Below are 44,937 nucleotides of genomic sequence, written 5' to 3' on the forward strand. Positions count from 1 at the left end.
CGCCCCGCGCGGCCGCGGCGCCGGAGCGGGCTCCCGCCGCGCCGCCCGTCAGCGCCCGGATCAGCGCCGCTGCGGAGCTCCTGGCCGAGCGGGCCGCGCGCCGGATCGGGCGTGGATGAGGATGATCCGATGAGGCCCGGCCGATGAGGACGCCCCGGAGGATGCGCGATGCGCTCGCCCGGATCGCGCAGGCGAAGCTGCGGCTGACCGACGCCGTGGTGATCGCCGCGGCGGCGCTGCTGCTGATGAAGGCGGCCGCCTTCGTCGCGCGCGAGCCGGAGCCCGCCGCGCCGCCTTCCGGCGCGGGCCCGAGCGTGGTGACGCCGCAGCCCGAGCTGCCGGCCTTCGCCCGCGTGCTCGCCTTCGCGCGCTCGGAGACGCCGCCGCGCGAGGTGGTGACCACGGGCTCGAACCCGGAGGACGGGGAGGATCCGTCTGCGGGGGGGGACGGTACGGCGCCCGCCGAGGGCGCGCCCGCCGTGGATGCCGGCAACGGCGGCCTCGCGCCCGACCTGCTGCCCGACCTGCGCAGCCCCGCGACCTCGTCCGAGGACATGCTGCGCCAGCGCATTGCCGAGCAGCGCGCGGAGCTCGAGCGGCGCCTGCGTGAGCTCGACATGCGCGAGGAACTCGTCGCCGCCGCCGAGGCACGCCTCGAGGAGCGCGTCGTGGGCGGCCCCGCGGGAGGGCCCGCGCCGGGCGGGGCGGCCGCAGCCGCGGCGGCGCCCGAGGCGGAGGACCCGGCGAACGCCGAGGCCATGCGCCGGCTCGTGTCGATGTACGAGGCGATGCGCCCCAAGGACGCGGCGCGGGTCTTCGACCGGCTCGCGCTCGAGGTGCTCGTGCCGCTGGCCGAGGACATGAGCCCACGCCGGATGGCGGAGGTGATGGCGCAGATGTCGCCCGAGGCGGCGGAGCGCCTGACGATCGCGCTCGCCATGCGCGCGCGGGGCACGACCCTCGCCGGTGGGCGCCAGCCGGCGACGACCAACGCGCTGCCGCCCACCGAGCTGCCGGCGATCGCGCTCCCGCCGCGCCCGTGACCCGGACGCGCGGCGCCCCCGCTCGGCTGGCGCGCCGCGCGCGCGGCCCCTAAGGTCGCCGTACGCACACGAACGGAGCGCCGGAGAGCATGACGAGACGCGCGGACGCGGCCGAGGACGACGAGACGCCGGCGACCCGGCGATCTCCCGACGACCCGAGCTTCCGGCTCGACACACAGGCCGGCCACCTGATCCGCCGCGCGCACCAGCGCAACACCGAGATCTTCAACGCGGTGATGGGTCGCTTCTCGGTGACGCCGACCCAGTTCGCCGCCCTCGTCACCCTGCTCGAACGCGGCGCCACCCCGCAGAACCAGCTCGGCCGGCTGACCGCCATGGACCCGGCGACGATCTTCGGCGTCGTGGGGCGGCTGATGAAGCGCGGCTTCGTGCGCCAGAGCCCCGTGTCGGAGGACGCGCGGCTGGTGGCCGTGAGCCTGACCGCCGAGGGAGAGCGCGCGGCACGCGCGATGCGCGCGGTCGCGCAGGAGGTCTCGACACGCACGCTCGAGCCGCTCTCGGAGGAGGAGGCGCGGACCTTCCTCGCGCTGCTCGCCCGGGTCGGCTGAGGGACCTTCCTCAGCCCGCGAGCGCCTTGCGATCCCGTCGGCGGTCGGCGGAGGGCTGGTAGGCGATCTGGGCGTGGTGGTCGCAATAGGGCATGCCCGTGAGCGAGCGCGCGCCGCAGAAGCGGAAGTCGGGCGAGCTCGGGTCGCCCATCGGCCAGCGGCACATGCTCTCGCGCAGATCCATGATCGTCACCCGCTCGCTCGGGGGCACCACGATCTCGCCCGCCGGCTGCGCGACCGGCCGGGCGATGGTCGCGGGCAGCGGCTGCGGCTGGGGCCGCGCCGGCTTCGCGGCCGGCACCTCCTCCGGTGCGGGGTCTGCGGCGAGCGCGTTGGCGCCGACGCTGATCGGGCGCGTGGGCGCCGCCGCCTCGGCCTCCACCGGCTTCTGACGCGGTCGCGCGGGGGGCGCCGTCTTCTCCGGGGCCTTGCCGCGGCCCGAAAGCCCGAGCCGGTGGACCTTTCCGATCACGGCGTTGCGCGAGACGCCTCCGAGCTCGGCGGCGATGGTGCTCGCGCTGCGCCCCTCCTGCCAGAGCGTCTTGAGCCGCTCGACGCGCTCGTCGGTCCAGGTCGGGGTTGCATCCGTCATCGCCGCCTCCTCGCGGGCGCTGGTCTCGCAGAATCCCTCTCCGCTCGCGGACGATCGATTTCTCGACCGCGTGCCCGTCGCGCGCAGATGGTTATGAAGAGTGCCGCACCAGATGTCGTGTTCGACGGGAGCGAACGTACAAGATGCGTTGACTCGGGCGCAAGAGTCGGGGCAGCCCCCCGCTGTGGACGGCTCCTCGTTTTCCCCAGGCAATGCGTGCGGGATGGCACGGGATGCGGCGATCCGACTCAGGGCGGACGGACGGGGCCGCGCGGGCGAGGAGGCCGGGCGCGGCGGGCGGGATCACTTGTTGAGCATCATGATGAGGGCGAAGCCGACCTCGTGGCCGGGGGTCTGGTGCGGGGTCGGCGCGCTCGCGGCCATGACGCCGATCCCGCCCACGAGACCGACCATGGTCGAGACGTAGAGCGTGGCGGCGGCGAGGGCGAACGGGCGCTTGAACATGACGGGACCTCCCTGAACGAGGTCCTGTCTAGGGGATCGCACCGGAACCCTGCCCGAACGGGCCGTTCAGCTCCGCTTCATCTGCCGAGCGCGCGCAGGGGAGGGCGCTCGGCACGAACACGACGAGGAGCCCGCCGGAGCACGCCCGCGAGCAGAGGGTGCGGTGCGTGAGCCAGCCGAGATAGGTCGCGAGCGGCTGCGCCTCCGGGCCGGGCAGCAGCATGCATTGGTTGAGCGCGGCGATCCTCGTCGCGGGACGGCGCGCGGTCAGCGCGGGCGGGCGGCGACGGCATCGCGGCGGCGGGAGGACCTCGCGACCTTGCGCTCCTTGGGTACCTTCGCGGCGATGCCGTAGAGCCGCTCGCGCCGCTCCATCTCCTCCCAGACCCGGCGGGGCTCTATGCCGGCGCCGGCCCAGAGCACGGCGAGATGATAGATCAGGTCGGCGCTCTCGGCGACGATGCGCTCGCGATCGCCCGACTGCGCGTCGAGCGCGGTCTCCACGGCCTCCTCGGCCAGCTTCTTGCCCATCTTGGGCAGGCCGGCGGCGAGCAGGCGCGCGGTCTTCGAGGTGGCGACGTCCTCGTCGCGGGCCGCGAGTATCGCGCGATGGAGACGGTCGATGGCATCGCTCATCGCACCCGCATGAGACCTGCGCGTGACGCGGCGATGACAAGTGGCGACGCGTGCCCATCGGGGAGGGGGCGGCGCCTCAGATCGTCACCTGGGTGCCGACCTCGACGACGCGGCCCGTGGGGATCTGGAAGAAGTCGGTCGCGTTCGACGCCGTCCTCGAGAGCCAGATGAACAGCTTGTCCTGCCAGCGCGGCATGCCGGACTGCGCGGCCGGGCGCAGCACGCGGCGCGAGAGGAAGAAGGAGGTGGCCATGATGTCGAAGGTGAAGCCCTGCTTGCGCAAGGCGGTGAGGCCCTTGGGGATGTTGGGCGTCTCCATGTAGCCGTAGGTCATCACCACCCGGTAGAAGCTCTCGCCGAGCGGCTCGACGCTGACGCGGTCCTCCTCGCGGACCCGCGGCGTGTCCGTCGCGCGCACGGTGAGGACGACGTTCTTCTCGTGCAGCACCTTGTTGTGCTTGAGGTTGTGCATCAGCGCGGTCGGCGTGGTCTCCGGGTCCGAGGTGAGGAACACCGCCATGCCGCGCACCCGGTGCGGCGGGCTCTTCTCCAGCATGCCGATGAGCTCGGCCAGCGGGATGTCGGTCTTGCGGGTCTTGGCGAAGAGGAGCCGCGAGCCGCGCAGCCAGGTCCACATCGTCAGGATCAGCGCCACCGCGAGCAGGACCGGGACGTAGCCGCCGGAGAACACCTTGAGCAGGGTCGAGCCGAAGAAGGCGAGGTCGATCACGAGGAAGGGCGTCATCACCGCCACCGCCGCGACGAGACCCCAGCGCCAGCCCTTCCAGATGACCAGGATGGCGAGCAGCGCGTCGACGGTCATCGCGCCGAACACCGCGACGCCGTAGGCCGAGGCCAGCGCGGAGGAAGAGCCGAAGCCGATCACGAGCGCGATGACGCCCGCGAGCAGCAGCCAGTTCACCCGCGGCATGTAGATCTGGCCGGAATGGGCCTCCGACGTGAAGCGGATCTCGAGGCGCGGCAGGAGGCCGAGCTGCACCGCCTGGCGCGTCAGCGAGAAGGCGCCGGTGATCACGGCCTGGCTGGCGATGATGGTCGCGAGCGTGGCGAGCCCGACGAGCGGCAGCGTCATGAAATCCGGCACGAGGTTGTAGAAGGGGCTCTCGATCGTCTCGGGGTTCGAGAGGACGACGGCGCCCTGGCCGAAATAGTTGAGCGTCAGCGCCGGCAGCACCATGGTGAGCCAGGCGGTGCGGATCGGGCCGCGCCCGAAGTGCCCGAGGTCGGCGTAGAGCGCCTCCGCGCCCGTCACCGCGAGGCAGACCGCGCCGAGCACGGCGACCGTCACGAAGGGGTGGTCGATCAGGAAGCGCGCGCCCCAGAGCGGGTTGATCGCGGCGAGCACGCCCGGATCGTCGAAGATGTGCCACAGGCCCGTGCCGGCTAGCACGGCGAACCACACGCACATCACCGGCCCGAAGAAGGCCGCGACCTTGCTCGTGCCCCGGCTCTGCACGGAGAACAGGAAGACGAGGATGACGATGGCGATCGGTACCACGTATTCCGCGCTCGCGGGCGCGGCGATCTTGAGGCCCTCCACCGCCGAGAGGACCGAGATCGCCGGCGTGATCATCGCATCGCCGTAGAACAGCCCCGCGCCCACCGCGCCCAGCAGCAGGACCGCGAGCCGGCCGCGGCCGAGCGCGCGCATCGCCAGAGCGACGAGCGTCAGCGTGCCGCCCTCGCCGTTGTTGTCGGCCCGCAGGAGGATGAAGACGTATTTCAGCGTGACGACGAGGATCAACGCCCAGAGCACGAGCGAGAGCACGCCCAGCACGATGTCCCGCGTGATCGGCCCGCCGGCGGAGGCGGCGATGATCGACTCGCGCAGCGCGTAGAGCGGGCTCGTGCCGATGTCGCCGTAGACGACGCCCACCGAGCCGATGGTCAGCGTCCAGAAGCCCGCCTTGCGGTGGCCTTCGGGGAGCGCGGATTCGGCCGTGGCCGGGGAATCGGGATGCCCGTTCGTCAGGGCGTTGGGCTGTGCCATGGGGATCTGGGTCGGTTCTGTTCCGGGCCGCGCCCCGCGATCGTCGTTCGCGTGCCTGCGGGTCGCGCTCGCCCATGCGAAAGCCGCGCCGATCGGACACCTCGGCGTCGGGCGGCGGCGTCGAGCGGCGGGGTCTCTAGCACGTTCCGCAGCGCAGCGAAACAGGCCGTCCGGTCGCCGGCCCCGCGGTCTGCACGCCTCAGCCCTGCGTGGCACGCTCGCGGATCAGCCCCTCCTGCGCGACCGACGCCACGAGGCGACCGTCGCGGGTGAAGATCGAGCCGCGCGAGAAGCCCCTCGCGCCGGAGGCGGAGGGGCTCTCCTGGGCGTAGAGCAGCCATTCGTCGGCGCGGAAGGGGCGGTGGAGCCAAAGCGCGTGATCGAGCGAGGCCGCCTGGATCGTGCGCTGGAAGACGCTGCGGCCGTGCGGGATCAGCGAGGAATCGAGCAGCGTCATGTCGGAGGCGTAGGCGAGGGCGCAGTCGTGGATCGCCTGCTCGTCCGGCAGGCGACCGGTCGTGCGGATCCAGACGTGGAAGCGCGCCGGCAGCGGCTCGGACCCCGGATCGCGGGGGAGGTAGCGCTCGAGCTCGACGGGGCGCAGCTCGATCGGCCGCTCGCGCTCGAAATAGGCCCGCGCCGCCGGGTCCATCAGCGGCATCACCCGCGCGCGCATCTCGTCCTCGCCGGGGAGGTCCTCGGGTGCGGGCACGTCGGGCATCGCGGCCGCGTGGTCGAGCCCGTCCTCGCGGACCTGGAAGGAGGCCGACATCGAGAAGATCGCCCGCCCGTGCTGGATCGCGACGACGCGGCGGGTGGCGAAGGACCTGCCGTCGCGGATCGGGTCGACCTCGTAGACGATCGGCGCCTTCGGGTCGCCGGGAAGCAGGAAGTAGGCGTGGAGCGAGTGCGCCTGGCGGCCCTCGACGGTGCGCGTCGCCGCGACCAGCGCCTGGCCGATCACCTGGCCGCCGAACACCCGCTGCCAGCCCACGTTGGGGCTGCGACCGCGGAAGAGGTTGTTCTCCAGCCGCTCGAGGTCGAGAATCGCGAGCAGCTCTTCGACGGCGCGCGCCATGTGCTAGATACCTCCGTGCCGGGCCGGAGGCATGTGAGCCGCCGCCGCCCGGCGGGTCAAGCGCGCGGATGCGCGTGCGGTTTCGCGTTCCAGGGAGGCGACGATGACGGGTCCGACGGGACGGGCGCAGAGCTGGCGGATCGTGGTGGCGGGCGGCGGCATCGTCGGCCTTGCGCTGGCGCTGGCGCTCAAGCGCGCGGCGCCGCGCGCCGTCGACGTGACGCTCGCCGATCCCGCGCTCGCCCGCGACCCGGCGAGCGACCGGCGCGCCTACGCCGTCGCCGCGGCGAGCCGGCGCATGCTCTCGGCGCTCGGCGTCTGGGCGGAGATCGCCGGGCAGGCGCAGGAGATGCGCGAGATGGTGATCACCGACAGCCACCTCGCCGACCCGGTGCGGCCGGTGTTCCTGGAATTCGGCGGGGAGGGCGCGCGGCCGGCTGCGCAGCGCGGGGAGCCCCCGAGCGAGGAGCCCTTCGCCCACATGGTCGAGAGCGCGGTCCTCGCACGCGCGCTGCGCGCCGCCTGTCGCGACGCGGGCGTCGAGATGCTGGAGGCCGGCGTACGCCGCGCGACGCCGGATGCCGACGGCGCCGGCGTATCGTTGCGGCTGACGGACGGAAGCACGCGCGAGGCGCATCTCGTCTGCGCCGCCGACGGCAAGCGCTCGCGCCTGCGCGAGGGTGCCGGCATCGGTTGGAGCGGATGGGACTACCCGCAATCCGGCCTCTCGGCGATCGTCGGCCACGCCCGCGACCACGAAGGACGCGCGATCCAGCACTTCCTGCCGTCCGGCCCCTTCGCCATGCTGCCGCTGACGCCGGGTGGCGCGCTCGGGCACCGCTCGGCCATCGTCTGGTCCGAGCGCGAGACAAACGTGCCGCACATCCTGGCGCTCGACGAGGACCTGCTGCTGGAGGAGATCGAGCGCCGCTTCGGCCTCGAGCTCGGCGCGATCGCGCTGGAGACGCCCATCCAGGCCTTCCCGCTGGAGTTCGGAATCGCCCGCGCCTTCGTGGCGCCGCGGCTGGCGCTGATCGGCGACGCGGCCCACGTCATCCACCCGATCGCGGGGCAGGGCGTGAACCTCGGCCTCAAGGACGCCGCCGTCCTCGCCGAGCGGATCGTCTCCGCGGTTCGGCTGGGCATGGACCCGGGCGCGGCGGACGTGCTCGAGGACTACCAGCGCGCGCGCCGCGCCGACACGGTGGCGATGGGCCTCGCCACCGACGCGCTCAACCGCCTGTTCTCGAACGACGTGGCGCCCGTGCGCATGCTGCGCGACCTCGGGCTCGGGCTGGTGAACCGCATGCCGGCGGCCAAGCGCTTCTTCATGCGCGAGGCGGCGGGCGTGCCGGGGCAGGGCGGGGCGCGGCTGCTGCGGGGGGAGGCGTTGTGAGGGCCGCCGTTCTCGGCGCCCCGTGAATCTACGGACCGCCTTCGTCGCGGGCGCGGTCCGCGGCTTCCGCGAGCACCGCCTCGTCCATCTCCTCGATCGTCAGCTCCGGCCCATTCCAGGGGAGGCACCCGAACACGTCCTCGGGCCGTGTCGGAGCGAAGGCCGACGCCTTCCGGAGGAGGACGCCTTCCGGGGTATCCTCCACGAGGAGGCGCGTACCCGGTTCCCAGGCGCGGCCGGCGCGCACGGCCTTCGGGAGAGTCACTCGACCATCCCGCGACACGCGAACGATACCCTTCCTCGACGTCGACATGATCGCCTCCGGTGTCCCACGCGCGAGAGGGAGCGCACTCCGCCGCTCACCGCCGCAGCATCCCGCCCAGCACGCCGCGCACGATCGCCCGGCCCACCGTCGATCCCGTCCGCCCGCCGATGGCGCGGCCGAGGTCGGCGGCGGCCTGGCCGGCGACGCGGTTCACGACGGTGCGGGTGACCTCGCGGGCGACGCGCTGGCCGGTGGTGAGGCGCCCGCGGCGCCCGCCGGCGCTCCCGCCGACGCCGAAGAAGCCGCCGAGCGCGTCGAGCAGGTTGCCCTTCTCCTCTGGGATCTCCTCCTCGCGCAGCGCCTCCTCGGCGCGGGCGGCGAGGATCTCGTAGGCGCTCTCGCGGTCGACCGGCGTGTCGTAGCGGCCGGCGAGCGGGCTCGCGCGGACGATCCGGTCGCGCTCGGCGTCGGTGGCGGGGCCGACGCGGGCCATCGGCGGGGCGACGAGGGTGCGCTCGACGACGCGCGGCGCGCCCTTCGCGTCGAGGGTGGAGACGAGCGCCTCGCCGACGCGCAGCTCGGTGATGGCGGTGGCGACGTCGAAGGCCTCGTTCTGGCGGAAGGTCTCGGCGGCGGCCCTCACGGCGCGCTGGTCGCGCGGGGTGAAGGCGCGCAGCGCATGCTGGACGCGGTTGCCGAGCTGGCCGAGCACCTCGTCGGGCAGGTCGAGCGGGTTCTGGGTGACGAAGTAGACGCCAACGCCCTTCGAGCGGATCAGGCGCACGACGCGCTCGATCGTGTCGAGGAGCACCTTCGGCGCGTCGTCGAAGAGGAGATGCGCCTCGTCGAAGAAGAAGACGAGCACCGGCTCGTCCGGGTCGCCGACCTCGGGGAGCGTCTCGAACAGCTCGGAGAGCAGCCACAGCAGGAACGTGGCGTAGAGCCGCGGCGTCGCCATCAGCTCCTCGGCGCAGAGGATGTTGATCGTGCCCCGCCCCGTGCGATCGGTGCGCATCAGGTCGCGGATGTCGAGGGCGGGCTCGCCGAGGAAGGCCGCGCCGCCCTGGTTCTCGAGCACGAGGAGCTGGCGCTGGATGGCGCCCACGGACGCCTTGGAGACGTTTCCGTAGACGGAGGACAGCTGCTTGGCGTTCTCCGCGACGAAGGCGAGGAGCGAGCGCAGGTCCTTCAGGTCGAGCAGGAGGAGGCCCTCCTCGTCGGCGAGCCGGAAGGCGATGTTGAGGACGCCCTCCTGCGTGTCGTTGAGGTCGAGCAGGCGCGACAGGAGCAGCGGTCCGATCTCGGAGACGGTGGCGCGGATCGGGTGGCCCTTGCGGCCGAACAGGTCCCAGAACACGACCGGGTAGTCGTCGGGCGCGTAGGGGACGCCGATCTCGGCGGCGCGCTCCACGAAGGGCTTCTTCGAATCGCCGGGCTGGGAGACGCCGGAGAGGTCGCCCTTGACGTCGGCCGCGAAGACCGGGACGCCGGCCTTGGAGAAGCCCTCGGCGAGCGTCTGCAGCGTCACCGTCTTGCCGGTCCCGGTGGCGCCGGCGACGAGGCCGTGGCGGTTGGCCCGGCGCAGGAGGAGGGTCTGCTCGAGGAGGCCGGCCTGCGCGAGCCCGTCGTCGCGGCGGCTCTTGCCGATCAGGATGCTGTCGTCGCCCACGTGGCCCCCCGCAGTGTCGTCGTTCACGGGCGGCATTGTGGCGCGGTCGCGCGGCTGGTGCCAGCCCGCGGGGGCGCTGAATCGCAGTCCGACGGCCGGGGCTCGCGCTCCGGCCGTCCGCTCGGGTTCGGGGGCGCCGCGCGGGCTACCCCCGGCCTTGGGTCACGCCCGGATCGCCGGGCGGGCCGATCACTTGCAGATCACTTGCAGATCACTTGCCGCGCAGCGTGTCCTTGATGCTGCCGGCCGTGTTCTGGGCCTTGCCCTCGGCCTGGTCCGCGCGGCCCTCGGCCTGCGTCTTGCGGTCGCCGGTGACCTTGCCGACGGCTTCCTTGGCCTTGCCGGCGATGTTCTTGGCGGAGCCTTCCGTGCGATCGTGGTCGATGGCCATTGACGTCTCCTTCGGGTCTGGGCGAGCCCCGTGGGGGGCGATGCCCGAGTGCCCGGCGAACCCGCCGGCCCGCTCCGGAGTTCCGTCGGCCGGAGCGCCGGACGGGCCTTGCGCTCGGCCGGCGCCTCTGCGACCCATATCCGCACGGCCCGCATCGCCGACGGCATGCCGCGAGACGAGCCCGCGACGCGGCGGGCACCGACACGGAGACGAAGACCATGGACGACCTGATCGCCCGCATCACCCAGAAGACCGGCCTCGACGCCGAGACCGCCCGGAAGGCGGTCGGCATCATCCTCGCCTTCCTGCGCAAGGAGGGGCCGCCGGCGGAGGTGAACGCGCTGATCGCGGCGATGCCCGCGGCGGAGCAGGCGATGGCCGACGGCGAGGCCGCGTCCGGCGCCGGCGGGCTGATGGGCTCGATCGGCGGCATGATGGGCGGCGGCGTCATGCAGCTCGGCGGCAAGCTGATGCAGATCGGCGTCGACATGGGCCAGATGCAGCCGCTCGGCCGCGAGCTGTTCGCCTACGGCCGCGAGAAGGTGGGCGAGGACACGCTCGGGCCGATCGTGGGATCGATCCCGGGTCTCCAGCAGTTCGTGTGAGCCGGTCCCGGCGTGGTGCATCCGTGGGATGCCCGTCGCGTGCGACACGGATGCGGGGCGCCGCCCCTGGCGAACCGGCAGGGGGGACTATACATTGATGCTCGAACGCGCTTTCATCGACCTCGGGCGCGTCGCCCGAGCGGGGCGTCCGGTCCAGCAAGAGAATGGATGACCCGGCTGTCATGGTTCGGTGGGACTTCGAAAGGGGAAGCGTGAACGGCGGGCCGCTCGGCGGGCAGCTTGGCGGGCCGCCCGGCGTCGGGCATTCGATCGTCGCTTCCGACCCCGACGGGGGAGGCGGCAACGACGGGGGCCGTTCGGGCACGGCGATCATCACGCGCACGAAGCCGCGCACGAAGAAACCGAATTTGTATCGCGTGCTGTTGTTGAACGACGACTACACGCCGATGGAGTTCGTAATCCACGTTCTCGAGCGCTTCTTCCACAAGTCGCGAGAGGACGCCACGCGCATCATGCTGCACGTCCATCACAACGGCGTGGGGGAATGCGGCGTCTTCACCTACGAGGTGGCGGAGACGAAGGTGACGCAGGTGATGGATTTCGCCCGCAAGCACCAGCATCCGCTGCAATGCGTCATGGAGAAGAAGTGAGCCTTTCCCTCACGAACTCGTAGAGGCCAGCCTTGCCGAGCTTTTCTCGCTCCCTTGAACAAGCGCTCCACCGGGCTCTCGCCCTCGCCGGCGAAAGGCGTCACGAATACGCGACGCTGGAGCATCTCCTTCTCGCGCTGGTCGACGACCAGGACGCGGCAGCGGTGATGCGGGCCTGCAACGTCGACATCGAGGCGCTCAGGCGAAACCTCGTCGAGTACGTCGACAACGAGCTGGCGAACCTCGTTGCCGAGCACCGGGCGGACGCCAAGCCGACCGCCGGCTTCCAGCGCGTGATCCAGCGCGCGGTCATCCACGTCCAGTCCTCGGGCCGCGAAGAGGTGACGGGGGCGAACGTGCTCGTCGCGATCTTCGCCGAGCGCGAGAGCCACGCCGCGTACTTCCTGCAGGAGCAGGACATGACGCGCTACGATGCGGTCAACTACATCTCGCACGGGATCGCCAAGCGCCCCGGCGCCACCGAGGCGCGTCCGCCCCGCGGGGCGGAGGAGGAGAGCGGCGAGCGCCCCTCCGGGGACGAGGGCGATGCGCGCGGCAAGAAGAAGGGCGACGCCTTGGACGCCTATTGCGTGAACCTCAACAAGAAGGCGCGCGAGGGCAAGATCGATCCCTTGATCGGGCGCGAGGGCGAGGTGCAGCGCACCATCCAGGTGCTCTGCCGCCGCCAGAAGAACAACCCGCTCCTCGTCGGCGATCCCGGCGTCGGCAAGACCGCGATCGCGGAGGGGCTGGCGCGCAAGATCAACGAGGGCAAGGTGCCCGACGTGCTCGCCGACGCCACCGTGTTCGCCCTCGACATGGGCGCGCTGCTCGCAGGCACGCGCTACCGCGGCGACTTCGAGGAGCGCCTCAAGCAGGTCGTCAAGGAGATCGAGAACCATCCCAAGGCGATCATGTTCATCGACGAGATCCACACGGTGATCGGCGCCGGTGCGACCTCGGGCGGCGCGATGGACGCCTCGAACCTCTTGAAGCCCGCGCTCGCCGCCGGCTCCCTGCGCTGCATCGGCTCGACGACCTACAAGGAGTACCGCCAGTACTTCGAGAAGGACCGGGCGCTGGTGCGCCGCTTCCAGAAGATCGACGTCAACGAGCCGTCGGTCGCGGACACGATCGAGATCGTCAAGGGCCTCAAGCCCTACTACGAGACGTTCCACAAGCTGCGCTACTCGAACGAGGCGATCAAGGCGGCGGTCGAGCTCTCGGCCCGCTACATCCACGACCGCAAGCTGCCCGACAAGGCGATCGACGTGATCGACGAGACGGGCGCCTCGCAGATGCTGCTGGCGGAATCCAAGCGCAAGAAGACGATCGGCGTGAAGGAGATCGAGACCACGATCGCCTCCATGGCCCGCATCCCGCCCAAGACGGTCTCGAAGGACGACGCCGAGGTGCTCGCCAACCTCGAGACCGGGCTCAAGACCGTGGTCTACGGCCAGGACGCGGCGATCGGCGCGCTCACCTCGGCGATCAAGCTCGCCCGCGCGGGCCTGCGCGAGCCGGAGAAGCCGATCGGCAACTACCTGTTCGCGGGCCCCACCGGCGTCGGCAAGACGGAGGTGGCGCGCCAGCTCTCGAAGTCGCTGGGCGTCGAGCTCCTCCGCTTCGACATGTCGGAGTACATGGAGCGCCACACGGTGAGCCGCCTGATCGGCGCGCCTCCGGGCTATGTCGGCTTCGACCAGGGCGGGCTCCTGACCGACGGCGTCGACCAGCACCCGCACTGCGTGCTGCTGCTCGACGAGATCGAGAAGGCGCATCCGGACCTGTTCAACATCCTGCTCCAGATCATGGACCACGGGAAGCTGACGGACCACAACGGCAAGCACGTCGACTTCCGCAACGTGATCCTGATCATGACCACGAACGCGGGCGCGGCGGACCTCGCCAAGGCCGCCTTCGGGTTCACCCGCCAGAAGCGCGTGGGTGACGACCAGGAGGCGATCAACAAGCTGTTCGCCCCCGAGTTCAGGAACCGGCTCGACGCGATCATCTCCTTCGGCAACCTGCCGCGCGAGGTCATCGCCAAGGTGGTGGACAAGTTCGTCCTCCAGCTCGAGGCGCAGCTCGCCGACCGCAACGTCGGGATCTCGCTGTCGGACGCGGCACGCGACTGGCTCGTCGAGCACGGCTACGACGAGACGATGGGCGCGCGCCCGATGGGCCGGCTGATCCAGTCCTCGATCAAGACGCCGCTCGCCGACGAGGTGCTTTTCGGGCGGCTGAAGGACGGCGGCTCGGTGGAGGTGATCGTCGAGAAGGACGTCGACGGGCTCGACAAGCTCGGCTTCGCCTTCACCTCCGCGCCGGCGAAGCCGGCGAAGGTGAAGCTCGAGAAGCCGACCGATCCGCCCAAGAAGGCAAAGCGCAAGCCGCGGGCCGCCGCCAAGAAGCCCGCGCCCAAGAAGCCCGGTGACGGCTCCGACGGCAATGGCAATGGCAACGGCGGCGGGGGCGGCGTGCGCACCGTACCGAAGGTGCCGCTGGTGCGCGCATGACGCAACGCGATCTCGACGAGGTGGTGGCGCGGCTGCGCGCCGCCTCGTTGCGCAACGACCCGGCCGCGGCCGATCTCGCGCCCGATTTCGGCCCGCTCCGCGGGCGGCCCGAGGCGGTGGGGCAGGGACCGCTCGATCCCGACATCGTCGACGCGCATGCGCACGTGGTAGACGGCCACGGGCCGACGCATGCCCCAGCTCCCGCCGGCGCCGTGCCGCCGCCCGCGGCATTCGATCAGCCGCGGCCGCGACCGCCCGCAGGCGTGCCCGTCGAGGCAGGCCGGGCGCATGCGCCTCAGCCGCCCTCGCCCGAGGCGGGAGCGTCGCAGCCGGCCCCGACGGCGGCGCGTCCCCGTCCGGCCGCGCGCGAGAACGCCGCGCCGGCCCCGGTGCTCGATCCGCAGGATCGGCGGGCACCGCGCGGTCCGTCGCGTGGCGACCGGCCCGTCGGCGAGGATGCAGCGATCGTGACCGATGATGCGCCGGTCTCCGGCCTCGCGGCGCGCCTGCCGAGCTTCCTGCGGCCTCGCGGGGCGGCCGCAGCGCAGGCGCGGGCCGAGCCCCAGAGCCCGCCGCAGCCCGAGCAGCAGCCGCGATCTCCCCGCCGGCAGCGAGGCGCGGCGCCGCCCCGTCCGCACGAGCGCGGGCGCGGCAAGGTGCGGTCGGCCCCGCGCACCGCCAAGGAGCAGCGCTGGGAGCGTCGCCGGCGTCGGCATGTGTTCGAGGAGGTCCTCGGCTGGTTGCTCGTGCCGGTGATCCTGGTCGCGCTCTACTGGGCCGTGATCTGGGGCCTGTCCCTCTTCGGGCTCACCCTCGACGACGTGGTCGAGGGCATGCGCGAGGCCTGGGACGCGCTGCAGTAGGCGCTGCGGCCGCACGCGATCGTCACGATGCCGTCAGCGGATACGACGAGAGCCGCCCTCGCGGGCGGCTCTCGCGCTTTCACTCTCCAGGCCACCCCGATCAGGGGTCGAGCATCATCTCGAGCTCCTCGCGGCTCACCTTCCCGCTGTCGTTCGCATCGGCCGACAGGAGGCCGTCGAGGAACTCGCTGCGGCTGACAGCGCCGTCGCCGTTCACGTCGAACATGCCGAAGGCGGCCTCCGGATCGGCCACGTCGATGCCGATCTCGCTCAGCACGTCGTTGAACTCGTTCCGGGTGGCCTCGTCGGCGGCCTCGGACTCGAAGACGCGGCCGGCGCGGGTCATGTCGACCATGCCGTCGCGATCGAAGATGCCGTCGCTCGAGCGGCTGCTGCTGCCGGAATCGTCGTCGTCGTCGCTGCCGTCGCAGCAGGGAGCGGGATCGGGCTCGCAGGACGGTTCGTCGTCGCAGCACTCCTCGTCGTCCGGGATCTCGACCCCCGTCGCGGCCTCGAACTCCTCCGCGGAGGTCGAGCCGCTGCGGTTCGTGTCGGTGCCGGCGAGGCCGTCCAGGAACTCGCCCGTGGACAGGGCGCTATCGCCGTTGACGTCGAACTGGTCGAACAGCGTACCGGAGTCCTCCTCCGAGAAGCCGTAGCCGGACATGAAGCTCGCGAACTCGTTGCGTGTGGCTTCCGAGCCTCCACGCGCGTTCCAGTCCCGCTCGATGCCGCTCGTGTTCACCATTCCACGGTTGTCGACAAAATCGCTCGACATGTCACGTCTCCCTCGTTTCGTCGAAGGGGCGTCGGGTCGATGCCGCACGCCGATCCGTCCCCGTCATGCAGGGGTACGATTGCATCGGCCAAAGGGTGAGTCAATATAAAAATCGTAGATCTATTCATAAACTGATCATATATGTTCTCAGATTATTAGTGTCTTAAATCTCCATCAAATTTCGTCTCGTATCCGGCTCGCGAGGCCGGCCAGGGTGTCGTTATCCGCCATCTCGCCCGTGTGGGGCCGCAGCGGCACGCCCGCGAAGCGGGGGATGACGTGGACATGGAGATGGAAGACGACCTGCCCGCCTGCGCTCTCGTTGAACTGCTGCACGGTGACGCCGTCCGCCCCGAGCGCGGTCATGGCCGCGCGCGCGACCTTCTGCGCGGTCGTCATCACGGCGGCGAGCGCCTCCGGCGGCGCGTCGAGCAGGTTGCGGCACGGCACCTTGGGCACGACGAGCACGTGGCCGTCTCCGCGCGGCATGATGTCCATGAAGGCGAGCGTCGCCTCGTCCTCCCAGACCCGATGCGCCGGCATCTCGCCCCGCAGGATCTTGGCGAACACGTTGCTCGGGTCGTAGGCGGTCTCGGGCATGGTGGATCTCCTGCGGCGGTGGCGCCTCGCGAGGAGACGACGGGGCCGCGCGGCGGTCAAGCCGTCGGCGGTGCCATCGCTAATCCTCTGCGCGCTTGAAGGGGAGGGCGGCTTCCAGCTCGGCGCCGATGTCCGCCACGTAGGCCCGCTCCCCCTCCAGGTAATGCGCGACGGCCCGCTCCAGGCCGGGGTCGGCGATGAGGTGCGCGCTGTGGGTCGCGACCGGGCGGTAGCCGCGCAGGAGCTTGTGCTCTCCCTGCGCCCCGGCCTCGACGCGTTTCAGGCCCTCGGCGATGGCGAAGTCGATCGCCTGATAGTAGCACACCTCGAAGTGCAGGAACGGGTGATCCTCGATGCAGCCCCAGTTGCGTCCGTAGAGCGTCTCGTCGCCGATGAAGTTGATCGCGCCGGCGACGTGGCGGCCCTCGCGCCGGGCGAGGATGAGCAGGACCCGCTCGCCGAGCCGCTCGCCGACGAGGGAGAAGAAGCGTCGGTTGAGGTACGGGCGGCCCCATTTGCGCGAGCCGGTGTCCATGTAGAAGTCGTAGAAGGCGTCCCAATGCGCCTCGCTGATCTCTGCGCCGCGCACCCAGTCGATCTCGATGCCCGGCGCCAGCGCGTCCCGGCGCTCGCGGCGGATCGTCTTGCGCTTGCGCGACGCGAGCGTCTCGAGGAAGGCGTCGAAGCTCGCGTAGCCGTCGTTCAGCCAGTGGAACTGCTGGTCGACGCGCTGCAGGAAACCCTCTCCGGAGAGCCGCTCGCTCTGCGCCTTCGGCAGGAAGGTGATGTGGATCGAGGAGGCGTTCGCCTGCGCCCGCAGGGCCTTCAGCCCGGCGACGAGGGTGGACTCGGCCTCCTCGGCGCGCGCGCCCGGACGCACGAGGAGGCGGGGGCCGGTCGCGGGCGTGAAGGGGATGCTGACCTGGAGCTTGGGGTAGTAGCGCCCGCCCGCGCGCTCGTAGGCGTCCGCCCAGGCGTGGTCGAAGACGTACTCTCCCTGGCTGTGGGTCTTGAGATAGGCCGGGGCGCAGGCGAGGAGCCGCCCGTCCGCGTCCTCGACGAGCACGTGCGCGGGCCCCCAGCCGGTCCGTGGGCCGACGCAGCCGGACTCCTCGAGCGCCGCCAGGAAGGCGTGCGCCACGAACGGGCAGTGCGGATCGACGCCGAGCGCCGCCGCCTGCGGGCCGAGCGCGCAGGCGTCCCAGTCTGCGGCCGGGACGGCGGCGATCCGGCCGGCGATCTTGACGACGAGATCCGACAGGGGTTCCTCCCGCTCACTCCGCGTTGGAGATAGGCGCGCGGCGCCGTGGGGCAACGGGGATGGGGCGGGGGCTCGCGGCGACCCGCCTCACGCGGCGGACCACCGGCTCCCCAGCCCCGGTGGCCCGTCGCGCCCGGCGAGGCCACGGGCGTGGAGGTCCTCGAGATGGGCGAGCACGTTGAGCGCCGCGGCGGGCCTCAGGGCGGGGGCGAGGCCGCGATAGACGGTCTCGACGATGGTGGTGACGGTCTCGTCCCCGGCGCGCAGGCGGGCGAGGATCGACTCCTCCCGCTGCCGGCGATGGGCGACGATCGCGCGCACGAAACGCGCCGGCTCGGTGACCGGGCCGCCGTGACCGGGCCAGTAGATCGTCTCGTCGCGGGCGAGCAGTTTCGACAGCGAGGCTATGTAGGGGCCCATCGCCCCGTCCGGCGGGCCGATGAAGGTGGTCGACCAGGCCATGACGTGGTCGCCGGAGAACAGCGCCTTCTCTTCTGGGAGGGCGAAGGCCAAGTGGTTCGCGGTGTGGCCGGGGGTGGCCACGGCCTCCAGCGTCCAGCCGGGCCCCGCGACCCGCTCGCCGTCGGCGAGAACGCGGTCGGGGGCGTAGGCACGGTCGCCGGCGGTCTCCATCGTGTCGACCTCGCCGACGGCGAGATCGCGCGAATTGCGGTGGGGGGCGCAGCCGACGAGGGGCGCGCCGGTGGCCTCCCGCAGCGGGGCGGCGCCGGGCGAGTGGTCGCGGTGCGTGTGGGTGACGAGGATCGTCGAGACCCGCTCGCCCTTCGTGGCCGCGAGGATCGCGGCGCGGTGGGTGGGGTCGTCCGGCCCGGGGTCGACGATCGCGACCTCGCCCGTGCCGACCACGTAGGTGCAGGTGCCGGTGAAGGTCACCGGTCCGGAATTGCCGGCGACGATCCGGCGCACGAGCGGAGAGACGCGGACGCAGGCGCCGGTCGGCTGGTCGAACGTCGTGTCGAAGCGCGGGGTCTCGCTCATCGGCGGGCTCCGGGTCTGGCGCGGTGTGCGGGATCGCGGGGCGGCGGGCGCGCGAGGCGGCGCTCGACGCGAAACCGCCGCCGGTGGGAGCCGGCGGCGGCGAAACTGGTGGGGGGATGACCTCTTCTGTTGATTGCCTCGCCGGCGAGCCGGCGCGGGGGTCTCAGATGGCTCCGACGACGATGGCGCCCACGAAAACCAGCGCGGCACAGAAGACCGCGATGTTCAACTTCGGTACCAGATGAAGCTTCGCGTAGCGGCTCATGACACATCCTCCCTGCCGAGGGACCTCAGATAATTTAGCAGGCAACCGGCGTACCGCAAGCGTCGCCGCGCGCATTGTCGGGGGCAGCCTCGCCGGAACCTGGTTAATCATCGGTTAAAGCATTGAAATAGCTGAAAACGCGGCAAATTCTCCGCATCGATTCATCGCTGTGCGGCGAGCGCCGCGGCGACGAACGACCCTGCCGCGAGCGCCTTCTCGTCGCGCCCGAAGCGCGAGATCGTCTGGAGCCCCACGGGACGTCCGTCCGGCGCGCGGCAGCCGGGGACGGCGACGCAGGGGTCTCCCGTCAACGTCCAGAGCCGGTTGAAGGCCGACGAGCCCGTCGAGCCGAGGCCTCGCGGTGCCGGACCGGGGGCGGCGAGGGTGAGGATCGCGTCGACCTCCGCGAAGAGCGCGCGGCCGGCCTCGCGGGCCCGGTGGACGACGCGGCGGGCCGCGTCGTAGCGCGCGGCGTCGACAGATTGCGCCTCGTCGAGGAGGCCGCGCAGGAGCGGGGGCAGGGCGTCGGCGTGCGCATCCCATTCGAAGGCGAGCGCCTGGGCGGCCTCGAAGTCCTGGATCGTGCCGTGCAGGCGCCAGGCCTCGGCGTAGAGAGGCGGCGCCTCGAGCCGAACCACGCGCGCGCCCGCGCGCTCCGCGGCGCGGGCGCCCTCGTCGAGGGCGGCGGCGGCGTCCGGCTCGGGATCGCCGGCGAAGCCCTGCGTCAGGACGCCGAGCCGCAGGCCCGCGAAGGTCTCCCGTGGATCGCCGTCGGGCAGAGCGAGCTCCGGGCGTCGCGCGAGGACCGCCAGCGCGTGGGCGACATCGGGCACGGTGGCGCCGAACAGGCCGACCGTGTCGAGCGTCCAGGAGAAGCACTTGACGCCGACGGTGGGCAGCAGCCGGGCCGAGGGCTTGACGGCTGCGATGCCGCAGAAGGCGGCGGGGCGGATCACCGAGCCGCCGGTCTGCGTGCCGAGCGCGAGCGGAAGCATGCCGGCCGCGACCGCCGCGGCCGAGCCGGACGACGAGCCTCCCGGCGTGCAGCCGGGCGCCGCCGGGTTTCGCGTGGCCGTCGGGTCGAGATAGGCGAAGGGCGTCGTGGTCGTCTTCGCGAGCGGAACCGCGCCCGCGCGCCGCGCCAGCGCGACGACGGCGGCGTCGGCGCGGGCGACGTTGCCCGCGTAGATCGGCGAGCCCATCGTGGTCGGCAGGCCGGCCACGTCGATGATGTCCTTGACGCCGAGGGGAATGCCCGCGAGCGGGCCGGCCTGCGCCCCCGCGCGCGCCGCGTCGTCGAGATGGACCAGGGCGCCGATCTCGGGCTCGCGGGCGGCGATGGCCTCGCGGCAGAGATCGACGACGCCCTGCGGGGAGAGGTCGCCGGCGTCGATCCGGCGCAGAAGCGCGAGCGAGGAGAGCATGATGGCGGCCCGATCAGGTCGTGTGCGGGTTCGAGCCTAGCACGCGGCCCGCCGTGGCGCGCGTCGGCACCGGCGCACGACCGGTTGGGCCGCGCCGCCCGCCGGCGCGACGAGTGCGGGCGGCTCTTCAACGGAGGAAGGGGCGTGCCTATCTGAAGCATCGTTCACTTCTGGAGACCGACATGAACGCCAGCACCTTCAACCCGTCGGATCTGCTTCGTCGCTTCAAGACCTGGGAGATCGTGGCGATCGTCGCCGGCCTCGTCGTGTACTGGCCGATCGGCGTCGCCTTCCTCGCCTGGAAGCTCTGGAAGCTTCGGGACGAGGGCGCCTTCGGCTGGCCGTCCTTCGACGCGCGGTTCGACTTCACCGTCGGCGGCTCGGGCAACGAGGCGTTCGACGCCTACAAGCGCGAGCAGCTCGCCCGCCTGGAAGAGGAGCGCCGCCGGCTCGACGAGGAGCAGCGGGCGTTCGCGCGCTTCCTCGACGAGCTCAAGCGCACTCGCGACCGCGAGACCTTCGACCGCTTCATGGCCGAGCGCCGCGAGGCGAACGGCGCGTGATCCGGCCGCCTGAACGCCAGCGCGCGCCGGGGCGACCCGGCGCGCCGCCTCCTCGCGGACGGCAGCCGCCCCCGCTTGTCCTGATTCGACGCGCCGGCGCTCGCCCGCGCTCAACGCGCCCTTAACGCGGTGTGCGGCATTCTCGGAGAATGTCGCGTCGTGTTTCGACAGGTCTCCTCGCCGCCTCCCTCGCTCTCGCGCTCTCGGGCTGCGGGTGGTTCGAGGTCGAGGAGCGCGAGCCTTGGCGTTCGCAGGCCGAGGTCGCCTGCCTCGCGCGCCAGGACGTGCGCCCGACGGCCTACATGTCCCAGCGCCCGCGCCTCGACGGTCCCGGCACCTGCGGTATCGACAAGCCCTTCGAGATCACCGCGCTGCTGGACGGGCAGGTGCGCCTCAAGCAGGAGGCGACGCTCGGCTGCCCGGTGACGGCGGCGACCGAGCGATGGCTTTCCGAGATCGTCCAGCCGGCGGCGCTCATCTATCTCGGCGCGCCCGTGGTGGAGATCGATTCCGGCTCCTACGCCTGCCGTACCCGCAACCACCGGCCCGGCGCGCGGCTCTCCGAGCACGCCTTCGGCAACGCCGTCGACGTCATGTCCTTCACGCTGGCGGACGGGCGGCGGATCACGGTGAGCGGCGGCTGGCGCGGCGCGCCGGAGGAGCGGGGCTTCCTGCGCGAGGCCTTCGTCGGTGCCTGCGAGCACTTCACAACCGTGCTCGGCCCAGGCTCGGACTCGATGCATGAGGACCATTTCCATCTCGATCTCGCGCGCCACGATGCGCGCGGGGAGCGGCGCTACTGCCGGCCGCAGATCGAGTTCGACTCGCGGCTCGACGATCCGCAGCCGCTGATCGGGGCGAGCCTGCCCGCGCCGTCGCCCGCGTTCGGGCCGTCACCGTCCTACGCCCCGGCGTCCCCGATGTCCCCCGCGCCGCTGCCGGGACTGCCGAGCCTGCCGCCGCTCGGCGCGCGGGTGACCGGCGCGATCGCCGCGCCGCTGGCCCCGCCGCTCGTGCCGCCGGCTCCCGTCGGCGGGGTGTACTGACCCCGACCGATCACTCGCGCGGCTCGCCCGGCGGATCCTGGTAGGTCAGCGGCAGGAGCTGCTGGAAGCGCGCGCGGACCACGTCGTAGCATTCGCACGAGGTCTCGTGCAGGCCGGGCAGGTCGACGCATTCGATCAGGCCGCGACGATAGCGGATCAGGCCCTGGTTCTGAAGCGCCCGCGCGGCGGCGGTGACGGTGGTGCGTTGGACGCCGAGCATCTCGGCGACCGCCTCCTGCGTGAGCGGGATGACGTCCGAGCCCGTGCGGTCGCGGCAGGTGAGGAGCCAGCGGCAGAAGCGCTGCTCGACCGAGTGGAGCGCGTTGCAGGCGACCGTCTGGAGGACCTGCGAAAGGAGCGCCTCGGTGTATCGGTCGACGAGATCGCGCAGCGCCGAGCTTCGCTCGAGCGCGGCGCGGTAGCGCGCCACCTCGATGCGGCGGGCGCGGCCGGGGATCTGCACGACGCCACGCGTCGCCGCCTGGCGCGTCCCCGAGCCCGTGATCAGGCCCACCGCGCCCTCGCGGCCGATCGTGCCGGCCTCGACGCTGGAGCCGTCACGCATCAGGGTGACGAGCGAGACCACCCCGCTCTGCGGGAAGTAGACGTGCTCGATCGTGTCCAGCGCATCGAACAGCACGTCGCCGCGCAAGAGCGCCGCGGGCGCCAGATGCGGCCGGAGGAGCTCGAAATCCTCGGGTGGAAGGGCCTTGAGCAGCCTGTTCTCGTCGTCACGGAGCCGCAGTACGGAGCGCATCGGTTCGTGTCCTCGGAATTGTCCGGACGATGCGCCGAAACCGGCGCAGCGCCCGCCCCCCTGGTTCTGGCGGTCGCCGGAGCCATCGCCTTGCGTCACCCGGTGACCGCACGATGGGTGGACCCTCCGTCAGTCACAACCAGATTTGCAAGCGCGTCTGTCATCTAGACGACTATTACCGGATGTATACCGCCTCTTTCTATGCAAAAATTCCGAAGCTGTCTCCATTGTGCCGGAGAGAGCTGCGCCATGCCAGGGTTGACATCCCCTGGTGGCGTAAAAGTCCCAGTCTTCCGCGAATCGTGCTTGACAGCGTAACGTTGAACAGCTATGAATTGAGCACGGTCGATGAATGCGTTCGTCGCCTTCAGGCCCTCGATTCAAGCGCTTCGGATGCAACCGGGGCGCTTTTTTCGTGCGCGGGCCCCGCCGCCGCGACGCTCCCCGGAGCCGGGGTGATTCGGCCCGCCGGCTGCAACTGAGGATCAATCGATGGCTGAGGACCGGCGCATGGGGACGCGCGTCGGCGAACCGGATGTGGCTCGTCTCGCGGCGGGCCTGCGCCGGTTCGTCTCGGAGCGGCTCGACGCCTTCGCCTGCTCCCGGGAGCGTCACGACCCGAGGACGACGGCCCGCGCGGTGGGCGATCTCACCCGCTGCCTGAAGGAGCTCGTCGCGCTCGAGCGGGTGCTCGGCGCGCGCGGCGCGGCCAGCGGGGAGGACGAGGATGACGACGGGCGCGACGGCGGCTTCTCGGGCGACGGCGCGCCGGCACTGGCCGCCGGAGCGGCACCTCGGCTGGCTGATCTCGTTGCGGGGGAGGTTGAGCGCCTGCACGAGCCCGCGCGAGCGCGAGGCGATCTGGACGCGGTATAGCCCGCGGCTGCGGCGCTATGTGGAGGGGAGCCGGCGCGCGCCGGCCTGGGCGCTCGCCGCGCGGGAGGACCAGCTGCCGCCGGCGGCGGCGCGGGACGGGTCGGACTGGACGATCTGGCTCGTGCTCGGCGGGCGCGGCGCGGGCAAGACGCGCACCGGCGCGGAATGGGTGCGCGGCATGGTGCTCGGTGCCCCTTGGCTGACCCGCCGGCGCATCGGCAAGATCGCCCTCGTCGGCGAGACCTTCGCAGACGTGCGCGACGTGATGATCGACGGACCGTCCGGGCTGCTCGCCATCCACCCCAAGCGTGAGCGGCCGATCTGGACGGCGACGCGCCGGAGGCTCGAATGGCCCTCGACGGGCGCGGTGGCGCTCGCCTTCTCGGCGGAGGATCCCGAGGCGCTGCGCGGGCCGCAGTTCGAGGCGGCCTGGGCGGACGAGCTCGGCAAGTGGCGGCACGCGGACGCCACGTGGGATCAGCTGCAGTTCGGGCTTCGGCTCGGCGAGCGGCCGCGGGAGGTAGTGACGACGACGCCGCGCACGATCCCCCTCGTGCGCCGCCTCGTCGCCGACCCGCGCGTGGCGCTCAGCCGGGCCGCGACGGAGGCGAACCGGGCGAACCTGGCGCCGTCGTTCCTGCAGGCGGTGGTCGATCGCTATGCGGGCACCCGGCTGGGGCGCCAGGAGCTCGACGGGGAGCTGATCGAGGATCGCGCGGACGCGCTCTGGACCCGCGCCGGGATCGAGGCCGCGCGGGAGGATCGCGCGCCGGCGCTGCGGCGCATCGCGGTGGCGGTCGACCCGCCGGCGACGTCGCGCAAGGGCGCGGACGCCTGCGGCATCGTCGCTGCCGGAATCGACGCGGCGGGCGTGTGCCACGTGCTGGCCGACGAGAGCGCGCCGGGCCTGCGCCCGGAAGCGTGGGCGTCGCGGGCGACGATGCTCTACCGGCGGCTCGAGGCGGACGCCCTCGTCGTCGAGGTGAACCAGGGCGGCGAGATGGCCGCGGCCGTGATCCGCGAGATCGACCCGGGCTGCGCAGTCGTCTCGGTGCGCGCGACCCGCGGCAAGCACATGCGCGCCGAGCCCGTGGCCGTGCTCTACGCACAGGGCCGCGTGCGGCACGCCGGCGCGTTTCCCGCGCTCGAGGACGAGATGGCGGATTTCGGGCCCGAGGGTCTGAGCGGCGGGCGCTCGCCCGACCGGCTCGACGCGCTGGTCTGGGCGATCACCCACCTGGCGCTCGGCCCGAAGCCGGCGAGCCCGCGGATACGGATCGTGTGACCCCCTCTCCCGGTCGGGCGAGGGGAGCGAGGAGACCCCCTCATGAAAGCGCTCATCCAGACCCTGGCGCGGCTCGCCGCGCCGGGGCAGAAGGCGTCGCGCGCCGGGGCGGCGGTGGCGTTCTATCATGGCGGGCGCCCGGTCTGGACGCCGCGGGACTACGCCGCCTTCGCCCGCGAGGGCTACCAGAGGAACGCCGTCGTCCATCGCTGCGTGCGGCTCCTCGCCGAGGCGGCGGCGTCGCTGCCGCTGACCCTCGTCGAGGCCGGGCGGGAGCGGCCGGCGCATCCGCTCGTCGACCTCCTGCGTCGGCCCAACCCGCGCGAGGAGGGAGGACGCTTCCTCGAGAGCGTCTACGGGCACCTGCTCGTGTCCGGCAACGCCTATGTCGAGGCCGCCGCCATCGACGGCGCGCCGCGGGAGCTCCACGCGCTGCGGCCCGACCGGATGCGCGTCGTGCCCGGCTCCGACGGCTGGCCGATCGCCTGGGAATACCAAGTCGGCGCGCGCACGGTGCGGTTCGCGCAAGGGGCGGAGGGCATCGCGCCGATCCTGCACCTGAGCTGCTTCCACCCCACCGACGACCATTACGGCCTCTCGCCGATGGAGGCGGCCGCGGGCGCGCTCGACATCCACAACGCGGCCTCCGCCTGGAACAAGGCGCTGCTCGACAACGCCGCGCGGCCCTCCGGCGCCCTCGTCTTCAGCGGGGACGCCAACGTGTCCGACGCGATCTTCACCAAGCTCAAGGCGGAGCTCGAGGAGACCTACCAGGGCGCGCGCAACGCCGGGCGGCCGATGCTGCTCGAGGGCGGGCTCGACTGGAAGCCGCTCGCGCTCTCGCCCAAGGAGATGGACTTCGTCGAGGCCAAGGCCGCGGCGGCACGCGAGATCGCGCTCGCCTTCGGCGTGCCGCCGCTGCTGCTCGGCCTGCCGGGCGACGCGACGCACTCGAACTACGCCGAAGCCAACCGCGCCTTCTACCGCCAGACGGTGATCCCGCTCGCCAAGCGCACGGCGCAGGCGCTGGCCTCCTGGCTGGCGCCGGCGTTCGGTGCGGACCTCGTGCTCGAGCCCGATCTCGACGCCATCGAGGCGCTCTCCGAGGAGCGGGAATCGCTGTGGCGGCGCGTCTCGGCGGCCGCGTTCCTCACCGACGACGAGAAGCGCGAGGCCGTGGGCTACGGACGGAGGGGGGCGTGAGCGGCGAGGCCGTGACGTCCCCGCCCGTGCCCGGCGTCGCGGACGTGCTCCAGCGGCTGCTCGGCGCGGTCGCCGAGCGCGGCGACCTCGCGCTCCTCGCCTGGGCGCTCGCCGCCTCCTTCTTCGCGCTGATGCTGCTGCGCGAATCCGCCTCGGCGAGCCGGCGCTTCGACGCCTTCGTGCGCGAGCTCGCCCGTTTCAACCGCCGTTTCTCGGGAGACGACAGATGACGAGGATCCTCAAGACCCTGGTGCGCCGCACGGCGCCGCCGCCCGACCCGGCGCAGGCGACGATGCGCACCTTCGTGCGCACGCTGGCCCGCCTCGCCGCGCCACGCGCGGAGGGCGGCCGGCCCGCCACGGAGGCCGCGCGATGACGGCGCTCGCCTTCGTGAGCGGCGCGGCCGCGAAGGGCATCGGGCGCGGCGCGCCGGAAACCAAGCTCCTGCCGGCCAAGCCCGACATCGTCGACGAGAGCGGGATCTTCGAGGGCTACGCCAGCGTCTTCGGCGTGACCGATCTCGCCCGTGACGTGGTCCAGCCCGGCGCCTTCGGCAAGAGCCTCGCGGTCCGTGGGGCGCGGGGCGTGCGCATGCTCTGGCAGCACGATCCGGCCGAGCCGATCGGCACCTGGCTGAAGCTCGAGGAGGACGCCCGCGGGCTTCGCGTGCGCGGGCGGCTCAACCTCGCGGTGGGCCGCGCGCGGGAGATCCACGCGCTGATGCGCGAGGGCGCGATCGACGGGCTCTCGATCGGCTACCGGGTGACCAAGGCCGCCGCCGAGCGCGGCGGCCGCCGGCGGCTCCTGCACGAGGTCGACCTGTGGGAGATCTCGATCGTCACCTTCCCCATGCTCCCCGCCGCGCGCGTCGCGATGGTGAAGGGTGCTCCGCCGACGCTGGCGCAGGCGATCCGCCGCGCCGCGAAGAAGCTGTTCCCCGGCCACGCCCCCGCCGCGGCGTGAGTCTCCCGCCCCGTTGGGGCGGGGACGATCCGCGAAGCGGATCAGGGGCGGGGTCCCCCGGCTCGACGCGTGGAGGTTCGGCTTCGCCGAAGCGCGCCTTTCGGCGCACCCCCTCCGTCTCGTCGGCTTCGCCGCCTGTCCACCTCCCCCGATGGGGGCGGAGCGTGCGCCGACATCTCCTGTCACAGAGGACATCCCACCATGCTCGACACCCGAGATCCCATCATCGAGACCAAGTCCGCGGACGCGCAGGCCGCGTTCGCCGAGTTCGCGCGGGCCTTCGAGGCCTACAAGGAGGAGAACGACGGGCGGCTCGCGGCGCTCGAGACGCGCGGGCGGGTCGACGTGCTCGTCGACGAGAAGCTCGCGCGCATCGACGCGTTCCTCGACGAGCAGAAGGCGCGCTCGGACCGGCTCGCGCTCGCCCGCCAGCGCCCGCCGCTCGCGGGCGAGGAGAAGGGCCGCGATGACCCGCTCGGCGCCGAGCACAAGGCCGCCTTCGAGCTCTACGTCCGCTCCGGCGAGAGCGCGGGCCTCAAGCGGCTCGAGGAGAAGGCGCTCTCGGCGGGCTCGGGGCCGGACGGCGGCTATCTCGCGCCGCCGCAGGTGGAGCGCGAGGTGATCCGGCGGCTCTCCTCGCTCTCGCCGATCCGGGCGATCGCGTCGAACCGCACCATCTCGGGCGGTCTCTACAAGATCGCCCACGCGACCACCGGCGCCGCCTCGGGCTGGGTCGCGGAGACCGCGGCGCGACCGCAGACGGACGGCCCCGGCCTGTCCGAGCTCTCCTTCCCGGCGATGGAGCTATACGCCATGCCGGCGGCGACGCAGACGCTGCTCGACGACGCCATCGTCGACATCGACCAGTGGATCGCTGACGAGGTCGAGACCGCCTTCGCCGAGCAGGAGGGCGCGGCCTTCGTCGCGGGAGACGGCGTCGCCAAGCCGCGCGGCTTCCTCGACTACGACGCGGTGGCGAACGGCTCGTGGTCGTGGGGCAACCTCGGCTTCGTGGCGAGCGGCGCGGCGGGCGCCTTCCCGGCCTCCGACCCGTCGGACGTGGTGGTCGACCTGATCTATGCGCTCAAGAGCGGCTATCGCCAGAACGCGTCCTTCGTGATGAACCGCAAGACGCAGGCCGTGCTGCGCAAGTTCAAGGACGCGCAGGGGCACTATCTCTGGCAGCCGCCGGCGGGGCCCGGCCAGGCCGCGAGCCTGATGGGCTTTCCCGTGGTGGAGGCCGAGGACATGCCCGACATCGCGGCGGGCGCCGACGCGATCGCCTTCGGCGACTTCAAGCGCGGCTATCTCGTGGTGGACCGCGCGGGCGTGCGCATCCTGCGTGACCCGTATTCCGCCAAGCCCTACGTGCTGTTCTACACGACGAAGCGCGTCGGTGGCGGGGTGCAGGACTTCGCGGCGATCAAGCTCCTGCGCTTCTCGGCGTAACGTCAGTTCGCGCCGAGCCAGGCGTCGCGCGTCTGCGGGGTGATGTCGAGGGGCTCCGCCGGCGCGGAGGGCACGGCACGATCGAGATCGCGCACGCGCGCCGCGATCCAGCGCACGTGGGGGGCGATCGGCGTGATGGCGGTCAGACCCCCGCAGGCGGCGCCGCGCGCGCCGGCGAAGGCGCCCGACGACCAGGAGATGATCCCGTCGAGGCGGTACGTGCCGGGATCGCCCGAGAGCAGCGGACCGCCGGAATCGCCCTGGCAGGCGCCGGCGCCCTCCTGCTCGCCGAGCCGTTCCGGATCGGCGGCCATGACCATGCGGTTGCCGAGCCGCGCCTCGCCCATGACGACGACGTAGGTGAAGCGCAGGGTGCGCGCGGTGGACTTGGCCCGGTAGCGCGTCGTGCCGAAGCCGGCGATGGTGGCGTCGTCGCCGGGGCGCGGCATCTGCGCGGCGGCGACGTCGAAGGGGCGGAAGTCGGGGCCGAGCCGCCGGTCGAGCTTGAGCAGGGCGAGATCGACGCCGGGCTGCTCGCGCGGCGGGATGCCGGGCTGGAAGCTCGGGTGCAGCACGCTCGCGGAGACGCCGAGATCGACGCGGCGAAAGCCGTAGTCGAGCGCGAAGACGCGGTAGTTCACCGGCTCGAGCACGCAATGCGCTGCGGTGAGCACGACGTCGTCGCGCACGAGGACGCCGGTGCACAGCTCGCCCTCGGAGCTCTCGATGCGCACGATGCCCTCGCGCAGGCCGTCGGTCGCATCGGCGGCGCGGCCGCGGGTAATGGCCTCGGCCGGACCTGCCGCGACGAGCGCGGCCGCGATCGCCGCCGCGAGGGCGACGAGGGCGAGGACGGGACGCGGGCGCGGGCGGAGCGGCATGGCGGCACTGTGCGGCGGCGCCCGGCGGTCCGCAAGCGCGGGAGACGACGCAGCCGGCCTCATCGCCAGGCGGCCTCGCGGCTCCAGCCGGCGAGCGTCGCGTCGATGAAGCCGCGTTGGGGGCCGACGAGAACGCCCTGGCTGATGTCGCCGCACGCGGCGCCGTTCGCGCCGCGCGTCCACGACGTGACCGCGATGACGGCGTCGGCGCGGACGATCGGCCCGCCCGAATCGCCGTGGCAGCCGCCGGCGCCGGCGCCCGATAGCCAGACCAGGATCGAGGACGGGCCGTAGGGCTCGACGACGGACAGGCGCGCGCGCCGCAGCCGGCCGCCGGTGAGGCGCCCCGCCTCGCCCTCCTGGGAGATGCCGTAGCCGAGGAGATCGAGCGCCTCGCCGGCCCCGGCGGTCGTATCGACGAGCGTCGCGGCGCGGAAGGGCGGCGGCAGCGGCTCGGCCAGGCGCACGAGCGCGAGGTCGATCGAGCGCCGGCGCGCTTCGATGGCGCCCGCATCGTAGCCGGGATGGACCGCGATCGCCGCGACCTCGGCCAGGATGGGCGCGCCGGACGGATCGCGCCAGTGCGCACGGTGGGCGTCGGCCGCGGTGACGCAGTGGGCGGCGGTGAGGACCACGTCCGGCGCGAGCACCACGCCCGAGCAGGCACCCCCGCCGGAGGACAGGATCATCAGGGTGGAAGCGGCGAGCGGCCCGGTCTCGGGTGCGCCGCCGACGACCGCGCGCGCCGGCGCGGGGGCTACCGCGATCAGGAGAAGGGACGCCGCGAGGGCGGCCCCGAAACGACGACACACCGACATCGAACGCCGCACGGCCACCAGCTCCAGCCTTCGGAGAGCAGACATGACCCCCCTATACCTCGCCGGCCCCGCCGTCGAGCCCGTCGGCGTGCCCGAGATGCGGGCCTTCCTGCGGCTCGAGCACGCGGACGAGGACGCGCTCGTCGGCGCGCTGCTGCGCGCGGCACGGCTCGTGGTGGAGGCGACGACGCGGCTCGTCCTGATCGAGCAGTCCTGGCGCATCGCGCTCGCGCGCGTCCCCGAGGACGGCGTCGTGCGCCTGCCGCTCGCGCCGATCCTCGCCGTGAGCGAGGTGCGCGCCTTCGACGCCGCGGGCGTCGCGAGCGTCGTGCCCGCCGCCGACTGGCGGCTCGAGCGGCGTGCGGACCCGGCGCGGATCGTGCTCTCGGGCGCGGCGCTGGAGGCGCAGGACGGCATCGAGATCGACCTCGCCGCGGGCTTCGGCACGAGCGCCGAGGCCGTGCCGGCGCCGCTCGTGCAGGCGATCCGACTGCTCGCCGCCCACTGGTTCGAGAACCGCGGCGACGGGCCGCCGCAGACCGAGCGGGCGAGCCTGCCCCTCGACGTCGCCGCCCTGATCGCGCCCTACCGGCGCCTGCGGATGGGGTGAGCCGATGAGGACCGCCCGCACCCGGATCGGCGCCCGCAGGCGCCTGTTCACCCTCGACCTGCCGCAGGAGACGCCCGACGGCTTCGGCGGCGTCGTACGCAGCTTCCAGCCGGGCCCGCGTCTGTGGGGGGCGATCGAGGCGCTGGCGCTCGACGAGCGCGAGCGCGCCGGCCGGCCGGAGGAGGCCGTGACGCACCGGGTGCGCCTGCGCCACCGCGCCGATCTCGACGGGCGCATGCGGCTCACCCTCGGCGCGCGCCGCTTCGCCGTGCGCGCCGCGACCGATCCGGACGGCACCGGCCGCGAGACCGTGTGCCTGTGCGAGGAGATCAAGCCGTGAGCGCGCCCGGGCCCATCCTCGCCCTGCGCACCGCGATCCTCGCGGCGCTCGCGGGCGACGTCGTCCTCGCGGATCTCTTCGGCGGGACGATCCGCCTCCACGACGAGCCACCCCGGGGCGCGGCGCCGATCTACGCGCTGTTCGGCCGGGTGATCGCCCGCGACGCCTCGAGCGAGGGCGTCCGGGCGCACGCCCAGGAGGCCGACATCGTGGTATGGTCGCGCCCCGGCTCCGTCGCGGCGGGCCTCGCGGTCGCCGACCGCATCTCCACGCTGCTCGACGACGCCGACCTCGCGCTCGCGGGCAACCGCCTGATCCGCCTGCGCGTCACCGAGAGCGGCGCCACGCGCGACCCCGGCAGCGGCGCCGCGCGCGCCTGGCTGCGGCTCTCCGCGCTCACCGAATCCATCAGCTGAGGACGACGAGGAAGGACGACGAGACATGGCCGCGCAGAAGGGCAAGGACCTCCTCATCAAGATCGACGACGGCACCGGCGCCTTCGTGACGCTCGCGGGCCTGCGGGCGCGCCAGATCGCGCTCGGCGCCGACCTCGTCGACGTGACCAACGCCGAGAGCGCCGGGCGCTGGCGCGAGCTCCTGGCGGGCGCCGGCGTGCGCCGCGCCGCGCTCTCGGGCGCTGGCGTGTTCCGCGACGAGGCCTCGGACGCGCTGATGCGCGCGGTGTTCTTCGCCGGCGAGATCCGCGCCTACCAGGCGATCGTGCCGGATTTCGGCACGCTGACCGGGCCGTTCCAGATCGTCTCGCTCGAGTATCGGGGCGAGCACGCCGGCGAGGTGACCTTCGACGCGGCGTTCGAATCGGCGGGCGAGATCGCCTTCTCGGCGCTCTGACGGCGAGGATGCGAAAGGGGAGACTGTACCTATGGCCAACGCACGACGGGGGGACGTCGCCGTCGCGATCGACGGGACGACCTACACGCTGAGGATCACGCTCGGCGCGCTCGCCGAGCTCGAGGACGCGCTCGCGGCGGAGGATCTCGGCGCGCTCGCGGCGCGGCTCGCGGACGGGCGGCTGAAGGCGCGCGACCTCGTGGCGATCCTCGGCGCCGCGCTGCGCGGGGGCGGGCATGCGCTCGCCGACGCGGACGTCGCGGCGCTCGCGCTGGAAGAGGGCGTCGAGCCCGTCGCGCGGGCGGCGATGGAGTCGCTGGCGCGGGCGTTCGGGGCCGGGGAGGGGGAAGTCGGAGATGCGAGGGGAGGGGAGGTCGGCACGGCGCGCCCTCCGGCGGCGCGGGGGTGAGCGCGCCCTCCCGCGCCATCGACGCGCAGGCTTTTCCCTGGGATGCGGCACTCGCCGCCGCGCTGGGCCCCGTCGGCTGGACGCCCGACACGTTCTGGCGGGCGACGCCGCGGGAGCTGGCGGCGGCGCTGTCCGGGCGCGGATTCGGCATTCCCGACGCGCCCTCGCGCGCGACGCTCGCCGCCCTGATGGCGGCGCATCCAGACGATCGCACGGAGTGAACGACGATGCTCGGCGACGACGACGTCCCCTTCGCACGCCCCCTGATCCCGCCCGAGCGGGCGCGGGAGATCGAGCGGCTGACGCAGCTCACGAATCGGCTCGGGGCCAGCTTCACGGCGACCTTCGCCCGCGGCGTCTCGGAGGGGCGGCGATTCGACGAAATCCTGCGCCAGATGGGCCGCTCGCTGATCGACATCGGGCTGAGAGCCGCGCTCGCGCCGCTGCAGCAGACGCTCTCGCGTGGCGTCGCGGGGCTGCTCGGGGGCATGCTCGGCGCGGGGCTCGGCGGTGGTGGCCGCACGTTTCCGCCGCTGCCGCCGGTGCGCGCCTTCGCCAAGGGGGGCGTCGTCGCGGCGCCGACCTGGTTCCCGCTCTCCGGCGGGCTCGGCCTGATGGGCGAGCGGGGGGCGGAGGCGATCCTGCCGCTCGCCCGCGGCCCGGACGGGCGCCTCGGCGTGCGCGGCGGCGCGGGCGAGGGCGCCGCGCCGACGATCGTCGTCACCATCCAGACGCCGGACGCCGAGAGCTTCCGGCGCTCGGAGGCGCAGGTCTCGGCGGCGCTCGCCCGCGCGGTGGCGCGCGGGCGGCGCGCGTCGTGACCGCTCAGGCGGCGGTCGACAGCATCGCGGCGATCTCGTCCTTCAGCACGAGACGCTTGCGGCGCAGGTCCTGCTCGACCTCGTCGGAGGTCGGCTCGACGCGGGTCTCGATGCGGTGAATCGTGCGGTTGAGCTCATGATACTCGTCGGCGAGCTTCGCGAAATGGGCGTTCTCCTGCTTCAGCGCATGGATGCGCTCCGCGGCCTCGGGGAACTCCTCGGCGAGCTCGTGGGGGACATGGCTCATCGTGCTTCCTTCCTTCTCGTTCGAGCGACCGCCGCTGCGGCCCTCCTGCCCCGATCTGGCCCGAGATCGCCGCGTCGCGCTTTGCGAAAGGTCAATCCGGCCGCTTCCGGCGGGCTTTCGGAGACTGCTCCATGGACGATTTCCACGAGGTCCGCTTCCCGCTCGACGTTGCGCTCGGCAGCCGCGGCGGGCCGACGCGCCGCACCGAGATCGTGACGCTGGCGTCGGGCCGCGAGCACCGCAACGCCCGCTGGGCGCACTCGCGCCGGCGCTTCGAGGCGGGGCTCGGCGTGCGCACGCTCGACGCGCTCGACGCGGTGATCGCCTTCTTCGAGGAGCGCCGCGGCCGCTTGATCGGCTTTCGCCTGCACGACCGGACCGACTGGAAGAGCGGCAAGCCGTCCGCCGGGCCGGCGCCGGGCGACCAGGCGCTCGGCGTCGGCGACGGCGCGCGCGTCGCCTTCCAGCTGGTGAAGACCTACGGCGGCGCGCACGATCCCTACGTGCGCACCATCGCCAAGCCCGTGGCCGGCAGCGTGCGGGTGGCGGTGGCCGGCACGGCGCTGGTCGAGGGCGCCGGCTTCTCGGTCGACACCACGACGGGCCTCGTCACGCTCGCCGCGCCGCCGGCCCCGGGCGCGGCGGTGACGGCGGGCTTCGCCTTCGACGTGCCGGTGCGCTTCGACACCGACACGCTCGAGATCGACCTGCGGGCGTTCGCGGCCGGCGCGGTGCCGGAGATCCCGCTCCTGGAGATCGTGCCGTGACTCAGGTCGGCGTGAAGACGGCGGGGTTGGAGTGCCCGTCGTGCGCCCCGCCCGGCATGGCGACCGCCCAGGCGACGGTCACGTTGAGCTGCCGGCCTTCGGTGTAGCCGGTGACCGAGATGGTCCCCGTTCCGTTCGTGCTCTGCCCGGACAGCGCGAGGTACAGCGCGTTCGGGTCGTTGGGATCGGCCAGCCAGACGCCGGCGAGATTGCCCGCCTTGACGCCGCCCGTGGTCGACCAGGAGAGGGTGCCGGTCAGCGTCGTCCCGCCCGGGCTCTGGCCCGCGAGGGTCAAGGTGCCGTTGGCGCCGGTCGCGATGCTGGTGCCGGACCAGCTCCCGTTGAGATCGATCTGCGCAGTCATGTCGCTCCCCTTCGGCTCTCTCGTCCGCCCGCGATGACGAACGGAGAGCACCCTAGAATGACCAACTCTCATTGTATTCAACAAATGTGCCACTATGAGACGGCATGACCGAGTTTCAACCCACTTCGAGTGCCGGTCACCCGGTCCCGCGACGCGGATGATCGGTGCGCGTGCTTTCGCGCAGCTTCGCCGCCAGCGACGTTGTGTCGTCTGCTTTCGATCCGACGCGAACGCGACCACGATCATGCGCTTCTGCCACGGCGGCCGCGACGACGAGCGCCTCTTCGAGCGGCGCTGAGCCGAACGCGAGAGGCCCTTTCCATGCGCACCATCCCCCCATCCCTCGCCGCCCGCATGGGCGGCGGGGCGACGACGCTCGCGCGGTGCTGGCGGGTGACGCGCACCGACGGCGTCGTCGCCGGCTTCACCGATCACGACCGCGACCTCGCCGTCGAGGGCACGACCTTCCGCGCCGCGAGCGGGCTCGAGGCGGCGGAGGCGGCCTCCGAGCTCGGCTTCGCGGTGGGTGGCGGCGAGGTCGCCGGCGCCCTCGTCTCCGCGGGGCTGACGGAGGCGGACCTCCTCGCCGGCGTCTGGGACGACGCGCGCGTCGAGGTCTTCCTCGTCGACTGGCGCGCGCCGGAGCACCGCATGCGGCTCGGCGTCGGCGCGATCGGCGAGGTGCGCCGGGCGGACGGCGCCTTCGTGGCCGAGCTGCGCTCGCTCATGCACCGGCTCGACGAGGAGCGCGGGCGGCTGTTCCGGGCGAGCTGCTCGGCCGATCTCGGGGACGCGCGCTGCCGCGCCACGGCGGCGCCGGTGGCGGCGGTGGTCGGCGCGAGCGACGGCGCGCTGTCCGTGACCGCGGCCGCGCTCGCCGGCTACGTGCCGGAGCATTTCGCCCATGGGCGCCTCGTCTTCACCGCGGGTGCGAACCAGGGCTTCGCCGTCGAGGTGCGGGCACACCGGCCCGGCGGCGTGCTCGATCTGTGGCGCCGTGCGCCGCGCCCGATCGCGCCGGGCGACGCCTTCACGGTGACGCCGGGCTGCGACAAGTCCTTCGAGACCTGCGCGGCGAAATTCGCCAACACCCACAATTTCCGCGGCTTTCCCCACATGCCGGGCAACGACTTCGTCCTGCGCATGCCCCGGCAGGGCGAGCCCGGCCTCGACGGCGGGAGCCTGTTCCGATGAGTTCGGATCTCGCCATGCGCATCGTCGCCGAGGCCCGCGCCTGGATCGGCACGCCCTACGCGCACCAGGCCTCGCTGAAGGGGGTGGGCTGCGATTGCCTGGGCCTGCTGCGCGGCGTCTGGCGCGGGGTGATCGGCACCGAGCCGGAGGCGCCGGCGCCGTACGCGCCGGACTGGGCGGAGGCCGGCGGCGAGGACGCGCTGATGCGCGCGGCGACGCGCTGGCTCGTGCCCGCGGAGGGGATCGAGACGGGCCGGGTCCTCGTCTTCCGCTGGCGGGACGGCCTGCCCGCCAAGCACTGCGCCATCGCGACCGCCCCCGACGCGATGATCCAGGCCCACGACGGCGCCCGCGTCTGCGAGGTGACGATCCCGCCGTTCTGGCGGCGCAGGCTGGCGGGCGTGTTCGGATTTCCACCGCCGCGTGGCGGTCTCGCGCGCGATAAAGGGCGCGCGGGTGTTCCCCTCTCCCTCGTGGAGAGGGGCTAGGGGTGTGGGGCGATCCGGTGAGGCGCCGCCGGTCGAGGCAACGCATCGCCGGCATAGGCCGCGTCGGCGGCGAGCGAGTTCTGCACGCCCCACACCCCCGGCCCCTCTCCACGAGGGAGAGGGGAGACCGTCGCGGTCGTCCTCGCGGGCGCGCGTCGTGGCCGCCGGTGCCCCCATCCTCGCCGTCGTCCTCCCCTGCGTGGAGGTGGGGTCGGCGGGCTGCATCGATCCTGGAGGTCTCCCATGGCCACCCTCGTCCTGCAAACCGCCGGTGCCGTCGTCGGCGGGTTGGTCGGCGGGCCGTTCGGCGCGATGGTCGGGCGGGCGCTCGGCGGGCTCGCCGGGGCGGCGATCGACGGCGCGATCTTGTCGTCGCTCGAGGGGGAGAGCACGCGCACCGTCGTCGGCCCGCGGCTCACCGAGATGCCCGGCCTCGCCTCCACCGAGGGTGCGCCGATCCCGCGGGTCTACGGGCGCGCCCGCATCGGCGGGCAGGTGATCTGGGCGACGCGGCTCGAGGAGGAGACGCGCGTCACCATCCACCGCGAGCCGAAGCGCGGCGGCAAGTCCTCCGGTGGCGGCCGGTCGAGCACGACGCGGGAGGTGACCTACGCCTACTACGCCAACCTCGCCATCGGCCTGTGCGAGGGGCCGATCGCCTTCGTGCGGCGCGTCTTCGCCGACGGGCGGGAGATCGACCTCGCCGGCATCACCATGCGCGTCTACACGGGCGACGAGGTGCAGGCGCCCGATCCGCTGATCGTGGCGAAGGAAGGCGTCGCCCCCGCCTATCGCGGGTTCGCCTACGTCGTCTTCGAGCGCCTCGCCCTCGAGCCCTTCGGCAACCGCATTCCCCAGCTCGCCTTCGAGGTCGTGCGCGGCGGCAACGCGCTCGGGGAGGCGATCCGCGCCGTGTGCCTCATCCCCGGCGCGACCGAGTTCGGCTACGAGCCGGCCCCGGTGCGCCAGGCGCTCGGCCTCGGCGAGACGAAGCCCGACAACCGCCACCAGCTCCAGGCGACGAGCGACGTCCTCGCCTCCCTCGACCAGCTCCAGGCGCTGTGCCCGAACCTCTCCCACGTCTTCCTCGTGGTCAGCTGGTTCGGCGACGACCTGCGGGCGGGGAGCTGCACCATCGCGCCCCGCGTCGAGATCGCCGCGAAGGACACCGGCGAGACGCCCTGGGCGGTCGCCGGGCTGGAGCGGGCGAGCGCGCGGGTGGTCTCCACCTCGGGCGGGCTGCCGGCCTACGGGGGGACGCCGTCGGACGCGAGCGTGGTGCGGCTCATCCGGATCCTGAAGCAGCGCGGGCTCGCCGTGACGCTCTACCCCTTCCAGATGATGGACGTCCCCGCCGGCAATGCGCTGCCCGATCCCCGCACCGGAGCGATCGGCCAACCGCCCTATCCATGGCGCGGGCGCATCACCTGCGATCCCGCCCCCGGCCGCCCCGGCTCGCCGGACGGGTCGAGCCTCGCGGCGGCGCAGGTCGCCGCCTTCTTCGGCACCGCGCAGGCCTCGCACTTCGCGCCCGCGGACGAGGGCGTGATCTACACCGGGCCCGAAGAGTGGACCCTTCGCCGGCAGATCCTGCACTACGCCGCGCTCGCGCAGGCGGCCGGCGGCGTCGACGCCATCGTCATCGGGACCGAGCTGCCTGCGCTGACCCGCGTGCGCGCCGGCCCCGGGGGCTACCCGGCGGTGGATGCGCTCTGCGCGCTGGCCGCCGAGGTGCGCACGCTCGTGGGTCCGGGCACGAAGATCACGTACGCCGCCGACTGGACCGAGTACGGCGCGCACGTGCGCGACGGCGGGGCGGAGGTGCGCTTCCCGCTCGATCCGCTCTGGGCGCACCCGGCGATCGACGCGATCGGGATCGACTGGTACCCGCCGATCTCCGACTGGCGCGACGAGCCGAGCCACCTCGACCAGGGGGAGGCGCGCGGGGGGCTCGATCCGGACTATCTCCACGCGAGACTTGGGGCCGGCGAGGCGTTCGACTGGTTCTACGCGGACGCCGCCGCCCGTGCGGCGCAGGTGCGCACGCCCATCGCGGATGCACTGGGCGACGACTTCGCCTTCCGCGCCAAGGACCTCGTCGGCTGGTGGTCGAGCCCCCACCGCGAGCGCGTCGGCGGCGTGGTCGCCGGTCAGACCGCCTACGTGCCGGGGGGAAAGCCGATCTGGCTCACCGAGATCGGCGTGCCGGCGGTCGACAAGGGTCCCAACGGGCCCAACGTCTTTCCCGACCCGAAATCCGCCGAGAGCGCCTACCCGCCGTTCTCCGCCGGCGCGCGCGACGACCTCGCGCAGGCACGCGGCGTCGGTGCGATCCTGCGGCGGTTCGACCCGCGCGTGCCGGGGCACGAGCCGGCGCACAACCCTCTCTCGGCTTCGAGCGGCGTGCGGATGATCGACCCCGACCGCATGGCGGTCTGGGCCTTCGACGCGCGGCCCTTCCCCGCCTTCCCCGAGCTGACCGGCGTGTGGTCCGACGGCGCGAACCACGAGACCGGGCACTGGCTCAACGGGCGGCTCGAGGGCCTGCCGCTCGACGAGCTGATCCGGCGCGTGCTGGCCGAGCTCGGCGTCGATCTCCCCGTCGAGACCGATTGCGACGGCTTCGTCGACGGCTTCGTGATCGACCGGCCGATGTCCGCGCGCGAGGCGCTGGAGCCGCTGCTGCGGCTGTTCTCGGTCGACGCCGTGGAGCGCGACGGCGCGCTCGCCTTCGTCGGGCGCGGCGCGCGCGCGGTCGCGACGATCGCGGCGCACGAGCGGGTGGAGGAGGGGGAGGGCGCGCTCGAGCGGCGCGTGCGGGCGCAGGAGACGGACCTGCCGGCCGAGATCGAGCTCGCCTTCACCGACGCCGCCGGCACCTATCGCCGCGCGACGGTCGCCTCGCGCCGGCTCGCCGGCGGCAGCCGGCGGCTCGCGCGCGTGGAGACGGCGGCCGTGCTGCGCCGGGCGCAGGCCCGCGGGCTCGCCGACGTGATGCTGCAGGACGCCTGGTCCGGCCGCGAGGGCCTGACGCTTTCGGTCTCCCCGCGGCGCGTCGACCTCGAGCCCGGCGACGTGATCGCCGCGCCCGGCGGCGGGCTCTATCGCATCGGGCGGATCGTCGACGCCGCCGCGCGGCGCATCGACGCGCGCGCCGTCGAGCCGACGCTGTTCGCCGCGCCCGCGCCGAAGGGGGCGATCGTCGCCCGCGCGGCGCCCGCGACGTTCGGGCGGCCCTTCGCGCTCGTCCTCGACCTGCCCGCGGCGCTCGGGGACCCGACGGTGCTCTCCTTCGCCGCGATCCACGCCCGGCCCTGGCCCGGCGCGATGACGATCTGGCGCTCGGGGGACGGCGCGTCCTTCGAGCCGTTCGACGTCGCCGCGGCGCCCGCGCAGGTGGGCGAGACGCTGTCGCCGCTCGCGCCCGGGCCGCTGTGGCGCATCGACGAGGCGGGCGTTCTGGACGTGCGCGTGGCGACGGGGGCGGTCACGAGCGTCTCCGATCACGCGCTGCTGGAGGGGGCGAACCGCTTCGCCCTGCGCGCACCCGACGGGAGGCTGGAGATCATCGGCGTCGGGACGGCGGAGCTGACGGCCGAGCGGACCTACCGGCTCTCGCGGCTCCTGCGCGGCCTCGCCGGGTCGGAGCCGGCCGCCGCGCTGGGGCTGCCGGCGGGGAGCGCGCTGGTGCGGCTCGACGAGGCGCTCGTGCCGCTCGCCCGTGCGCCGAGCGACCTCGGCCGCACCTGGCGCTGGCGCATCGGCCCCGCCGACCGCGACCACGCCGACGACGCCGTCGTCGAGATCGTCGCCACGGCGGGACCCGCGGCCCTCCTGCCGCTCGCGCCGGTCCACGCGTCGGCGCGGCGCACGGGGGAGGGTATCGCGCTCGCCTGGGTGCGCCGCGCCCGGCTCGACGCCGACGCCTGGGATCCGGTCGACCCGCCCCTCGGCGAAGCGATGGAGGCCTGGTGCGTCGAGATCCTGTCGGCGGGCGGGGCGGTGGTCCGCACGCTCGCCGCGACCTCCCCGCAGGTGCTCTATCCCGTCGCCGACGAGCTCGCCGACCACGGTGGGCAGCAGCCGACGCTCACGGTGCGCATCGCCCAGGAGAGCGCCCTCGTCGGCCCGGGAACCCCGCTCGTCGCGACGCTCGCCGTGCGCTGACGCTCCGGCACTGCTCCGCCGCGGGTTCGCGGTCGCGGCTCACCGAGAGCGGCATCGCCGCCCTCCCCACCCTCCGGCCTTCGGCCTCCGTCCTCCCCTTCGGGGAGGAAGCGGGTTGCGGCTCGCATCCGCCGTTCGCGCCATCCGCGACCTCCCGTCCTCCCCGGAGGGGAGGAGTCCGCGCCTCGGCGCGGGCGGTGGGGCCGTTCGGACGTTCTGGCGCGCCGTCTCTCGGCGCTCACCGCTCGCGGCCGCGGGCTCCACCGAGATCGAGGATCCCCATGACCACCACACCCCACCTCGCGCTGCCGCTGATCGCGGCGGCGCAGGCGATGAAGCACGTCACGCACAACGAGGCGCTGGCGCGGCTCGATGCGCTCGTCCAATGCGCCGTCGTGGCCGAGGCGGAGGATGCACCCGCGGAGCCCGAGGCGGGCGCGCGGCTCCTCGTCTCGGCGATGCCGGCGGGCGCCTTCGCCGGGCAGGCGGGGGCGATCGCGCTCTACGATGCGGGTGTGTGGCGCTTCCTCGTGCCCCGGGCCGGGTGGCGGGTCTACGTCGCGGCGACGGACACGCTCCTCGTCCACGACGGCACGGCCTGGCGGCCGCTCGCGGACTTCGTCCCCGTGCCCGAGGAACTGCCGCGGCTGGGCATCGGCACCGCGCCGGATGCGCTGAACCGCCTCGCCGCGAAGCTCAACGCCGCCCTCTTCGCCGCCCTGACGGTGACCGAGGGCGGCACGGGGGACCTGCGCTTCGTGCTCAACAAGGAGGGCGCGGGCGCGACCGTCTCGCAGCTCTACCAGTCCGGCTTCGGCGGGCGGGCCGAGACCGGGCTGATGTCGGACGACGACTTCCGCATCCGCGTCTCCGCCGACGGCGCCACCTGGCGCGACGCCGTGCATCTCGAGGCGGCGACGGGGGCCGCGCGCTTCCCCGGCGGGTTGCCGGGCCTCGCGGGCGGCTGGCGCAACCTCCTGATCAACCCGCACCTCGCCGTGAACCAGCGCGGGTTCGCCGGAGGCGCGCTGGCGGCGGGCGCCTACGGCTTCGACCGCTGGAAGGCGGGGGCCGGCGGCGCCACGCTGTCGCGGGCCTGGGAGGGGACCATGACCCTCGAGGGCGCGATCGAGCAGGTCATCGAGGCGCCCGATCTGCGCGGCGAGACCGTCACGCTCTCCGTCGAGGACCCGTCGGCCGCGCTCGACGTCGCGATCGGCGCGGACCCGCATTGGGCGAGCGGCGGAATCGCGGCCGGTGCCGGGCGCCGGGGCGTCGCGCTGCAGGTGCCCTGGGAGGCCTTCGCGGACGTGACCGTGCGGATCTCGGCTCCGGCCGAGGCGACGTTCCGGCGCGTGCAGCTCGAGGTCGGCAACGTGCCCGGCGCGTGGGAGCGCCGGCCGATCGCCGTCGAGGAGGCGCTGTGCCGGCGCTACTTCTGGATGGCCGGCCTCGACGCCGGGAACCGCACGATCGGCACGACGGCGGGCCTCGACGACACCCACCATCAGGCGCTGGTGACCTTCCACGTCGCCATGCGCGCGCAGCCGACCTGCGTGCCGAGCGGTGCGGGCGACTTCGCGCTCGCGGTCGACGACGCCACCGGGTGGGCCGAGCGGACGCTCACGCTCCTCGAGTTCCTGGAGGCGAGCCGCGAGGCGGCGCGCTTCCGCCTGTCCACGGGGATCGTCACGCCCCGCGGCCGCGCCGGCCACTGGCGCGCCTACGGCTCCGGGCGCCTGCCCTTCGATGCCGAATTGTGATGCCGCAACCGAAGGAGATCCACATGACCGAGACCAAGACCCCGCTCGCCAGCCGCACGGTGTGGGCCAACATCGTCGGGCTCGCCGCCCTCGTCCTGCCGCTCGCGGGCTTCGACGCCGCCGCGCTCGACGCCGACCGCCTGGCGGAGGCCGGCGCGACCCTCGTCGCGGCGGCGAGCTTCATCGCGTCGAGCGTGTTCCGCGTGATCGCGACGCGCCGCCTGCGCGGCTGAGGCGGGGCGGGACCGACGGCTGCCCGGCCGCGGGCGGGCGCGTCACGCCCGCTTGCGGCCGGTGATCATCGCGCCGACGAGGTTCTCGCGGTGGGCGAGCCCTGCGGCGGCGACACCGGCGAGGTGGAGGAGGACGAGGGCGAGCGTCAGGTTCGCCAGCACCTCGTGCGCCTCGCCGACGAGGCTCTCCTCGCCCCGCCCCCCGTCGCGCTCGCCGGCCTCCCCCGCGTCGTCGTCGGCGAGCGCCGGGGCGACGAAGGCGGGCAGCGCGAGCGTCGGCAGGACCTCGACCTGCGCCAGGACCGGCGCGAGCGGACCCTCGCCCTCCTCGATCGCGAGCCGCGCGACACCCGTGCCGGCGGTGCCGAGCACGCACAGGAGGAGCGCCACCGTCATCGCGCCGCCCGCAGGGCTGTGCCCGACGTGGCGCGGGGCGGTGCCGGTGGCGAGCCCCCTCAAGTAGAGCAGGACGGCGCCGGGGCCCGTGACGAAGCTCGAGAAGCGTGCGTTCCGCGCCCCGACGAATCCCCAGACGATCCGCACCGTCACGATCGCCAGCGCGGCGTAGCCTGCGACCTGGTGCACCGAGAGCGGCTCGCCCTCGGAGAGATACGCCACGAGGAACGCCGCGGCGAGGCCCCAATGGCCGAGGCGCACGAGCGGGTCCCAGACCCGCACCGTCGCCCCCGTCCCGGAGGCGGCGCCCGCCGCCTCCGGTCCGTCGATCTGCGCGTCGGCCGCCATCAGTCGCGCTCCCGATGCAGGATCTCCGCCGTGCGCGGATGCACCTTCATCTCGTAGCGCACGCCGTCCTCGATGATGTAGACCTCGTAGACGCCGTCGTCGGCCTCCACCTTCGAGACGCGTCCGCCGTTCGCCTCGAGGCGCTGCGTCAGCTCGCCGATGGAGAGCCAGTCGGCGGCGGGAACGTCGTCGCCGCGGTCGTCGTCCCCGTTGGACGAGGCGAGCGCCGGGCCGGCGAGGAGAGCGAGCGCGAGCGCGCCGGCGGCGAGGGCGAGGGAGGAGCGAGCCTTGATCATGCCTGTGGTCCTTTCTCGTTGCGCGCCGTCGGGGTCTCCCGCGGCGTCGAGCGGACCATGGCGCATCACCGCTGATGGCCGGCTGACGCCCGGCGTCAGCGTCCCGTCAGCGAATGCGGCGCAGCATCGGCCGATGGCCTCCAGACCCCTCCACGCCACTCTCGTCGCGAGTCTCCTCGGCTGCCTCCTCGCGCTGGCCCCCGCGTTGGTGGCCGCGGACGAGCACCGCTATTCCGACGACGACGACCATGTCGCCGCCCGCGAGGCGGTGCGCCGCGGGGACGCGCTGCCGCTCGCCGACATCCTCGCCGCCATCCCGCCGCGGTACGCCGGCCGCGTGATCGACGTCGAGCTCGAGCGCGAGGACGGGCGCCTCGTCTACGAGCTCACCCTCGTCGCGGCGGACGGGCGCGTGCGCGAGCTCGTCGTCGACGCCGCCAGCGCGCGGGTGCTCGAGATGGAGGTCGACGAGGACTGACATGCGCGTGCTCTGTGTCGAGGACGACCCCCGCATCGCGGCCGACGTCGGCGCCGCCCTCACGGCGGCCGGCTTCGTCGTCGACGTCTCCCGCGACGGCGAGGACGCCTGGTTCCGCGGCGACACGGAGGACTACGCGCTCGTCGTGCTCGACCTCGGCCTCCCGGCGCTCGACGGCCTCTCCGTGCTCGAGCGCTGGCGGGCCGCGGGGCGGACGATGCCCGTCCTCGTGCTGACCGCGCGCGGCTCGTGGGTGGAGCGTGTCCGGGGCATCGACGCGGGCGCCGACGACTACCTGCCCAAGCCCTTCCGCATGGAGGAGCTCGTCGCGCGCGCTCGTGCCCTGGTGCGCCGTGCCGCCGGGCACCCGGCGCCGGCGATCGTCGTGGGCGACCTCGTCGTAGACCCGCGCCGCACCAGCGTCAGCCGCGCCGGCGCGCCCGTCTCGCTCTCCCCGCTCGAATACAGGCTGCTCGCCTACCTGGCGCACCATCGCGGGCGCGTCGTACCCGCGGGCGAGCTGATGGAGCAGCTCCACGGCGACGACGACGCGCGCGACCAGAACGCGCTCGAGGCGCTCGTAGCCCGGCTGCGCCGCAAGATCGGCCCGGCCGTGATCGAGACGCGTCGGGGCTTCGGCTACACGATCCCGGACGACGCGGGATGATCCGCTCGCTGCGCACGCGCCTCGTCGCGGCGGGGCTGGCCTCGATCGCGCTCGCGCTGGCGCTGTCCGCGGCGGGCCTCTCGCTGCTCTTCGAGCGGCACGTCGAGCGCCGGCTCGTGGCGGAGCTGACGGTGCAGCTCGACCAGCTCGTCGCCGGGCTCGATCGCGGACCCGACGGCGGGTTCGCCGTCGTGCGCCAGCCCGGCGATCCGCGCTTCGCGCAGCCGCTCTCGGGTCTCTACTGGCAGGTCGAGATCGCCGGCGCGGAGCTGCGCGCGCGCTCGCTGTGGGACGAGCGCCTCGCGCTCCCCGTCGACGAGGTCCCGGACGGCGCCGTGCACGTCCACCGCCTCCCGGGTCCCGCCGACGCGACGCTGCTCGCCGTCGAGCGCCGGGTGACCCTGCCGCCGCGCCTCGGCGAGGCGCGCGCGCGCGTCGCGGTGGCCCTCGACCGCGCCGAGGTGGCCCGCGCGACGGCCGCCTTCCGCGCCGATCTCCTCCCCTACCTCCTCGTCGTCGGCCTCGTTCTGGCGCTCGCCAGCGTGGCGCAGGTGGCCGTTGGCCTGCGCCCGCTCGCCCGCGTGGCGAGCCGCGTCGCGGCGGTCCGGGCGGGGAC

Annotated in this window: 52 protein-coding genes and 1 pseudogene; 32 read left to right on the forward strand and 21 right to left on the reverse strand. The window is 73.5% G+C overall.

Annotation, left to right across the window (positions count from 1 at the left end):
* Window positions 1-161 precede the first annotated feature (161 nt).
* Together ACTZWW_RS14640 and ACTZWW_RS14645 are read left to right on the forward strand one after the other, a co-directional pair.
* Window positions 162-1,043, forward strand: coding sequence for a MotE family protein (locus tag ACTZWW_RS14640; RefSeq protein ID WP_444781705.1), 882 nt, complete (start codon window positions 162-164; stop codon window positions 1,041-1,043).
* 89 nt (window positions 1,044-1,132) lie between these two features.
* The gene (locus ACTZWW_RS14645) at window positions 1,133-1,612 is read left to right on the forward strand and encodes a MarR family winged helix-turn-helix transcriptional regulator (protein WP_444781706.1); all 480 of its coding nucleotides are present in this window, start codon (window positions 1,133-1,135) and stop codon (window positions 1,610-1,612) included.
* A gap of 10 nt (window positions 1,613-1,622) precedes the next feature.
* Here ACTZWW_RS14645 and ACTZWW_RS14650 read toward each other — a convergent pair whose 3' ends face one another.
* The 6 genes from ACTZWW_RS14650 to tesB form a co-directional block, all read right to left on the reverse strand.
* Window positions 1,623-2,204 carry a GcrA family cell cycle regulator gene (locus tag ACTZWW_RS14650; protein WP_444781707.1) on the reverse strand — a complete coding sequence of 194 codons (582 nt, stop codon included), beginning with the start codon at window positions 2,202-2,204 and terminating at the stop codon, window positions 1,623-1,625.
* A gap of 303 nt (window positions 2,205-2,507) precedes the next feature.
* Complete coding sequence (locus ACTZWW_RS14655) at window positions 2,508-2,669, reverse strand: hypothetical protein (RefSeq protein WP_444781708.1); 162 nt, start codon at window positions 2,667-2,669, stop codon at window positions 2,508-2,510.
* A gap of 28 nt (window positions 2,670-2,697) precedes the next feature.
* Entirely contained in the window at window positions 2,698-2,892 is a 195-nt protein-coding gene (locus ACTZWW_RS14660; RefSeq protein ID WP_444781756.1) for a hypothetical protein, read from the reverse strand.
* A 44-nt stretch (window positions 2,893-2,936) separates the two neighbouring features.
* A complete protein-coding gene (hisE, locus tag ACTZWW_RS14665; RefSeq protein WP_444781709.1) occupies window positions 2,937-3,305 on the reverse strand; it encodes a phosphoribosyl-ATP diphosphatase in 369 nt (122 codons plus the stop codon).
* 76 nt (window positions 3,306-3,381) lie between these two features.
* The gene (locus ACTZWW_RS14670) at window positions 3,382-5,316 is read right to left on the reverse strand and encodes a potassium transporter Kup (protein WP_444781710.1); all 1,935 of its coding nucleotides are present in this window, start codon (window positions 5,314-5,316) and stop codon (window positions 3,382-3,384) included.
* Window positions 5,317-5,515: 199 nt separating this feature from the next.
* On the reverse strand, window positions 5,516-6,394 hold the full coding sequence (tesB, locus tag ACTZWW_RS14675; RefSeq protein WP_444781711.1) for an acyl-CoA thioesterase II: 879 nt from the start codon (window positions 6,392-6,394) through the stop codon (window positions 5,516-5,518).
* Between the two features lie 103 nt (window positions 6,395-6,497).
* Here tesB and ACTZWW_RS14680 point away from each other — a divergent pair, with 103 nt between their 5' ends.
* Window positions 6,498-7,790: an FAD-dependent monooxygenase gene (locus ACTZWW_RS14680; protein WP_444781712.1), complete on the forward strand. Its 1,293-nt coding sequence runs from the start codon at window positions 6,498-6,500 to the stop codon at window positions 7,788-7,790.
* A 28-nt stretch (window positions 7,791-7,818) separates the two neighbouring features.
* Here the strand turns inward: ACTZWW_RS14680 and ACTZWW_RS14685 are convergent, their stop codons facing one another.
* From ACTZWW_RS14685 to ACTZWW_RS14695, 3 genes are all read right to left on the reverse strand, one after another.
* Window positions 7,819-8,103, reverse strand: a complete 285-nt coding sequence (locus ACTZWW_RS14685; protein ID WP_444781713.1) for an AbrB/MazE/SpoVT family DNA-binding domain-containing protein — start codon at window positions 8,101-8,103, stop codon at window positions 7,819-7,821.
* A gap of 46 nt (window positions 8,104-8,149) precedes the next feature.
* A complete protein-coding gene (locus ACTZWW_RS14690) occupies window positions 8,150-9,760 on the reverse strand; it encodes a helicase HerA-like domain-containing protein (RefSeq protein ID WP_444781714.1) in 1,611 nt (536 codons plus the stop codon).
* A 175-nt stretch (window positions 9,761-9,935) separates the two neighbouring features.
* Window positions 9,936-10,115 carry a CsbD family protein gene (locus ACTZWW_RS14695; RefSeq protein ID WP_444781715.1) on the reverse strand — a complete coding sequence of 60 codons (180 nt, stop codon included), beginning with the start codon at window positions 10,113-10,115 and terminating at the stop codon, window positions 9,936-9,938.
* Window positions 10,116-10,333: 218 nt separating this feature from the next.
* Between ACTZWW_RS14695 and ACTZWW_RS14700 the strand changes: the two genes are divergently transcribed.
* From ACTZWW_RS14700 to ACTZWW_RS14715, 4 genes are all read left to right on the forward strand, one after another.
* Entirely contained in the window at window positions 10,334-10,720 is a 387-nt protein-coding gene (locus ACTZWW_RS14700; RefSeq protein ID WP_444781716.1) for a DUF2267 domain-containing protein, read from the forward strand.
* A gap of 269 nt (window positions 10,721-10,989) precedes the next feature.
* Window positions 10,990-11,331, forward strand: a complete 342-nt coding sequence (gene clpS / locus ACTZWW_RS14705) for an ATP-dependent Clp protease adapter ClpS (RefSeq protein WP_444781752.1) — start codon at window positions 10,990-10,992, stop codon at window positions 11,329-11,331.
* 32 nt (window positions 11,332-11,363) lie between these two features.
* Window positions 11,364-13,850: an ATP-dependent Clp protease ATP-binding subunit ClpA gene (gene clpA / locus ACTZWW_RS14710; RefSeq protein WP_444781717.1), complete on the forward strand. Its 2,487-nt coding sequence runs from the start codon at window positions 11,364-11,366 to the stop codon at window positions 13,848-13,850.
* On the forward strand, window positions 13,847-14,713 hold the full coding sequence (locus ACTZWW_RS14715; protein ID WP_444781718.1) for a hypothetical protein: 867 nt from the start codon (window positions 13,847-13,849) through the stop codon (window positions 14,711-14,713). The genes clpA and ACTZWW_RS14715 overlap by 4 nt, the downstream gene beginning before the upstream one ends.
* 100 nt (window positions 14,714-14,813) lie before the next feature.
* Here ACTZWW_RS14715 and ACTZWW_RS14720 read toward each other — a convergent pair whose 3' ends face one another.
* The 5 genes from ACTZWW_RS14720 to ACTZWW_RS14740 form a co-directional block, all read right to left on the reverse strand.
* On the reverse strand, window positions 14,814-15,491 hold the full coding sequence (locus ACTZWW_RS14720; RefSeq protein ID WP_444781719.1) for a hypothetical protein: 678 nt from the start codon (window positions 15,489-15,491) through the stop codon (window positions 14,814-14,816).
* 174 nt (window positions 15,492-15,665) lie between these two features.
* On the reverse strand, window positions 15,666-16,091 hold the full coding sequence (locus ACTZWW_RS14725; RefSeq protein WP_444781720.1) for an HIT family protein: 426 nt from the start codon (window positions 16,089-16,091) through the stop codon (window positions 15,666-15,668).
* A 79-nt stretch (window positions 16,092-16,170) separates the two neighbouring features.
* Window positions 16,171-17,352, reverse strand: a complete 1,182-nt coding sequence (locus tag ACTZWW_RS14730) for a GNAT family N-acetyltransferase (RefSeq protein WP_444781753.1) — start codon at window positions 17,350-17,352, stop codon at window positions 16,171-16,173.
* A gap of 87 nt (window positions 17,353-17,439) precedes the next feature.
* Entirely contained in the window at window positions 17,440-18,351 is a 912-nt protein-coding gene (locus tag ACTZWW_RS14735) for an MBL fold metallo-hydrolase (RefSeq protein ID WP_444781721.1), read from the reverse strand.
* Between the two features lie 426 nt (window positions 18,352-18,777).
* A complete protein-coding gene (locus ACTZWW_RS14740) occupies window positions 18,778-20,040 on the reverse strand; it encodes an amidase (RefSeq protein WP_444781722.1) in 1,263 nt (420 codons plus the stop codon).
* Between the two features lie 182 nt (window positions 20,041-20,222).
* Here ACTZWW_RS14740 and ACTZWW_RS14745 point away from each other — a divergent pair, with 182 nt between their 5' ends.
* Both ACTZWW_RS14745 and ACTZWW_RS14750 read left to right on the forward strand, forming a co-directional pair.
* Window positions 20,223-20,603: a DUF2852 domain-containing protein gene (locus ACTZWW_RS14745; RefSeq protein ID WP_444781723.1), complete on the forward strand. Its 381-nt coding sequence runs from the start codon at window positions 20,223-20,225 to the stop codon at window positions 20,601-20,603.
* 149 nt (window positions 20,604-20,752) lie between these two features.
* A complete protein-coding gene (locus ACTZWW_RS14750; RefSeq protein ID WP_444781724.1) occupies window positions 20,753-21,649 on the forward strand; it encodes an extensin-like domain-containing protein in 897 nt (298 codons plus the stop codon).
* A 10-nt stretch (window positions 21,650-21,659) separates the two neighbouring features.
* On the opposite strand, the gene ACTZWW_RS14755 is transcribed toward ACTZWW_RS14750, so the two are convergent.
* On the reverse strand, window positions 21,660-22,406 hold the full coding sequence (locus ACTZWW_RS14755; protein WP_444781725.1) for a Crp/Fnr family transcriptional regulator: 747 nt from the start codon (window positions 22,404-22,406) through the stop codon (window positions 21,660-21,662).
* A 492-nt stretch (window positions 22,407-22,898) separates the two neighbouring features.
* On the opposite strand from ACTZWW_RS14755, the gene ACTZWW_RS14760 reads away from it, so the two are divergent.
* The 7 genes from ACTZWW_RS14760 (at window position 22,899) to ACTZWW_RS14790 (ending at window position 28,182) form a co-directional block, all read left to right on the forward strand.
* Window positions 22,899-23,282, forward strand: a complete 384-nt coding sequence (locus ACTZWW_RS14760; RefSeq protein ID WP_444781726.1) for a hypothetical protein — start codon at window positions 22,899-22,901, stop codon at window positions 23,280-23,282.
* Window positions 23,283-23,289: 7 nt separating this feature from the next.
* Window positions 23,290-24,567 carry a DNA-packaging protein gene (locus ACTZWW_RS14765; protein ID WP_444781754.1) on the forward strand — a complete coding sequence of 426 codons (1,278 nt, stop codon included), beginning with the start codon at window positions 23,290-23,292 and terminating at the stop codon, window positions 24,565-24,567.
* Between the two features lie 42 nt (window positions 24,568-24,609).
* Complete coding sequence (locus ACTZWW_RS14770) at window positions 24,610-25,770, forward strand: phage portal protein (RefSeq protein WP_444781727.1); 1,161 nt, start codon at window positions 24,610-24,612, stop codon at window positions 25,768-25,770.
* On the forward strand, window positions 25,767-26,000 hold the full coding sequence (locus ACTZWW_RS14775) for a hypothetical protein (protein ID WP_444781728.1): 234 nt from the start codon (window positions 25,767-25,769) through the stop codon (window positions 25,998-26,000). The genes ACTZWW_RS14770 and ACTZWW_RS14775 overlap by 4 nt, the downstream gene beginning before the upstream one ends.
* Entirely contained in the window at window positions 25,997-26,146 is a 150-nt protein-coding gene (locus ACTZWW_RS14780; protein WP_444781729.1) for a hypothetical protein, read from the forward strand. The genes ACTZWW_RS14775 and ACTZWW_RS14780 overlap by 4 nt, the downstream gene beginning before the upstream one ends.
* Complete coding sequence (locus ACTZWW_RS14785) at window positions 26,143-26,733, forward strand: HK97 family phage prohead protease (protein WP_444781730.1); 591 nt, start codon at window positions 26,143-26,145, stop codon at window positions 26,731-26,733. The genes ACTZWW_RS14780 and ACTZWW_RS14785 overlap by 4 nt, the downstream gene beginning before the upstream one ends.
* A 201-nt stretch (window positions 26,734-26,934) precedes the next feature.
* Complete coding sequence (locus tag ACTZWW_RS14790) at window positions 26,935-28,182, forward strand: phage major capsid protein (protein WP_444781731.1); 1,248 nt, start codon at window positions 26,935-26,937, stop codon at window positions 28,180-28,182.
* 2 nt (window positions 28,183-28,184) lie between these two features.
* Here ACTZWW_RS14790 and ACTZWW_RS14795 read toward each other — a convergent pair whose 3' ends face one another.
* Window positions 28,185-29,063 (reverse strand): S1 family peptidase, encoded by an 879-nt coding sequence (locus ACTZWW_RS14795; RefSeq protein ID WP_444781732.1) that lies wholly within the window; start codon window positions 29,061-29,063, stop codon window positions 28,185-28,187.
* 59 nt (window positions 29,064-29,122) lie between these two features.
* Window positions 29,123-29,881, reverse strand: a complete 759-nt coding sequence (locus ACTZWW_RS14800; protein ID WP_444781755.1) for a S1 family peptidase — start codon at window positions 29,879-29,881, stop codon at window positions 29,123-29,125.
* Between the two features lie 43 nt (window positions 29,882-29,924).
* Here ACTZWW_RS14800 and ACTZWW_RS14805 point away from each other — a divergent pair, with 43 nt between their 5' ends.
* From ACTZWW_RS14805 to ACTZWW_RS14835, 7 genes are read left to right on the forward strand one after another with little or no spacing between them, the layout of a single operon-like run.
* Complete coding sequence (locus ACTZWW_RS14805) at window positions 29,925-30,491, forward strand: head-tail connector protein (protein WP_444781733.1); 567 nt, start codon at window positions 29,925-29,927, stop codon at window positions 30,489-30,491.
* Window positions 30,492-30,495: 4 nt separating this feature from the next.
* Window positions 30,496-30,831, forward strand: coding sequence for a phage head closure protein (locus tag ACTZWW_RS14810; protein ID WP_444781734.1), 336 nt, complete (start codon window positions 30,496-30,498; stop codon window positions 30,829-30,831).
* Window positions 30,828-31,247, forward strand: a complete 420-nt coding sequence (locus ACTZWW_RS14815; RefSeq protein ID WP_444781735.1) for a DUF3168 domain-containing protein — start codon at window positions 30,828-30,830, stop codon at window positions 31,245-31,247. The genes ACTZWW_RS14810 and ACTZWW_RS14815 overlap by 4 nt, the downstream gene beginning before the upstream one ends.
* Before the next feature lie 25 nt (window positions 31,248-31,272).
* Complete coding sequence (locus ACTZWW_RS14820) at window positions 31,273-31,683, forward strand: phage major tail protein, TP901-1 family (RefSeq protein WP_444781736.1); 411 nt, start codon at window positions 31,273-31,275, stop codon at window positions 31,681-31,683.
* 31 nt (window positions 31,684-31,714) lie between these two features.
* Window positions 31,715-32,092: a gene transfer agent family protein gene (locus ACTZWW_RS14825; RefSeq protein WP_444781737.1), complete on the forward strand. Its 378-nt coding sequence runs from the start codon at window positions 31,715-31,717 to the stop codon at window positions 32,090-32,092.
* Entirely contained in the window at window positions 32,089-32,313 is a 225-nt protein-coding gene (locus ACTZWW_RS14830; RefSeq protein WP_444781738.1) for a phage tail assembly chaperone, read from the forward strand. The genes ACTZWW_RS14825 and ACTZWW_RS14830 overlap by 4 nt, the downstream gene beginning before the upstream one ends.
* A 6-nt stretch (window positions 32,314-32,319) precedes the next feature.
* Complete coding sequence (locus ACTZWW_RS14835) at window positions 32,320-32,913, forward strand: phage tail tape measure protein (protein ID WP_444781739.1); 594 nt, start codon at window positions 32,320-32,322, stop codon at window positions 32,911-32,913.
* Between the two features lie 4 nt (window positions 32,914-32,917).
* Here ACTZWW_RS14835 and ACTZWW_RS14840 read toward each other — a convergent pair whose 3' ends face one another.
* Entirely contained in the window at window positions 32,918-33,160 is a 243-nt protein-coding gene (locus ACTZWW_RS14840; protein WP_444781740.1) for a YdcH family protein, read from the reverse strand.
* A gap of 131 nt (window positions 33,161-33,291) precedes the next feature.
* Between ACTZWW_RS14840 and ACTZWW_RS14845 the strand changes: the two genes are divergently transcribed.
* Complete coding sequence (locus tag ACTZWW_RS14845) at window positions 33,292-33,927, forward strand: phage distal tail protein, Rcc01695 family (protein ID WP_444781741.1); 636 nt, start codon at window positions 33,292-33,294, stop codon at window positions 33,925-33,927.
* 1 nt (window position 33,928) lies between these two features.
* Here the strand turns inward: ACTZWW_RS14845 and ACTZWW_RS14850 are convergent, their stop codons facing one another.
* Window positions 33,929-34,291 (reverse strand): hypothetical protein, encoded by a 363-nt coding sequence (locus tag ACTZWW_RS14850; RefSeq protein WP_444781742.1) that lies wholly within the window; start codon window positions 34,289-34,291, stop codon window positions 33,929-33,931.
* 321 nt (window positions 34,292-34,612) lie between these two features.
* On the opposite strand from ACTZWW_RS14850, the gene ACTZWW_RS14855 reads away from it, so the two are divergent.
* The 5 genes from ACTZWW_RS14855 (at window position 34,613) to ACTZWW_RS14875 (ending at window position 42,136) form a co-directional block, all read left to right on the forward strand.
* On the forward strand, window positions 34,613-35,485 hold the full coding sequence (locus ACTZWW_RS14855; RefSeq protein ID WP_444781743.1) for a DUF2163 domain-containing protein: 873 nt from the start codon (window positions 34,613-34,615) through the stop codon (window positions 35,483-35,485).
* Window positions 35,482-35,973 (forward strand): peptidase P60, encoded by a 492-nt coding sequence (locus ACTZWW_RS14860; RefSeq protein ID WP_444781744.1) that lies wholly within the window; start codon window positions 35,482-35,484, stop codon window positions 35,971-35,973. Before ACTZWW_RS14855 ends, ACTZWW_RS14860 begins: the two co-directional genes overlap by 4 nt.
* A 243-nt stretch (window positions 35,974-36,216) precedes the next feature.
* Window positions 36,217-40,140, forward strand: a complete 3,924-nt coding sequence (locus ACTZWW_RS14865) for a baseplate multidomain protein megatron (protein WP_444781745.1) — start codon at window positions 36,217-36,219, stop codon at window positions 40,138-40,140.
* Between the two features lie 281 nt (window positions 40,141-40,421).
* Window positions 40,422-41,903: a DUF2793 domain-containing protein gene (locus ACTZWW_RS14870; protein ID WP_444781746.1), complete on the forward strand. Its 1,482-nt coding sequence runs from the start codon at window positions 40,422-40,424 to the stop codon at window positions 41,901-41,903.
* A 23-nt stretch (window positions 41,904-41,926) separates the two neighbouring features.
* Window positions 41,927-42,136 carry a hypothetical protein gene (locus tag ACTZWW_RS14875; RefSeq protein WP_444781747.1) on the forward strand — a complete coding sequence of 70 codons (210 nt, stop codon included), beginning with the start codon at window positions 41,927-41,929 and terminating at the stop codon, window positions 42,134-42,136.
* A 42-nt stretch (window positions 42,137-42,178) separates the two neighbouring features.
* On the opposite strand, the gene ACTZWW_RS14880 is transcribed toward ACTZWW_RS14875, so the two are convergent.
* Both ACTZWW_RS14880 and ACTZWW_RS14885 read right to left on the reverse strand, forming a co-directional pair.
* The gene (locus tag ACTZWW_RS14880; protein ID WP_444781748.1) at window positions 42,179-42,880 is read right to left on the reverse strand and encodes a cytochrome b/b6 domain-containing protein; all 702 of its coding nucleotides are present in this window, start codon (window positions 42,878-42,880) and stop codon (window positions 42,179-42,181) included.
* Window positions 42,880-43,176, reverse strand: coding sequence for a PepSY domain-containing protein (locus ACTZWW_RS14885; protein ID WP_444781749.1), 297 nt, complete (start codon window positions 43,174-43,176; stop codon window positions 42,880-42,882). Before ACTZWW_RS14885 ends, ACTZWW_RS14880 begins: the two co-directional genes overlap by 1 nt.
* A gap of 133 nt (window positions 43,177-43,309) precedes the next feature.
* Here ACTZWW_RS14885 and ACTZWW_RS14890 point away from each other — a divergent pair, with 133 nt between their 5' ends.
* The 3 genes and pseudogenes from ACTZWW_RS14890 to ACTZWW_RS14900 all read left to right on the forward strand — a co-directional run.
* Window positions 43,310-43,654 carry a PepSY domain-containing protein gene (locus ACTZWW_RS14890; protein WP_444781750.1) on the forward strand — a complete coding sequence of 115 codons (345 nt, stop codon included), beginning with the start codon at window positions 43,310-43,312 and terminating at the stop codon, window positions 43,652-43,654.
* Between the two features lies 1 nt (window position 43,655).
* Window positions 43,656-44,321: a response regulator transcription factor gene (locus tag ACTZWW_RS14895; RefSeq protein ID WP_444781751.1), complete on the forward strand. Its 666-nt coding sequence runs from the start codon at window positions 43,656-43,658 to the stop codon at window positions 44,319-44,321.
* Window positions 44,318-44,937, forward strand: a pseudogene (locus tag ACTZWW_RS14900) (sensor histidine kinase); the annotation flags it as partial. The gene ACTZWW_RS14895 and the pseudogene ACTZWW_RS14900, both read left to right, overlap by 4 nt.

The organism is Salinarimonas sp. NSM (assembly GCF_052380005.1).
GTDB lineage: Bacteria > Pseudomonadota > Alphaproteobacteria > Rhizobiales > Beijerinckiaceae > Salinarimonas.

What these genes read in the sequence shown, in the direction of transcription:
- ACTZWW_RS14640 (WP_444781705.1), top strand. Translation starts at nt 162, where the DNA reads ATGCGCGATGCGCTCGCCCGGATCGCGCAGGCGAAGCTGCGGCTGACC.
- ACTZWW_RS14645 (WP_444781706.1), top strand. Translation starts at nt 1,133, where the DNA reads ATGACGAGACGCGCGGACGCGGCCGAGGACGACGAGACGCCGGCGACC.
- ACTZWW_RS14650 (WP_444781707.1), bottom strand. Translation starts at nt 2,204, where the DNA reads ATGACGGATGCAACCCCGACCTGGACCGACGAGCGCGTCGAGCGGCTC.
- ACTZWW_RS14655 (WP_444781708.1), bottom strand. Translation starts at nt 2,669, where the DNA reads ATGTTCAAGCGCCCGTTCGCCCTCGCCGCCGCCACGCTCTACGTCTCG.
- ACTZWW_RS14660 (WP_444781756.1), bottom strand. Translation starts at nt 2,892, where the DNA reads ATGCTGCTGCCCGGCCCGGAGGCGCAGCCGCTCGCGACCTATCTCGGC.
- hisE (WP_444781709.1), bottom strand. Translation starts at nt 3,305, where the DNA reads ATGAGCGATGCCATCGACCGTCTCCATCGCGCGATACTCGCGGCCCGC.
- ACTZWW_RS14670 (WP_444781710.1), bottom strand. Translation starts at nt 5,316, where the DNA reads ATGGCACAGCCCAACGCCCTGACGAACGGGCATCCCGATTCCCCGGCC.
- tesB (WP_444781711.1), bottom strand. Translation starts at nt 6,394, where the DNA reads ATGGCGCGCGCCGTCGAAGAGCTGCTCGCGATTCTCGACCTCGAGCGG.
- ACTZWW_RS14680 (WP_444781712.1), top strand. Translation starts at nt 6,498, where the DNA reads ATGACGGGTCCGACGGGACGGGCGCAGAGCTGGCGGATCGTGGTGGCG.
- ACTZWW_RS14685 (WP_444781713.1), bottom strand. Translation starts at nt 8,103, where the DNA reads ATGTCGACGTCGAGGAAGGGTATCGTTCGCGTGTCGCGGGATGGTCGA.
- ACTZWW_RS14690 (WP_444781714.1), bottom strand. Translation starts at nt 9,760, where the DNA reads ATGCCGCCCGTGAACGACGACACTGCGGGGGGCCACGTGGGCGACGAC.
- ACTZWW_RS14695 (WP_444781715.1), bottom strand. Translation starts at nt 10,115, where the DNA reads ATGGCCATCGACCACGATCGCACGGAAGGCTCCGCCAAGAACATCGCC.
- ACTZWW_RS14700 (WP_444781716.1), top strand. Translation starts at nt 10,334, where the DNA reads ATGGACGACCTGATCGCCCGCATCACCCAGAAGACCGGCCTCGACGCC.
- ACTZWW_RS14715 (WP_444781718.1), top strand. Translation starts at nt 13,847, where the DNA reads ATGACGCAACGCGATCTCGACGAGGTGGTGGCGCGGCTGCGCGCCGCC.
- ACTZWW_RS14720 (WP_444781719.1), bottom strand. Translation starts at nt 15,491, where the DNA reads ATGTCGAGCGATTTTGTCGACAACCGTGGAATGGTGAACACGAGCGGC.
- ACTZWW_RS14725 (WP_444781720.1), bottom strand. Translation starts at nt 16,091, where the DNA reads ATGCCCGAGACCGCCTACGACCCGAGCAACGTGTTCGCCAAGATCCTG.
- ACTZWW_RS14735 (WP_444781721.1), bottom strand. Translation starts at nt 18,351, where the DNA reads ATGAGCGAGACCCCGCGCTTCGACACGACGTTCGACCAGCCGACCGGC.
- ACTZWW_RS14740 (WP_444781722.1), bottom strand. Translation starts at nt 20,040, where the DNA reads ATGCTCTCCTCGCTCGCGCTTCTGCGCCGGATCGACGCCGGCGACCTC.
- ACTZWW_RS14745 (WP_444781723.1), top strand. Translation starts at nt 20,223, where the DNA reads ATGAACGCCAGCACCTTCAACCCGTCGGATCTGCTTCGTCGCTTCAAG.
- ACTZWW_RS14750 (WP_444781724.1), top strand. Translation starts at nt 20,753, where the DNA reads ATGTCGCGTCGTGTTTCGACAGGTCTCCTCGCCGCCTCCCTCGCTCTC.
- ACTZWW_RS14755 (WP_444781725.1), bottom strand. Translation starts at nt 22,406, where the DNA reads ATGCGCTCCGTACTGCGGCTCCGTGACGACGAGAACAGGCTGCTCAAG.
- ACTZWW_RS14760 (WP_444781726.1), top strand. Translation starts at nt 22,899, where the DNA reads ATGGCTGAGGACCGGCGCATGGGGACGCGCGTCGGCGAACCGGATGTG.
- ACTZWW_RS14770 (WP_444781727.1), top strand. Translation starts at nt 24,610, where the DNA reads ATGAAAGCGCTCATCCAGACCCTGGCGCGGCTCGCCGCGCCGGGGCAG.
- ACTZWW_RS14780 (WP_444781729.1), top strand. Translation starts at nt 25,997, where the DNA reads ATGACGAGGATCCTCAAGACCCTGGTGCGCCGCACGGCGCCGCCGCCC.
- ACTZWW_RS14785 (WP_444781730.1), top strand. Translation starts at nt 26,143, where the DNA reads ATGACGGCGCTCGCCTTCGTGAGCGGCGCGGCCGCGAAGGGCATCGGG.
- ACTZWW_RS14790 (WP_444781731.1), top strand. Translation starts at nt 26,935, where the DNA reads ATGCTCGACACCCGAGATCCCATCATCGAGACCAAGTCCGCGGACGCG.
- ACTZWW_RS14795 (WP_444781732.1), bottom strand. Translation starts at nt 29,063, where the DNA reads ATGCCGCTCCGCCCGCGCCCGCGTCCCGTCCTCGCCCTCGTCGCCCTC.
- ACTZWW_RS14800 (WP_444781755.1), bottom strand. Translation starts at nt 29,881, where the DNA reads ATGTCGGTGTGTCGTCGTTTCGGGGCCGCCCTCGCGGCGTCCCTTCTC.
- ACTZWW_RS14805 (WP_444781733.1), top strand. Translation starts at nt 29,925, where the DNA reads ATGACCCCCCTATACCTCGCCGGCCCCGCCGTCGAGCCCGTCGGCGTG.
- ACTZWW_RS14810 (WP_444781734.1), top strand. Translation starts at nt 30,496, where the DNA reads ATGAGGACCGCCCGCACCCGGATCGGCGCCCGCAGGCGCCTGTTCACC.
- ACTZWW_RS14820 (WP_444781736.1), top strand. Translation starts at nt 31,273, where the DNA reads ATGGCCGCGCAGAAGGGCAAGGACCTCCTCATCAAGATCGACGACGGC.
- ACTZWW_RS14825 (WP_444781737.1), top strand. Translation starts at nt 31,715, where the DNA reads ATGGCCAACGCACGACGGGGGGACGTCGCCGTCGCGATCGACGGGACG.
- ACTZWW_RS14835 (WP_444781739.1), top strand. Translation starts at nt 32,320, where the DNA reads ATGCTCGGCGACGACGACGTCCCCTTCGCACGCCCCCTGATCCCGCCC.
- ACTZWW_RS14840 (WP_444781740.1), bottom strand. Translation starts at nt 33,160, where the DNA reads ATGAGCCATGTCCCCCACGAGCTCGCCGAGGAGTTCCCCGAGGCCGCG.
- ACTZWW_RS14845 (WP_444781741.1), top strand. Translation starts at nt 33,292, where the DNA reads ATGGACGATTTCCACGAGGTCCGCTTCCCGCTCGACGTTGCGCTCGGC.
- ACTZWW_RS14850 (WP_444781742.1), bottom strand. Translation starts at nt 34,291, where the DNA reads ATGACTGCGCAGATCGATCTCAACGGGAGCTGGTCCGGCACCAGCATC.
- ACTZWW_RS14855 (WP_444781743.1), top strand. Translation starts at nt 34,613, where the DNA reads ATGCGCACCATCCCCCCATCCCTCGCCGCCCGCATGGGCGGCGGGGCG.
- ACTZWW_RS14860 (WP_444781744.1), top strand. Translation starts at nt 35,482, where the DNA reads ATGAGTTCGGATCTCGCCATGCGCATCGTCGCCGAGGCCCGCGCCTGG.
- ACTZWW_RS14865 (WP_444781745.1), top strand. Translation starts at nt 36,217, where the DNA reads ATGGCCACCCTCGTCCTGCAAACCGCCGGTGCCGTCGTCGGCGGGTTG.
- ACTZWW_RS14870 (WP_444781746.1), top strand. Translation starts at nt 40,422, where the DNA reads ATGACCACCACACCCCACCTCGCGCTGCCGCTGATCGCGGCGGCGCAG.
- ACTZWW_RS14875 (WP_444781747.1), top strand. Translation starts at nt 41,927, where the DNA reads ATGACCGAGACCAAGACCCCGCTCGCCAGCCGCACGGTGTGGGCCAAC.
- ACTZWW_RS14880 (WP_444781748.1), bottom strand. Translation starts at nt 42,880, where the DNA reads ATGGCGGCCGACGCGCAGATCGACGGACCGGAGGCGGCGGGCGCCGCC.
- ACTZWW_RS14885 (WP_444781749.1), bottom strand. Translation starts at nt 43,176, where the DNA reads ATGATCAAGGCTCGCTCCTCCCTCGCCCTCGCCGCCGGCGCGCTCGCG.
- ACTZWW_RS14890 (WP_444781750.1), top strand. Translation starts at nt 43,310, where the DNA reads ATGGCCTCCAGACCCCTCCACGCCACTCTCGTCGCGAGTCTCCTCGGC.
- ACTZWW_RS14895 (WP_444781751.1), top strand. Translation starts at nt 43,656, where the DNA reads ATGCGCGTGCTCTGTGTCGAGGACGACCCCCGCATCGCGGCCGACGTC.